This is a genomic window from Kitasatospora sp. NPDC032150, assembly GCF_055579945.1.
This window is the reverse complement of sequence record NZ_JBVIMH010000045.1, coordinates 1-46,175: the sequence shown is the minus strand read 5'-3', so window position 1 is coordinate 46,175 and position 46,175 is coordinate 1. Positions and strand designations below refer to the sequence as shown.

The following is a 46,175-nucleotide window of genomic DNA, read 5'->3' as shown; positions in this document are numbered from 1 at the left end:
GGTAGGGCTCGCCGTCGGTCTCGGCGAAGCGGGTGCGCAGTGATTCGTGGCGGGTGAGCAGGTCGTTGAGGGCGGTTTGGAGTGCGGAGGGGTTGAGGGTGCCGGTCAGTCGGAGGACGACGGGCATGTTGTAGAGGGCTTCGGTGTTCTGGAGCTGGTTGACGAACCAGAGGCGGCGTTGGGCGAAGGAGAGGGGGATGGTTTCGGGGCGTTGTTCAACGGCTCGGACCGGGGGGCGTACGGGTTCGTCGGTGTCGTGGGTGGCGGCGAGGCCGGCGACGGTGGGGGTCTCGAAGATGGCGCGGAGGGGGAGTTCGAGGCCGAGGGTGGTGCGGATGCGGCTGATGAGGCGGGTGGCGAGCAGGGAGTGTCCGCCGAGGTCGAAGAAGCTGTCGTCGATGCCGATGCGGTCCAGGCCGAGGACTTCGGCGAAGACGGCGCAGAGGGCTTCCTCGTGTGGGGTGCGTGGTGCCCGGCCGTCTGCCGCGGCGTCGAAGTCGGGTGCGGGCAGGGCGCGGCGGTCCAGCTTGCCGTTGGGCGTCAGCGGCAGGGCGTCCAGCAGCACGATCGCCGCGGGCACCATGTACTCGGGCAGCCGGCGGCGCAGCGCCGCCCGCAGGTCCGCCGCGGTCAAGGCGGTCTCCGCCGGCAGGCCGGTACCGGTCGGGACGGCGTAGGCCACCAACTGGCCGGGCCGGTCGGCACGGGGTACCACGGCCGCCTGGGCGACGCCGGGCTGGGCGGCGAGCACGGACTCGATCTCGCCGAGTTCGACCCGGTGGCCGCGCACCTTGACCTGGTCGTCGGTGCGGCCGAGGTACTCCAGGCTGCCGTCGGCCCGGCGCTTGGCCAGGTCGCCGGTGCGGTACATCCGGGACCCCGGCTCGCCGAACGGGTCCGCCACGAAGCGCTCCGCGGTGAGGCCCGGCCGGCCGAGGTAGCCGCGCGCAACTCCGGTGCCCGCGACGTAGAGCTCGCCGGGAACCCCCACCGGCAGCGGCCGCAGCCGCTCGTCGAGGACGTAGGCACTGCCGCCCTCGATCGGCAGGCCGATCGGCGGTCGTGCGTCGCCGTCCAGGGGAGCGCTCATGGTGGCGCACACCGTGGTCTCGGTGGGGCCGTAGGCGTTGACCAGCCGCCGGCCCGGCGACCAGCGTGCCACCAGGCTCCCGGACGACGCCTCGCCGGCCACCACCAGGGAGCGCACCGACGGCAGGTCCTCCGGTGCCAGGACGTCCAGCACGGTCGGCGGGAGCGTCAGATGGGTCACCCCCAGGTCGGCGACCAGTCCGGTCAGCGGGGCGCCGGGCCGCAGCCGGTCGGGTGTGGCCAGGACCAGGGCGGCGCCGGACAGCAGCGCCATGACCGTCTCCCAGAACGCCGCGTCGAAGCTGAAGGAGGCGAACTGGAGCACCCGGTCACCGGGGCCGACGTCGAGCCGCTCGCGCTGGGCCGCGAGCAGGTTCGCGACGCCCGCGTGGGTGGCGACCACGCCCTTGGGCCGGCCGGTGGAGCCGGAGGTGTAGATGACGTACGCCGGGTGCTGGAGGCCCAGCACACCGAGGCGGTCCCGGTCGGTGACGGCGTCCGCCGCGAAGCCGTCCAGCCCGGCCCCGTCCAGGTCGACGTACTCGGTCCCGGCCGGCAGCGAGGCGGCCGTCCGGCCGTCGACGACGGTGAGCCGGGGCGCGCCGTCGGCGAACAGGTAGGCGATCCGCTCGGCCGGGTACCCGGGGTCCACGGGCAGGTAGGCGGCCCCGGCCTTGAGCACGGCCAGCGCAGCCACCACCAGCTCGGCGGAGCGCGGCAGCAGCAGCGCGACCACGGACTCCGGGCCGACACCCCGGTCGATCAGCAACCGGGCCAGCCGGTTGGCCCGGCGGTCGAGTTCCGCGTAGGACAGCACGGTGTCCTGGAACAGCAGCGCGGGCGCGTCCGGGGTGCGGGTGACCTGCGCCTCGAACAGGGCCGGAACGGTCCGCCCCGCTACCGAGCGGCGGGGCCGCCCGGTGAGATGGTCGCGCTCCTCGTCGGTCAGCAGGCCGATCTCGCCGATGGCGATCCCGGGGTCGGCGGCGACCGTGAGCAGCAGCCGCTCCAGGCGCCTGACCAGGGCCAGGACGGTGTCCCGGTCGAACAGGTCGGTGCTGAACTCGACGAAGCCTTCGATGCCGTCCGGGGCGCCGTCGCGGTCGCGGGTCTCGGCCAGGCTGAGCGACAGGTCGAACTTCGCCCCGCCGGGGTGGAGGGGTTCCCTGGTGAGCGTCAGTCCGGGCAGCTCCAGCTCGGACTCGGGGGTGCTCTGGAGGACCAGCATCACCTGGAAGAGCGGGTGCCGGTTCGCCGCCCGGCTCGGGTTGAGCACCTCGACCAGGCGCTCGAACGGTAGGTCCTGGTGGCTGAAGGCGGCGAGGTCGGCGGCCCGTACCCGGTCGACCAGCTCTCCGAAGCCGGGGTCCGACGAGGTGTCGGTGCGCAGCACCAGGGTGTTGACGAAGAACCCGACCAGCTCGTCCAGCGCCTGGTCGGTACGGCCCGCGAGGGCGGTGCCCAGCGGGATGTCGGTGCCCGCGCCGAGCCTGGTGAGCAGCGCGGACAGGCCGGCCTGCAGCACCATGAACAGGGTGGCCCGGCGCTCCTGGGCCAGCCGGGCCAGGGCGCGGTGCAGTGCGGCGTCGAACCGGACCGGCAGCGCCTCGCCGCGTCCGCCGGGGACGGCCGGCCGCGGCCGGTCCGCAGGAAGCGCCAGCTCCTCGGGAAGATCGGCCAAGGTCTCGCGCCAGAAGGCCAGTTGGCGGTGGGCGAGACTTCCGGGGTCCGCCTCGTCGCCGAGCAGCCCGCGCTGCCACAGCGCGTAGTCCGCGTACTGCACGGGCAGCGGCTCCCAGGCGGGTGCCGCCCCGGCCAGCCGCGCCGCGTACGCGGCGCCGAGGTCACGCGCCAGCGGCGCCATCGACCACTCGTCGCCCGCGATGTGGTGCAGCACCAGCACCAGGACGTGCTCCAGCTCACCGAGCGCGAACAGCTCGGCCCGCAGCGGCGGTTCGCGGTGGAGGTCGAAGCCGGTGCCCGCGGCCGCGGCCAGCAGGGCGGGCAGCTCCTCGGCGGTGGTCCCGGTCACCGGCAGCGGGAGCGGGGCGGTGTCGAGCACCCGCTGCCGGGCCTCGCCGTCGACCTCGGTGAACACCGTGCGCAGCGACTCGTGCCGGTCGCAGACGTCCTGCAGGGCCGCCCGCAGGGCCGCCCGGTCCAGCTCGCCGCCGAGCCGCAGGGCCAGCGGCATGTTGTAGGTCGCGCCCGCGCCCTCGACCTGCTGCAGGAACCACAGCCGCTGCTGCGCGAACGACAGCGGTACGGCCTCCGGCCGGGGCAGCGGCCGCAGCGCGGGCCGGGCGGGCTCGCTCCCGGCGATCCGTACGGCGAGTCCCGCCACGGTCGGTGCCTCGAACAGGGTGCCCAGCGGCAGCTCCAGGCCGAGTTCGGCGCGGATCCGGCCGGCCAGCCGGGTGGCGAGCAGCGAGTGCCCGCCGAGGTCGAAGAAGCTGTCGTCGATGCCGACCTTCTCCACCCCGAGCACCTGCGCGAACAGCTCGCAGAGGATCTCCTCGCGGGCGTCGCGCGGCGCCCGGCCGCCCGCCGCGGCGTCGAAGTCCGGCGCGGGCAGCGCCCGACGGTCCAGCTTGCCGTTGACCGTCAGTGGCAGCGCGTCCAGGAGCACCACCGCGGACGGCACCATGTACCCGGGCAGGGCCTGTCCGAGGTGCGTCCGCAGCTCGGCGGCGTCCGCCTCGGGCCCGGCCGGGACCGCGTAGGCGACCAGCCTCCGGTCGCCGGGCCGGTCCTCGCGGGCCAGGACGGCGGCCTCGGCGACGGCCGGGTGGCGGGTCAGCACCGCCTCGATCTCGCCCAGTTCGATCCGGAAGCCGCGAATCTTCACCTGGTGGTCCGCCCGGCCCTCGTAGACCAGCGAGCCGTCCGGGGTCCAGCGGGCCAGGTCGCCGGAGCGGTACATCCGGGAACCCGGCTCGCCGAACGGACAGGCGACGAAACGGTCCGCCGTGAGCCCCGGCCGGTTCAGGTAGCCGCGGGCCAACCCGGCCCCCGCGACGTACAGCTCGCCGACCGCCCCGGGCGGCACCGGGCGCAGGGCGGCATCCAGCACATAGGCCCGCAGGTCGGGGAGGGCGGTCCCGATGGTGCTGCCGGTGTCGCCGGCCGCGTTCGCCCGATCGAGCGCGTGGTGGGTGACGTGCACGGTGGTCTCGGTGATCCCGTACATGTTCACCAGCAGCGGGCGGTCCTGCGGGTGCCGCAGGTACCACTCGCCCAGCCGGTCGGGGGTCAGCGCCTCGCCGCCGAACACGACGTAGCGGAGCGCGAGTCGGGACCCGGGGTGCTGCCGGTCGGCCTGGATCAGCTGGTAGAAGGCCGAGGGTGTCTGGTTGAGGACGGTGACGCCCTGCTCGGCCAGCAGGGCGAGGAACTCCCGGGGCGAGCGGGAGACGGCGTGGTCCACCACGACCAGCCTGCCGCCGGTCAGCAGGGCGCCCCACAGCTCCCACACCGCGAAGTCGAAGGCGTAGGAGTGGAACAGGGTCCACACGTCCTGCTCGCCGAACTCGAACCGCTGGGAGGCGGCGGTGAGCAGCCGGGTGACGTTGCGGTGGGAGACCACCACACCCTTCGGCGTGCCCGTCGAGCCGGAGGTGAAGATCACGTAGGCCGGGTGGTCCGGGTGCAGCGGCGCGAGCCGGTCGGCGTCAACCAGGTCGGTCGCCGCCCGGTCGCCGGTGTCGCGTACCGACTCCACGTCGTCCAGCACGAACACCGGCTCGGCCTCGGCGAGTACGGCACTGATCCGCGCGGCCGGGGCGTCCGGGTCGATCGGCAGGTACCCGGCGCCCGCCTTCAGCACCGCGAGCTGGGCCACGACCTGCTCCACCGACCTGGGCAGCACGAGTCCGACCAGCCGCTCGGGACCGGCGCCGTGCTCGATCAGCCGGCGGGCCAGCCGGTTGGCCCACTCGTTCAACTCCCGGTAGCTCAGCGCGGTGTCGCGCCAGGTGACCGCGACGGCCTCGGGGACCCGGGCGGCCTGTGCCTCGAACCAGGCCGGGAGAGTGCCGGCCGCCAGGTCGGCGGCGGTGCCGTTCCACTCCTCCAGCAGCCGGCGGCGCTCGCCGGCGCCCAGTACCTCGAGCTGGCCGAGGGGACGGTCGGGTTCGGCGGCCAGGGCCCGGAGGAAGTCCAGGAACCGCCGCCCGTGGTCCGCGATCTCGGTCTCGGTGAAGGCGGCGGCGTTGCCCGCGACCCGCACCCGCAGCCCGGTGTCCTCGCCGCCGCCCTCGAAGGCGATCGTCAGGTCGTCGACCGGGCCGCTGGGCACGCTGTGGATCTCCGCCGGGCAGGGGCCGAACCGCAGACCGGCCTGCAGCGGAAGGAAGTTGACCGCCGGTCCGAACATCCGGCGGGAGCTGGCGCCGAGCCCGAGGTCCTTGCGCAGGTCCTCGCCCCGGTAGCGCTGGTGCCGCAGCAGGGCGCGCAGCTCGCGCGCGACGTGCCGCTGGAGGTCGGCGAACGAGGCCCCGCCCCGGACGTCGAGCCGCAGCGGGAGCACGTTGGAGGCCATGCCCGGGGTGTTCTGGGTGGTCGGACCGAGCCGGCCGGTGACCGGGAAGCCGAGCACCATGTCCCGGGTGGTGACGAAGGGGCGCAGGTACGCCGCGGCCGCGGCGGCCAGGGTGACCTGCCAGGTAGTCCTGGCTTCAGTGGCCAGGCGCTTGAGTCCGGCGAGGAGTTCGGGCTCCAGGTGCCCGGTGAACCGCATCGCCTCGGACCACAGGCCGATGTCGCGGTCGGGCAGGCTCAGCAACTCGGGATCGTCCGCGAAGCGGTCGAGCCAGTACGCGCGGTCCTTGCGGCTCTGCTCGGAGGCGGCGTACTTGTGGTCCTCCTGGAGGAAGTCGGCGAGCGGGGCGAACTCGGTGGGCGGGATCCCGGTGCCCTCCGCCAGTGCCGTGTAGCAGGCGGCCGCCCGCCGCACGACCAGGTTGAACCCGAAGGCGTCGGTGGCGATGTGGTGCACCCGGGTGTACCAGAGGTGGTGGTCCGCGGCGAGCCGGAACAGCGACTGCGTGAACAGCGGGCCGGTGGACAGGTCCGTCGGCTCGGACAGGTCCGCCGACATCCGCTCCAGCGCGACGCGGCGGCCGTCCTGCCGCCCGCTCAGGTCGTGCAGGTGCAGCGGCCACTCCCGCGCGGGCCGGACGGTCTGCCACGGAGTGCCGTCGTCCTCGGTGAAGTGGACGTGCAGTGCCTCGGCCTCGTCGACAGCGATCCTGAGCGCCCGCCCGAACAATTCGGGGTCAAGCGGTCCGTGAATTTCCACGAAACCGCTGATGTTGTACAGGGAACTCGCCGGAGTGAGCTTCTGGGCGAACCAGACGCGCTGCTGGGCGGCCGACAGCGGAAGGGCAGAAGAATGCGATCCGGCGAACACCTGGAAATCCCCCATATTCCTGCGGGGGATATCGATCGCCCCCGACGCGCGTATAGCCGCGCGGCACCCGTACATCTATCCAAGGTCGTCTGTCCACGCCGGATGCTAGCCACCGCCCGTAGCGGCGTCAACCATGAGCATGGCGGAGGTGATGCTCGCTCAACATTCCTTAACGGTCCGACTCTTGCGGTGAACACGGTCCGGTTGGTAGGTGCCGGCCACCCCCTTCCCGCACCCGGTGCGGCCCGCGCCGGTGCCGCGGACGCAGGCCGCGGCGCCCGCCCGTGCCGACCGCAGGACCAGGCGGGGCGGATCGCTAACACATCGGCCTGCCAATCGGTCTGACGATGCGTATGTCAGTCCGGGGCGCATCCATTACCCCCGGCCGGTGCGCGCGGGCAACGTGTCATCGATCACAGCCCGGACCCGGAACCGTCGCAAGAATTCCTTGGAAGGGGGCCGCTGCGGTGATATGGTCTCGGCTGAGTTCGAATCAATTACCTTAAACTATGGGTGGGTTAGGTGACTGACGATCTGTCAAGTGCTATCCGGGAAATCCTGGTGGACGATCTGGAGATCGATGCCGACCTGATTACTCCGGACGTCCGGATCGATTCCCTCGAATTGGACTCGCTGGCGGCGGTGGAACTCATCACCGTGATCAAGGAGCAGTTCGGCGTCGATCTCTCCGAGGACGAGAGCCAGCTGGGCAAGCTGACCTTCGGCGAGCTAGTGGAACTCGTGAATTCCAGGCTGAGCGGGTCATGACCCGCACGTTTCCAGCCGCGGTCACCGGAGCCGGGTTGGTCACCCCGGCGGGCATCGGGGTCGAGGACACCTGGCAGGCCGTCCTCGAATCCCGGGTGCTGGCGGTCAGGGACGAGGCGCTGCGGGACACCGGCGCCCACTACTGCCTGCGGGTACCGGAGTTGGGACCGGAGGTGCTGCGAGGCCGGGGCACCGCGCACCTCGACCCGTTCATCCGCTACGCCCTGGTGGCGGTCGACGAGGCCGTCCGGGAGTCCGGGCTCGACCCGCAGAGCTGGGACGGCGGCCGGGTCGGCGTGGTGGTCGGTACCGGGATCGGTGGCGTGGAGACGCTCATCCGGGCCCAGGACCGCTTCACCGAGCGCGGCCCCGAGGGGGTCTCGCCCTATCTGCATCCACGGTCGCTGGCCAACATGGCCGTCGGCACGATCGCTTCGCGCTACGGCATCACCGGCCCCTGCCACACGGTCGTCTCCGCGTGCGCGTCCGGCGCCGTCGCCATCGGCGTCGCCCGCGACCTGCTGCGCAGCGGTGCCTGCGACACGGTGATCGCCTGCGGCACCGAGGCCGCGGTGGTCCCGGTCGTGGTCAGCGGGTTCGCCAGGATGGGCGCGCTCTCGAAGCGGGACGACCCCCGCGCCTCCCGGCCGTTCGACGCGGACCGCGACGGTTTCGTCGTCTCGGAGGGCGCCGCTGCGCTCGTGCTGGAGCGGCCCGAGGCCGCGGCGCGGCGCCGGGCCGCGGAGCTGGGCCGGGTGCTCGGCTACGGCTGCACCACGGACGCCCACCACCCGGTCCAGCCGCGGCCGGACGGGGCGCAGGCCGAGGCCGCCGTCCGGCAGGCGCTCACCGACGCGGGCCTGCGGCCCGAGGCGGTCGACCACGTCAACGCGCACGGCACCTCGACGCCGCTGAACGACCGGGTCGAGAGCGAGCTGCTGGCCCGGCTGTTCCCGCACGGCCCGTCGGTCACCGCCAACAAGGGCGTCCTCGGGCACTCCATGGGTGCCGCCGGCGCCATCGAGGCGGTGCTCTCGCTCTGCGCCCTGCGGGCCGGCCTGGTGCCGCCGGTGGCCAACACCGAAAAGGCCGACCCGCAGCTGCCCGAGCTGGACCTCGTCCTCGGGGGGCCGCGTCGGCAGTCGCCCTCCGTGGTGCTCAGCAACTCCTTCGGCTTCGGCGGAGCCAACTGCGCCCTGCTCCTCGGGAATTGAGCGCACCCGGCGGTAGGAGGCGCGACGCCGCGCACCCCGCCGCCGGGGCTCCGGGGCAACGCTGCCAGTCCGGCGGGTGCCCTGGCCGTGCCCGCCGCTGATCGATGGGACTCGACTTGACAGACAAACGCGTGACGGCGCTGACCTGCCTGCTCGCCGAAGGCGACTTCGCCGAGGTCCGGCCCGCCGGGCAGGACGTGCTCGACTACAGCCTGCAGACGCTCCGGCGGGCCCGGCTGCTGAACGCGGCCGGAGTCACCGCCAACTCGCTGTGGCTGGGGCGGGGAACGGCCGCGGAGTTCCCCGACTTCCTGCGGGCGATGGGCTGGATCGGCGCCTGGGACGCCTCACTGGCCAACGTCCTGGTCTCGCACCAGATCGCCGGGGACGCCCTGCTCAGCCACGCCGATCCGGACCAACTGGCGAGCTTCGGCCCGGAGATCGACCGGATGGAGAAGGTCTACTGCTTCGCGGCCTCCGAGCTGCACGCCGGCTCGGACCTCAAGCGGGTCGGAACCACGGCCACCTACCGGCACGCGGACCGCTCGCTGGTGCTCCACACGCCGGAGCCCGCGCACAGCAAGGTCTGGATCGGCAACAGCCTGCACACCGGCGACGTGGCCATGGTGCTGGCCCGCGTGGTGGTGGACGGCCGGGACGAGGGCCACCACTGGCTCCGGGTGCCGCTGCGCAGCGAGGGGAGGCTGGTCGAGGGGGTGAGCGTGCACGGCGCCGAGCCGAAGGGCGGTGTCGAGGCCAACCAGACCGGCATCATCGCCTTCGACCACTGCGTCCTGCCGCTGTCCGCAATGATGGGCCGCTGGGCCCGGATCGACGAGGAGGGGCGGTACGCCTCCCCGCTGCGCCGCTTCCGCCGGTTCGACGAGTGCCTGGCCACCTTCACCCACGAGCGGCTCTTCCCCACCGCGGGCGCGGCCATGGCGCAGCGGGTCGCCTGTGCCGTCACCACCCGGTTCGCCTCCGTCAAGCGGGCCTTCGGCGGGCCGCTGCTCGACCACGCGCACTACCGGATGCGGCTGCGCACCGCGGCGGGACGGGCGGTCGCGGCCAAGCACGCGGTGGAGGCGCTGGCGGCCGTCGCGGTCGACCGCCACGAGGACGGGTCCCCCGCCGAGGACCGGCTGCTGCACGCGCTGGTGGCCTGCGGCAAGACCGGCAGCACCGGCGATGCCCGGCACACGCTGGCCGAGGCCCGCGAGCTGTGCGGCGGCCTCGGATACCACCGGCTGAACCAGATCTCGCCCCTGCAGCACGACTACGAGATCGCGGTGACCTTCGGCGGCGACAACACGGTGCTCGGCTACCAGGCCGCACGGTTCGCGCTGCGCGAGCGCCCGGCGCTGGCCGGGGTGCTCGACGCCGCGGTGGGCCGTGCCGACCGGGGGAGCGGGCCGGGCGATCCCGGCGACTGGCCGGCCGGCCGGCTCGTCGGAGCGCTGCGCCGGGTGTGCGACGTGCTGCTGGACGACGCGGAACGGGAGGGGCCGGGTGCGGCCAGTACCGCCTGGTCGCGGGCCGTCTACCAGACGCTGGCGCTGGGCGGTTGGGCCGAGGGCGAGCCGACGGAGGCCGGGCGGGCGCTGCTGCGGCACTACGCGGCCGGCTGCCTGCTCGAGCACGCGGTGAGCGCGCTGCGGGCAGGGGTGCTGAGCCCGCAGGAGCTGCTGGAGGTGGCCCGGCTGCACGAGGAGGAGGGCGCGGCGCCCGCGGCAGCGGAGGATCTGCTCGGCCTGCTGGCCGTACCCGAGGCGCTGATCACCGCCCCGATCGCCCACGCCGACTTCGCCGAGCGCCATCTCGTCGCGGCGGCAGGGCAGTCGGCGGAGCAGCCGATCGCCCGCCCGGTCCCGGATCCGGTGTGACCGGGTGTCCGGAGGGACGATGAACACGACCGACGTCCGCGCCGTCGTCACCGGCATCGGAACCTGCCTGCCGCCCGACGTGGTGACCAACGACGATCTGTCCCGGGTGCTGGACACCACGCACGACTGGATCTTCAGTCGCACGGGGATCGCCGAGCGGCGCGTGGTCAGACCCGGTACGAGCACCGGTGACCTGGGGACGGCCGCCGGTGCCGCGGCGCTGGAGTCGGCCGGCCGACGCGCCTGCGACCTGGTGCTGCTGGCCACCACCACCCCCGACCAGCGCTGCCCCGCCACCGCTCCGCAGATCGCCGCGCGGCTCGGGCTGGCAGGTGTGCCGGCCTTCGACCTGTCCGCGGTGTGCTCGGGCTTCGTCTACGGGCTCGGCGTCGCCGGGGCGATGATCGGCGCGGGCAGCTACGAGAGAGTGCTGCTGATCGGCGCCGAGACGTACTCCACCATCGTCGACCCCGCCGACCGGGGGACCGCAGTGCTCTTCGGGGACGGGGCGGCGGCCGTGGTGCTGGAACGCGGCCTGCCCGGCACGCCGGGTGAACTGCTCCACGTCGAGCTGGGCAGCGACGGCGCCGGCGCCGACCTGATCGCCATCCCGGGCGGCGGGTCGCGGGCACCGCACCTGGCCGCGGACGCCGCCGCCCGCTACTTCCGGATGGACGGGCGCGAGGTCTACGCGCAGGCGGTGGCGACGATGACGCGATCCGCGCGGAGCGTGGCCGAGGCGGTCGGCTGGCGGACCGAGCAGATCGACGCTTTCATCGGGCACCAGGCCAACGCCCGGATCCTGCGCGCGGTGGCAAGGCGCCTCGGCCTGGCCGAGGAGCGGGTGGTCTGCCGGCTCGCGGAGGTGGGCAACACCGCCGGGGCGTCCATTCCGCTGGCCCTGGCCCAGGCCGCCGCGGACGACCAGCTCTCGAAGGGCGACCGGGTGCTGATGACGGCCTTCGGCGGTGGTCTGACCTGGGGATCGGCCGCCATGGTCTGGTCCGGCGTCCAGCCCGTGCAGGCCGCCGGTCCCTGTCCGGTGTGAGGAACTAGCCGGTTGTCCGTGCGACTTCTGAGGTAATTGACGGATCAACTTGCGTCTGGCAAAGGGGAAGAGAGAGAGTGTCAGGGCGGGATCGTCTCCGATGGCGGCGATGATCGACGGTCACTCAGCCACACAGGGGTACGACGGCCGGAGGGGGTAGCGGCTGAACAGCCACGATCTGCGAAGACGGCGGCGGGGAGCGTTGCCCGGTGAACCGGAGCGCGGGCTGTGACCTGCGGGCGAGCGAGGCCATGGGAAGTGACCGTGCGGCAGGCCGCCGACGACGCCGGTCCCGGCCGACGGGCCGCTTCGGTGGGCGTCGGCCCCGGGCCGGCCGCCGCCCGGCCGGTACCGTTCGCTACCTGCCCTGCGGCCCGCCGGGCTCCGTGGCGATCGCGCACCGGCCCACCGGCCGGCCGCCGCCCGCTCCCCGCCACCTCCGTGAACGGCACCCGAGACCAGAACACCCCTGACTGACAAGGCGGTTGCACTGTGACACTGGCCAAGCGCGTGGGAATGACGACTCCGTCCGCCGCCGGAGGCGGCCTCGGCGATCAGGTGTACAACCGCCTGCTCCAGGACCGCATCATCTTCCTGGGCGAGGCGGTGGACGACGACATCGCCAACCGGATCACCGCCCAGCTGCTGCTCCTGGCGGCCGAGCCGGAGAAGGACATCTTCCTCTACATCAACTCCCCGGGCGGCTCGATCTCGGCCGGCATGGCGATCTACGACACCATGCAGTACGTCAAGAACGACGTGGTGACGATCGCGATGGGCATGGCGGCCTCGATGGGCCAGTTCCTGCTCACCGCCGGCACCCCGGGCAAGCGCTTCGCGCTGCCGAACGCCGAGATCCTGATGCACCAGCCCTCGGCCGGTCTCGGCGGTTCGGCCACCGACATCCGGATCCAGGCCGAGCAACTGCTGCGCACCAAGAAGCGGATGGCCGAACTGATCGCCTTCCACAGCGGCCGGACCGTCGAGGAGATCACCGCGGACTCCGACCGCGACCGCTGGTTCTCCGCCCGGCAGGCCAAGGAGTACGGCCTGATCGACGACGTGATGCACCACGCCGCGGACGTGCCCGGCGGTGGCGGCACGGGCGCCTAGGACCGACCGGTCACCGCACACCCGGCGACACCGCCCGTCCACCAGCCCATCTCCTGACGGAGGCCGAAGTCCCCATGAACATCCCCGACTTAATGGGCGCCGCCCACGAGCGCCTGCGCGCCGAGGGCCGCTACATCGTCCCGGGCTTCGCCGAGCGCACCTCGCAGGGCTTCCGCGAGTACGACCCGTACGCCAAGCTCCTCGAGGAGCGGATCGTCTTCCTCGGAGCGCAGATCGACGACACCTCCGCGAACGACCGGCGCGGCTGAGGGCGGGCGGGGAGCCCTGGCCGGGCGTCACAGCCGGTCTCCCCGCCCCTGCACCTCCAACCAGTCATCATCAGGGCATGGCCGTTGCGAGGAAGTCCGTCAGCGCGGTGGTGACCAGCTGCGGCCGCTCCACCGGCGGCAGATGGCCGGTGTCGGGGAGGTCGAGCCGACGGGCCCCGGGAATGCCCTCGGCCAGCAGCGCGGATGCGGCCAGGATCTCCGGTGCGTCCGCCAGCCCCGCGACGACCAGCGTCGGTACCACCTCGGCCAGCCGCTCCTTGGCCGGCGGGCACAGCTGCTGCTCGGTGAACCGAGGGCCGCCCCACATCCGTTCCCGGGTGAGCCGGTCCATGGCCACGGCCAGCTCCCAGACCCGAGGCGGCAGTACGGCCCGGGTACGGTCAGGACCGGCCACCAGCAGCTCGGCCTCCCGGGGCTCGCCGGGTCGGGTACGGTTCGAGGGTGCGATTTCTGGGACGGCTGTTCGTGCGGTTGGTGGTGGGGCTGGTGAGCTCGGGAATGCGGGCGCTCTTCGGCAGCTACGCCGGGGTGGTGGGCATCGGCATGGCGGTGCTCGTGCTGACCGCGCTGGTCGTCTCCGCGCTCCGGAAGCGCGGCCGCAGGGCCGTCCCGTCTCGCTGACGGGGGGCTGGTTCGGAGCAGGCCGGAAAGACGGCTAGGATGTGGGACATCACCTGCGCGGGTGGCGGAATAGGCAGACGCGCTGGATTCAGGTTCCAGTGCCCGCAAGGGCGTGGGGGTTCAACTCCCCCCTCGCGCACCACGGTCAACCGACCGAATTGGGCCGGTCAAACCGACAGCATGTCGGCTTGACCGGCCCGATTGCGTTGAAAACGCCTCTGGCTCCTCGCACGCTTCACGAGGGGCCGGAGGCGTTTTGTCTGTTCAGGCGGGGTTTTGCGGGTGGGGTGGACTCTTCCAGATGTCAGGCACGTCAGTGGCTCGGTGGTGGTCGCTGCGGGGTGGGCGGTGAATCAGAGGCCGACGTCATGCCGATCACAGATCCGATCGTGGTCCGGGGCGTGCGCTTGCTGCCTGCTGGAGGGCCCGGGTGGCCTGTGCGATGGCGGGGATCTCGAGGGCTTCGCGGTGACACGGCAGGTACAGGGCCCGGTCGGTGGGCCCGAGCGGACGCACCTGGACGTCGGGGTGGTGGTATGCGTCAAGGGCGAACTGCGGTAGCAGGGCGACGCCCAGGTGTCGGGCCACCAGGTTCTGGATGACGACGTAGTCGTCGGTGCTGTGCCGGATGTCGGGGGTGAAGCCGGCGGCCTCACAGAGGTCCGGTTGCCGCCGAGTGGGGTTCCCACGAGCCAGGCATCGATGTGGACGTCGAGGGCCATCGGGCCCCCGCTGTACGAGGTGGCGGTCCTGGGGCTCAGCGGTGGCGGTTGCCGAGGTAGAAGAGCAGCATCACGAACCCGGCGAACAGGTGGGTGCCGGCGATGTAGATCGACGCTCGGACGAGCATCGCCTTGCGCTTGGCCTTGTCATCGCGGACGGCGTCGCTCACGGGGACTCCTTGGATGAGTGGTCGTTTCGGGTGTAGCCGCCGCCTCGTCCACTCTCGCGCCAGTGGCGGATCATCGCGGGCCTTTCCCGGCGTCGGTCAACTGGATGGTCCTGCGGTGCTCGCGGCGAGGGTGTGGTCGGCGGGGATCGCCTGGCCGTGCAGGTGGGCGCGGGCGTAGGCGATGGCGTCGGGGGTGGCGGCGAAGACGTGGCCGTCGGCCTTGAGCTGGTCGAGTATGCCAAGTGCGTCGAGCGGGCGGTGGTGTTCGTCGCGGATGCCGGAGACCAGGACGAGGGTGCCGCGTCGCTGGAGCCTGTCGATGGCGTCGCCGAGGACGCGGGCGCCGCTGGCGTCGATCACGCTGATGCGGGACATCCGCAGGATGGCGACCTTGACCTCGGTGGTCTCGGTGAGTTCGAGCAGGAAGCGGTGGGCGGCGGCGAACAGCAGTGGGCCGTCGATGCGGTAGGCGACGATGTGCTCGGTGAGCAGGGCCTGTTCCTCGTTGTGGTGGTCGGCTCGGGGCAGGTCGGCGCGCAGGGGGACCTGCTCCACCTTGGCGGCCTTGGCCACGGAGCGCAGGGCGAGCACGGCGGAGACGGCCAGGCCGACGATGACGGCGGTGGTCAGATCGAAGGCGAGGGTGGTGGCGGCGGTCAGTACCAGGACGACGGCCTCGCCACGGCCGGTGCGGGCCAGGGCGCGCAGGGAACCGACCTCGACCATGCGCACGGCGGTGGCGATCAGAACCCCGGCGAGTGCGGCGAGCGGGATGCCGGAGACCAGCGGGGCAGCGGCGAAGACGATGACCGCGAGGACGGCGGCGTGCACGAGGGCGGCCAGGCGGGAGGCGGCGCCGGTGCGGACGTTGACGGCGGTGCGGGCGATGGCGCCAGTGGCGGCGACGCCGCCGAACAGCGGGGCGGCGAGGTTGGCCAGGCCCTGCCCGAACAACTCGCGGTCGCTGTCGTGGCGCTCACTCACGCTCATCGCGTCGGCGGCGGTCGCGGACATCAGCGACTCCAGCGCCGCGAGTGCCGCGACGGCGAGGCCAGAGGGCAGCAGGGCAGGCACCGTGGCGGTGTCGAAGAAACCGAGCGAGGGCGCGGGTAGCCCTGCGGGCAGGTGCCCGATGGTGGCGACCGGTAGCTGGACCAGCTGTGCGACGGCGGTGGCGGCTACGACCGCGACCAGGGAGAACGGGATGGAAGGCCGCCAGCGCACGCCTGCCAGCATAATGGCGACCACGCCCAGCGCGACGGCGAGGGCGGCCCAGTGGGGATGGGCGGCGAAGTCGGCGACGCTCTTCGCCGCGACGACAGCGGGGTTGTCGCCGCCCGGCGTCTTGACGCCGAGCGCGCCGGGCACCTGCTGCAGGCCGATCACCGCGGCGATGCCGAGGGTGAAGCCCTCCACCACCGGCACCGGTACGTACGCCATGAAGCGGCCGGCCCGGGCGAGTGCCAGGGCGGTGAGGAGCACTCCGGCGAGCAGGCCGACGGTGAGTACCCCGTTCAGGCCGTAGCGGTGGACGATCGGGACCAGGACGACGGTCATGGCGCCGGTGGGGCCGGTGACCTGGAGGTTGGAGCCGCCGAATACCGCGGCCAGCGCGCCCGCGACGACGGCGGTCGCGAGCCCTGCCTCGGCGCCGGCACCGGAGGAGATGCCGAAGCCGAGGGCGAGCGGCAGTGCGACGATCGCCACCGTGAGGCCGGCGATGAGGTCCTGGCGCGGGGAGCGGCCCATGGTCGCGAGGATCTGACGGTCCGGCAGGATCGAGCGCAGCCGGTGAAGGCCGCCGTGGACGACGGCGTTCACGCCGTGGCCTCCTGGGTGGGGGTCGCGCGCAGCTCGTCGAGCAGCTGGTTCTGATCGGTGATCATCTCGCTGAGGATCCGGCGGGCGGCCCGCAGCAGCTCGGCGACGTCCGGGGTGCTGAGTGCATAGACGACGGTGTTGCCGCCACGGATGGCGCTCACCAGGTTGGTGCGCCGCAGGACGGCGAGCTGCTGGGAGAGGCTGGAGGCTTCGATGTCGATCGCGGCGAGCAGGTCGCGCACGGGCATCGGCCCGTCCTGGAGGAGTTCGAGCACCCGGATGCGCACCGGGTGGCCGAGGGTGCGGAAGAACTCCGCCTTCGCCTGGTACAGCGGGACGGCCATTGCTCAGCTCTCTCCTTGTTCTTCCGCGGCGGTGTGCGCGACCTCGATGCCGTGGTGGGCCGCGATGCGCAGCAGCTGGGCCGCCCGCCCGGCGTACGCCTGTGCCCCGTCGTCGTCCCCGCGCTCCTTGGCCTGCTGGAGAGCCTGGCGGGCCTGGGCGAGTTGCTCGCGCAGCTCCTCGTCGAACATCGCGGTCACAACCGGTCCTCCCTGGTGCTGGCGCCCTCCGCCGGACGCACCTTGTGCCGATCCAACAGCACACCAGCATGTATGAATATGAAGAATTTTTCAAATAGCTCCTTTTGCAAGTGGTGGATTCAGATAGTCATGACCCTTCGTGATCAGTAGCGGTCATCCGGCCGCCTGTCGCAGGCATCCTCCCTGCGCTCGGGGCGCGGCGCGCCACGGGCGGGCCGCGGAACGGGCGGGGCGGCAGCCAAGGTCAGGAGGACTTCCGTGTGACTGACATCGCGCCGCGATCAAGGACGTGATGGCGATCGACGACGCTCTGGCCGACTCCACCAGCGGCATGGCTCCGGCACGGTCGGTGCGGCCGAGGGCATCGACCCCGCGCCGGCCGCCGCCGGCGCCATCGGTCTCGAGCGCGCGACCACGCCCGGCGCATCGAGGCCGCGCTGGAGCTTTGACGCCGGGCGGCCGACGGCGGATGGGGCCGGTCAGCTCCGGGGCGTGCCGGTGGCCTGGGTGAGCAGGCCGCCGAGGAGTTCGGCCTGGCCGGTGATGACACCGCCGAGGATGGCACGGGCGACCCGCAGGAGCTCGGCGACCCGGGGGTCGGTGAGGCTGTAGTAGACGGTGGAGCCTTCGCGGCGGGCGACCACGAGCTTGGACCGGCGTAGGACGGCGAGCTGCTGGGACAGGTGGGAGGCTTCGACGCCGACCTCGGGCAGCATCTCGGCGACAGCGTGCTCGCGCTCGCTGAGCAGCTCCAGGACCCGGATGCGCACCGGATGGCCGAGGGTCTTGAAGAATTCCGCCTTCAGCTGGTACAGCGGCGCACCGACCACGGGAGGCGGGGTAGGGGCTTCGCCGTTCACGTCGTCACCGTCTCCATCGGGCCCGGGCCAGGCAGAACATCATCAAGTACCGACCTTAGCAACTGTGCAAGTGCGCGATCATCCGTACGGCGAGCGCGGTGGGCGGCCAGCGCATGCCGAGAGCCGCCATGGCCACGTCGATGTCGGGGAACAGTCGCAGGACGGACCGGGCGCAGCCTGTCGTCAACAACGGAGCGGGCCGCTCCCTGGGGCCGCAGACCGCAGACCGCAGACCGCAGACCGCAGGCGGGCTGCGGCCAGCGGGCGCGCGGCCGGCCGTGTCGACGATCGCGCCCTCGCCGGAAGAGTTCCAGCCCGTCAGGGCGGACATGTCGATCACGATCGCTCGGAGGCGGCGGGCGATGGCTCAGTCGAACGCGCCTCGGATACGGTGTGTGGCTCGTTCGCCCAGTAGCGGGTCGGTAGCCGGTCAGCCGCAGGACGCCGACGCCGCCAGTGGTCTCCAGGTCCCATTGCATGCTCACCGCCGCCCCGGAGCACCACACCCAGGGCGACGGCGAGCGCGCGTGCACCCTCCGCGACCAGCGGGGCCGGACAGGAGCGAGAAATGCCCGGAGCGCGGGCACGGGCGTCGCTTGCCCGGCGCGGGACGGCACGAGGCACCCCGCGCCGCCTACAGAGCAAGCGGCGCTGCCGCGCGGCACTCCGGTGAGATACGCATTCCTCCCCTGTCCTTGCACGCGGTTTCCAACTTTATCAACTGCTAAGGTCATCATGCAGCGACCTCCGGAAGCGGTCGCCGCAGGGTGGCCGCCCCGGAAACACCGACGCCGGGGCGGCCATACCGTGCAGAGCGCCGCCCCGCGCGTAGCGCAGGCCCGTCACCTCCGGCTACGCCGAGTGCCAGGCCGAACGGATCGACACCGACGACCGTGCCGGCTGGCGGTGTCGTCACCGACCCGGCCGAGCCGATCTCCGAGCCCGCCCAGCAGGCCCGCTGCCGCTGAGCGTCGCGCGGCACGGCGCTGTTGCTGTGCCGCCGCCACGACGGCCGCCTCGGCCTGATCGCGGGAGACCATGAACGACGAAGCCGTGCCGCACGCGGCAGGACGCGAGCCAGCGGTCGGATACGCTGGACAAATGAGCGAGACCTTGCCTCCGTGCCCCAAGTGCTCCGGCGAGTACACCTACGAGATGAACGCGTTGATGGTCTGCCCGGAGTGCGGCAACGAGTGGGTTCCCGCCGATGGCGGCGCGGCTGAGGCAGCTGCCTCCGGCGAGCGAGTGATCAAGGACGCCGTCGGCAATGTGCTCAGCGACGGCGACACCGTGACCGTCATCAAGGCCCTCAAGGTCAAGGGCAGCCCCTCGGGAATCAAGGCGGGCACCAAGGTCCGCAACATCCGTCTGGTCGACGGAGTCGACGGCCACGACATCGACTGCAAGGTCGACGGGTTCGGCGCCATGCAGCTCAAGTCGAGCGTGGTCAAGAAGGCCTGACCCCGGTTCCCGGCGCACCAGCCGCAGATCACCAACTCCCGCACCCGCACGGCGCGTCGGACGGCGGCAACAACCTGCAGGAGCAGAACTACGGCCCGCACGCCGCCTACATGGCCACCATAGCCCGGTACGCGCACGACCACTGGGGCATCGACTTCAGCTCGGGCGAGCCGATGAACGAGCCCAGCGGCCAGTGGGGCGGGACCTGGGGGCGCCACCAGGAGGCTGCCACTTCGACCGGGACAAGCAAGGCACCTGCCGGCGTCGCCGATGGTCAGTGCGGCGGTGCCCACTCGTTCTTCCCGCCCGCGCGGCCGTCGAGCCAGCACTCCGGCGGGAGCGGGGTGGTGGGGTGCCGGTGCGAGGCGGGTCGGAAGATCGGCTAGGATGTGGGACATCACCTGCGCGGGTGGCGGAATAGGCAGACGCGCTGGATTCAGGTTCCAGTGCCCGCAAGGGCGTGGGGGTTCAACTCCCCCCTCGCGCACCAGGAAGTACCGACGAAACGGTGCCTCCCACAGTGACGGAAGTCGCTGCGGGAGGCACCGTTTCGGCATTTCGTGCCGATGAGACGGGAGTGCCTGGTCGATCTGTGAGTTGTGGAGATCCGCCGTCACGGTGATCAACGGCTGCGGGATGGCGGGGCAGTACCACTGGCCTTCGATCTGAAGCGCGCCCGCCGTGCGGCCTGGATGCCCAGTTGGTCCTGTAGGCGCGGAGTTCCTGCAGGTCTGGGATGTGGTCATAGAGGGTTCAGGGGCTCGGAGTTGTGGAACCGCCCTGGTTTTTGAAGGAGTTTTTGAAGGGTCTGAGAGGTCGTCGGACGGCCTGGCCGCTGGCCTTCAGGAAACGGTGGTTTGTTGAAGACAGCGGCCCGGATCGCGGAGTCGCTCCGCGGTCCGGGCCCGTTCGGGTTGGTGTCGGCTTCCGCACGCACAGCCAGGCTCAGCCGGCCAGGACCGCCGAGGTGGTGATCCGCCAGCCGTCCGGCGTGCGGGCGAGGAAGTAGAACACGCGGGGACGCTGGAACTCGGCGCCCGAGCGGTCGTGGCGGGCCCAGCTCACCTCGATGGTGACCGCCCGCTCGTTCAGCGCGCGGCCGGCCGGGTCCAGTGCCTGGCTGCCGCCGTAGTCGAGGTCGCGCAGGGCGGCCAGCTCGTGGGCGAGCCCGGCGGTCAGCTGCTCGGCCGAGGTGAGGACCGTGTGCGCGATGCCGGTGGTCACGGTCAGGGGTACCGCGAAGTACTCCAGCAGCGGCGCCGGGTCGGTCCCGCCGGCCGCGGCGAGTTCGATGTCTGGGGTGGTTCAGCGGACCCAGGTGCTGGTGAGGGTCTGGACTGCGGAGCCGTCGAGGTCGGCGAGCGTGGTGGCGACGAAGTCGCGGGCCCACTCGGAGGTCTGGATCCGGAAGGCCGGGCGGTCGGCGGTCAGCGCGTCGATGATCGGGGCGGCGGCCTCGGCCGGGGTCTGGGCGTTGCCGTAGGAGTCCCGGGTGCGGGCGATGTACGCCTCAAGGGCCGGGGCATAGGGGCCGGACGCGGCGAGCAGGGCGGGGATGTCCAGGCTGATGTTGGCGACGAACTCGCTCGCGACCGCGCCCGGTTCGACGACGGTGACGTCGACGCCGACGGTGGCGGCGACGGGGGCGAGGGACTCCATGAAGCCCTCGACGGCGAACTTGGCCGCGCAGTACGCCTCGTTGAAGGGCTGGCCGACGACGCCGCCGACGCTGGTGACGGTGATCACCCGCCCCTGGGTGGCGCGCAGGTGGGGCAGGGCGGCGCGGGTGGCGGCCACCACGCCGAAGAAGTTGACCTCCATGGCGGTGCGGACGTCGTCGAGGCTCATCAGTTCGATGGTGCCGACCTGGGCGGCGCCGGCGTTGTTGACCAGGGCGTCGAGGCGGCCGTGCTCGGCGATGACCTCGCCCAGGCAGGCGGCGATGCTCTCGGGGTCGACCACGTCCAGGCGCTTGACCTGGATACGGTCGGCGACCCCGTTCTCGGCGGCGGCCTTGAGCAGGGCGTCGGCCTTGCCGGTGTCGCGCATGGTGGCGATGGTGGTCCAGCCCGCCCGGGCGGCGGCGACGGCGGCGGCCAGGCCGATGCCGGAGGACGTGCCGGTGATCAGAACCGTCTTCGGGGAGGTCATGAGGGTCTTCCTTGCGTGTGGAGCGTAATGGGCGACAGCCGCAACCGGGGAGTTCCCCGCTTCTCTGCAACCGTAACCGGAGAACTCCCCGGTTGTCCAGGTAGACTGGTCCCCTGACGAAGGGAGCAGCTTTGACCGCCCAGCCGAGCGTGTTGCGTGCCGATGCCCGCCGCAACCGGGAGCGCATCCTCGAAGCGGCCGTGCGCGCCTTCTCCGAGAAGGGCGCGGACGTGCCGATCGACACGATCGCCAAGGCCGCGGGTGTCGGCTCGGCCACGCTCTACCGGCACTTCCCCACGCGCGAGGCGCTGGTCGAGGCGGCCTACCGCAACGAGCTGGCCCGGGTCTGTGACAGCGCCGCCGAGCTGCTGGCCGATCTCCCGCCGGACCGGGCGATGCGCCTGTGGATGGACCGGTTCATCGACTACCTGGCCGCCAAGCAGGGCATGGCGGACGCCCTGCGGGCCGCGGTCGCCTCCGGCGCGGACCCTTTCGCCGAGACCCTCGACAAGCTCGGCACCGCGGTCGGCTCCCTGCTGCGCGCCGGCGCCGAAGCCGGTCTCCTGCGCTCGGACGTCGACCCCATCGACATCGGGTTCAGCCTCGCCGGCGTCGCACTGATCACCAGCGCGCCCGCCCAGCGCGACCGGGCCGGCCGCCTCCTCGACCTGATCCTCGACGGGCTCCGCCACGGAGCGGGCCGGTAGCCCGTTCCTTTGGCGGGCCGCCGGGCCAACGGGCGCCTTTCGTCGGTGCCCCACCAGGAAGTACCGACGAAACGGTGCCCCGCGAGCGGTAGTTGCCGCGGGTCGCCTCCCCGGCCGTTGGGGCAACCCACCAACACGAACCGCTCGATCACCTCCCGCGGCAGCCAGCACTGCGCGTTCGGCGCCAAGCCCTGCCTGGCTCTGTCTGCGAGAACGAGCAGCATTTGTTCATGGGTTCGGGCGGCACCTGGCGCCGCGGAGCGAGTCGAACCGTTCACGGGTGTCGACAGCACCAGCGCCAGCGGGACCCCGTCTCGGATGCTGTTACGGAGAGACCTGCAGCTCGTGCGGCGTCTGTTCGCCACCTGCGTGAAGTCCGGAGCAGAGGAGCTCGAATGCCCGGAGGGCTGCCGAGGCGATGGAGTCGCGGGCGCGCGCGGGTGGCTCGCCGGACATGATGCGTCGTCGGAGCTCGCGCAGGGCTGCGCGGTGGGTGCCTGCGATGGCGCCCGCGAGGAGCGCCGAGAGCGGGTGGCCGGCATCGCCGGGTGCGTCCGCCGTGTTCGGCGGATGTTCGGTCAGAGCGGTCGCCAGAGCCGCCTCGATGCGGTCGCCGATCTCGCGTTCGCGAGCGCGCAGGGCCGGGCTGTCCTGGATGACCTGCCAGAACGCGGGCGCGCCGGGCTGGAGCCCGAGCATCGGATGGTCCTGCCGTAGGGCGGACAGCAGGTCGTCGCGGACGGCCGCGACCGGGCAGGTGCCCGGCGTTCGGTCGCGCACCAGGGCGGCGAGGTGGTTCTCGACTTCGGCCTGGCGGTCGAAGAGCAGGTCCTCCTTGGTGGGGAAGTAGTTGAACACGGTGTTGGTGGACACACCCGCGTGCCGTGCCACCTCCGCCACCGTGACCTGGTCGAAGCCGTGCTCCAGGAACAGTCCCAGGGCCGCGTCGGCGATCGCCGTCCGGGTCTGCTGCTTCTTGATCTCTCGAAGGCCCATGCGCCACATGATAGTGTCACCACAAATTTGGTGTGACACCAAGAATTATGGGGGCGAGCATGACCATGACCTTCGGCATCTATCCCGGCGGCATCCTGGGCGACGACCAGGGCATCATCCATCCGGTCCGCCCGGACGTGCCGGATCGCATCATCGAGGCCCTCGACGAACTGCAGGGCGACGTGGACACGCTGGCTGTGCGCGCCTACCGCTCGTTCGCCGCCGTCGAGACACCGCAGACGCAACCCACACCCGCCGCCCCACACACCTACCTCCAACGCGGCCGCACCCTGGACCTCGTACTGCAGTTCCGCGAGCCGTCCGGCGAGCTGGACGGGTGGCCGGAGTTCGTCCGCGAGGCAGTCCGGACCGGCGGACCGCAGCTGGCGTCGGTACAGATCTGCGAGGAACCCAACCTCAACCTCCCCTCCGTCGACGGCAGCACCCCCAACGTCCTGAACGCGCTCGTCCAAGGGGTCATCGCCGCCAAGCAGGAGGCCCGAGCCCTTGGCCACCGCGCGGCGGTCGGCTTCAACGCCGTGCCGTCCTTCGACCCGGCCGACACCTTCTGGGCCGGCCTCGGCGCCCTGGCCGACGCGCGCTTTCGGCAGAGCCTGGACTACGTCGGCCTGGACTTCTTCCCGGACGTGTTCCGGCCCGTCGCCGAAGACCAGCTGGCTGACGCGGTCACCGCGGTCCTCACCACGTTCCGCCGCACCAGCCTGCCGCAGGCCGGCATCCCGGACACCGTCCCGATCCGCGTGTGCGAGAACGGCTGGCCCACCGGCCCCGGCCGCACCGAGCAGCGACAGGCCGCCGCGCTCGACACCGTCATCCGAACCGTCGCCGACCTCGCCACAGACCTGAACATCAACGGCTACTCGCTCTTCGCCCTGCGGGACGCCGACAGCAACGCCGAAGGGCTCTTCCATCACTTCGGCCTCCTGCGCGACGACTACACCCCCAAGCCGGCCTTCGCGACCTATCGGCAACTCATCAAGGAACTGGGCAACCCGCCGGTCACGTCAGCCCGGTGACAGCGTGGCCGGTGGTAGAGGTCGCAGTGCTGTCGCTTCTCGTGAGCATCGAGCACCGCTTGGTGCGGGTGCCTCCCGAACCCGTGAACAGGCGCTGTCGAAACTCGTGAGCAGGACCACTCGGGGACCACTCGTGTCCCGTCTCAGGTGACTTGGCCGTCGCAGGTCACGGCCCTGGCTCCGGACCAGATCATTTGAGACGGGACAGTTGGCGCTCTCGAGTGAGAAACGATCACGTACAGCCTGGGAACACTCTCCGCTCAGCGCTTGCACAGGCCCTGATCGGGGCGTTTCGTCGGTGCCCCAGCAGGGTCGACCGACCGCCCGAGGCCGGTCAGTCTGACGAGATGTCGGGCTGGCCGGCCTCGTTGCCTTCCCGGAGGCCTCGGAGGCCTCGGAGGCCTCGGAGGCCCCGGAGATCCCGGGGGTCTCGAGGGCCGGTATGGCGGGTGCGCCTACTGCGGTCGGAAGATCCTGCGGACCACCCTGGCGGCGGTGTCGGCGGCGTCCTCCAGGGCCAGCAGGCGGCCCTCGGCCCAGTCCCGTACCGAGAGCCGGACGTACTGCCACCGGAGCCGTGATGCCGTGAGGACCGCCGGCACCGTCTTGGCCCGGCGCCGCCCCAGTGCGGGTGCGAACCGCGGAGGGGGCCGACGGCCGTACGGGAGCGGGAGGGCACGAGCTTCACGATCCCGGTGATTGGGTGGGGGATCGATGGACGTCCCCAAGTCTCGTGCTGGATCCGGCCGTTAACTGTATGAAGGGCCGGTCATTCAGTTGCAGCTCCCAGCATCTTCACAGTTGACTGTTTTTTAATAAGGAATTGCTCAGGCTTGAGCCCAATCCTGAGAGTTTCCTGGGAAGTTCGGACAAGCGTTCCCGATCCGGAGCTAACCCCACTTCCCGGAGGATCCCGTGCGACCCCGCTCGCTCGCTCTTGCCTCGGCACTCGCCGTCCTGCCGCTGACCGCGGCTTCCCTGGCTGCCACGACCGCCTACGCCGCGCCGGCGCCCCACGTCTCGGCGCCCCGGGTGGCACTGCCCAACACCGTGACCCCCGCGGTGGCGCACTCGCAGAAGCAGGGCGATGTCCCCGCCGCCCAGCAGATATCGGTGGCGGTCAGCCTCAAGCTGCGCAACACCGCGCAGCTCGACCGCTTCCTCGCGGCCGTCAACGACAAGCACTCTCCGCAGTACGGGCACTACCTGACCCCGGCTCAGTTCACCGAGCGCTTCGGCCCGACCCAGGCCGATGTCGCGCAGGTGCGCTCCTACCTGGAGGGCCAGGGCCTGAAGGTCGCCTCGGTCAGCGCCAACCGCCAGGTGGTGAACGCCAGCGGCACCAACGAGCAGATCGCCAAAGCCTTCGGCACGCACGAGAGCCGTTACGTCGACAAGCTGGAGAACAAGACCTTCTTCGCCAACGACGGTGCGGCGTCGGTGCCGGTCGCGCTGGCCAAGGTGGTCCAGGGCGTCTCCGGTCTGAACGACAAGACCGTGCGCACCACCCGCATGGCGAAGCCGAAGGCGGCGACCCCGCACGACACTCCGAGCGGAGTCGCTCCGGCGCAGTACAACGGCGCCTACAACCTCGACAAGCTGGGTGCCGACGGCAGCGGAACCACCGTCGCCCTCTGGGAGTTCGACGGCTACGACTCCAACAACCTGAAGGCCTACGACAGCCAGTACGGCCTGTCCGGCCCGGACGTCAGCACGGTCTCGGTGGACGGCGCCAACTACGACAGCTCCCCGGGCCAGGGCCAGGGCGAGGTCGAGCTGGACTCGGAGATCGTGCGCGGCGTCGCGCCCAAGGCCCAGCAGCTGGTCTACGAGGCCCCCAACAGCGACCAGGGCGAGATCGACATGGCGGCCCAGATCGTGTCGGAGAACAAGGTCTCGGTCATCTCCATCTCGTGGGGCTCCTGCGAGCCGGACACCACCGCGTCCTCGATGACCGCGGTCGACAACTCCTTCAAGCAGGCCGCCGCCCAGGGCATCAGCGTCTTCTCGGCCTCCGGTGACGACGGCTCGCGCGACTGCACCCGTTCCACCAGCGGCTCCTCCGTCCAGGCGGTCGACTTCCCGGCCTCGGACCCGTACGTCACCGGCGTCGGCGGCACCAACCTCAGCGTGAACGACGACAACAGCTACTCCTCGGAGAGCGCCTGGAGCACCGCAGGCGGTGGCGTCTCCACCCAGTTCGCCCAGCCGAGCTGGCAGAGCGGCACCGGTGTCGGCGGCGGCAAGCGCACCGTCCCGGACGTCTCCTCCAACGCCGACCCGAACAGCGGCTTCGCCGTCTACACCGCGGGCGGCTGGCAGGTCATCGGCGGTACCTCCGCCGCGGCCCCGCTCTGGGCCGGCTACGCCTCGCTGTTCAACCAGAAGGCCACCGCGGCCGGCCAGTCGGCACTCGGTGAGGTGAACCCCAAGCTGTACTCGATCGCGGGCGGCAGCAACTACGGCTCTGCCTTCCACGACGTCACCACCGGCGCCAACCAGGACTTCTCCGCCGGCACCGGCTACGACCAGGTCACCGGCTGGGGCTCCCCGGCCGCCGACGGCCTGACCAACGCCCTGCTCGGCGGCGGTCAGTCCTCGTCGAGCGACGAGTAACCGCACCTGCACCCGGCGACCGCCGGTACGGGGTTCCCACCCCGTACCGGCGGTCGCGCTTTCCGGGCGGGCCAAAGGAACATCGGGTGGAGCGGGCTACCTTCTGTTATGGCGCCAGATGCGGCAAGAGCGAGATCATTGACGATCCGTTCAGTCGTGGGCAGAAGTACGATCGGGACGAAGCGATGCGGTAGACGGACGAGGACAACCAGCGCTGTCCCAACCGGATAGACGACCTCTGGCTGAAGCTGGGGAGTCCGGTGATCTGGCCCTCGCAGCAGCCGCCGGGCAAGCCCCCTGAGTACGGAGATCGAGGACACGCAGTGGAGCGGAACCCACAGAACCCGTCGGCCCCCAGCGGCGCGGACCGCCGGGCCTTGCCGGAAGGCGCACAGGCGCCGATGGCCGAGTGGCTCGAATCGGTGTTCGGTGAGGGCTCGTTGTGGCGTCCGGACGAGTCCGAACTGCCGGCGGAGCTGACCCATCGGGAGTCCAGGGAGTTCCTCACCACGGTCGGATTCCCCCTCGTCGACATCACCAGGATCGGGCTCGAATCGCTCTTCCTGCCGGAGGAGGGCATCTGGGCGGCCGACGCGGACGAGCTCTTCGGCAGGAGGTATCCGGACGACGACACCCCGCCGGTCAACTTCTGTTTCAAACTGGTCGAAGGCCACGAGTACCACTTCATGCTGGACGCCACGACGGGGGTGATCGAGCTCTACCACCCGGACGGCTGGGACCACGCAATGGGCTACGCGGGGCGGGTCGCGCCGTCCGTTCAGACCCTGGCCACGACCCTGGCGCTTGCCTCGCTCACCGTGGACGAAGTGGACGAGAGCGGCTGGGAACCGGCCGTCGACCGGCTGGAGGGCTGGCTCGATCAGCTGGGCGTCCTGGCGGAGAAGCCCGGGTTCTGGCACGACGTGTTCGAGTACATCGAGGACCCGGACTGATAGCTCGATACATCGAGGAGACCGACCGCGTGCCGGGAACTTTGACCGAGTGTCGGTGCCCCTGACCAGGCGGCTCGGCCGGCCTGTCGGCCCGGGCCCGGTGGCCCCGGCTGGTGATCACGGTGCCGGGGGCTTCGATGCAGCGGGCGGCCTGGTGGTTCCGGAGGTTGGGGACCACCTCTACACCCTCGGTGAGTGGCGGGCGTCGGACAACGGCCGAGGAGGCACGGGGCGTGGCCGTGTCCAAGGCATGGTGGGGGCCGATGGGCTTTACCTGAGCGGCTGCTGGGCGTCGAGCGGTCGGGGCGATAGGGTGGCGAACACCATTTCAGGTGATGAATGCTTAGATTTTGATCATTTGAGAGTGTTCAGTGAGCAGCCTTGGGGGAGGCGGCAGGTTTGGCCGGCGGCGAGTTCAATCTGAATCCATGGGAACTGCAGGGTGAGGGGCGGGAGTTCGAGAGCCTCGCCGAGGAGTTCGGCAAGGCGACGGACAGTCTGAGCAAGGGTCTTGAGGCTCTCAAGGAGCCCTGGGGTGACGATGACATCGGCCAGTACTTCGGGACCGTCTACACGGGAGCGCGTGACGGGATCATCGACTCCATGAACCACCTCGCGGAGCAGCTCGGGAAGATCGGCGGGGGACTGCAGAGCATGGCCGCCTCGGCTGATCGGACCGACGACGAAGTGGGCACGGGGATGGACCGGTTGGACAGCCGGCAGCAGGAGATCGGCGATCGGATCGGCCGCTTGGACCGGCCGCGTCTCTGACGTTGCGTGGGCACCCGACTGTCGCGGGTGCCTGCGCAGGGGTGAGCGCCATGCGCGCTAGCCGAATCGATTCTTCGCGAACGGGGGAGGTTTTCGCGTGTCCATCATGCTGCCGAGCGAGCTCGAATGGGTCCTGCAGATCCTGGGCTACAACTGGCCTCACGCCGACGAGGACAAACTGCGGGAAGCGGCGCAGGTCTGGCGTGAGTTCGGCCAGGAGATCGACCGGATCCGCGAGCGCGGCAGCAGCTCGGCGCAGCGTGTCACCAGCGACAACTCGGGCGAGGCGATCGACGGCTTCGCCGAGATGTGGCGCAGGTTCGACGGCGGTGGCGGCTACCTCCACGAAGCCAAGGAGGCCGCCGAGCTGATGGCCTTCGCCCTTGAGGCCGCGGCGATCGCGGCCGAGGTCGCCAAGCTCGCGGTGATCGCGCAGCTCGTCATGCTGGCGGTCGAGATCATCTCGGCCCAGGCCGCGGCACCGTTCAGCTTCGGTCTGTCGGAGGTCGGCGCGCTGGGGGCCACGCAGGCGACCAGGCTCATCGTCAGAAGAATCCTGACGGAGCTGCGCCACAAGCTGGTCGAGACGCTGAAGCAGACCCTGAAGCAGTCGGCGATCCAGGCCCTGGAAGCCATGGTCAGTGACTTCATCAAGCAGGGCGTCAAGATGGAGTTCGGGGCCCAGCAGGGCTTCAACGTCGGTGAGTTGGCCAAGACCGGCGTCGACTCGGTGAAGCAGAGCGTCAAGGACCTGCCCAACAGCCTCGCGACGGGCCTGCGGGACAACGTCGCCTCCGGCATGGCGGGCGCGGCCAAGCACCGGGCGACGGGTGGCGGCTCCCACGAGTCCTCCTCGGCCCAGGTACCTCACGAGTCCCACAAGTCGGGCTTGCCGCAGGGGTCCCACGAGCCATCGGGCTCTCACGAGGCGGGATCGTCCGGCTCACATGAGTCAGGTGGGCCGGACGCGCCTGGCGGTGGCGGCAGCAGTGGCCGTGGCGGATCCTCCGCCGGGGCCAGTACCCGGTCCGACGGCGTGAGCGGTGGCGGAGGCGGCTCCCACGAGAGCGGACAGCACGCCGGTGGGGGCTCCTCGGGTGCACACGACAGCGCCTTCGGTACGGGTTCCGGCAGCGGAACCGACCACGCTGGCGGCGCCTCGCGCCCTCGTACGGACCGGGGCCCGGCACTGGACCCGTTCGGTACCCGGCTCACCGGTGACGGTGACAGCGGCCCGGCCGCTTCGCACCACGACGAGGCCGGTACCCGGCCGACCCGGACGAGCGAGGCGCCCTCACCGGCCCCGGCGCGCCCGAGCGAGCCGGTGGGGCACGGTGCCGGGCCGGCGGAGCAGGCCGGCAACGCCGGAGGACCCGCCACCAACGTCAACCACTCGGACACCCCGGCACACGGCACGTCGGAGCAGCCGTCGACCTCCGGTCGGCCTACCGAGGGACCCAGCCACGGGGACACGCCTGCGGAGCACGGCGGCTCCGGACCTTCGTCGGCGCATCCGTCCGCGTCCTCGTCCACGCCGAGTCAGGGTCAGGTGCCCTCAGGACACGCCGGTTCGGAGCCTGCTCCGGCGCCCGGGCACCACGGCGAGGCGCCAGCGCAGCACGGCGAGGCGCCCGGGCACGCGGGGTCGGAGCAGTCGTCCTCGCCAGCGCATCACGGAGGCGAACCCCAGCGCTCAGGGCCGGAGCACCCGTCCGCGCCCGCGCACCACGGGGACGAACCCGCCCGCCATGCCGCACCGGCCGAGCGCGGCGGCTCGGCGCCGTCCCCGGCCATGGGCCACCACACGGACGCACCGGCGCACAGCACCGAACCGCCCGCCCAGCACCCGGGCGGTGGTCAGACCTCCACCCCGGGCCATGAACACACCGGTGCGCAGCGGCAGGACGAGTCGGGCCGGCACACGTCCGACCAGGCCGCCGACCCGCGCCGCATATCCGCCTCCGAGCCGGGCCACGCCGGGGCCGGGCCGGAGAACCCCGCAGCTCCCGCACGTGGACACGCCGTACCGGAGCATTCGGCCGACGGCTCTGGCACGCCCACGCAGTCGGGCGCCGCGCCGCGGTCCGCCCACCCCGGAGGCGTGCCCCTCGGGCCCGTACGCCCGCACGGGGGCGCCGAGGAGCCGGCAACCCGTCCGGGCGGTATGCCGGGCTCCGAACGGCCCGACGGCCCGCACGAGGGCGGACCGGCCCATCTGGAGGCGGACTCCGCGGGCAGCACGACCCTGCCCCGCCCGTCCGTCGCCGAACCGCCGGCCGCCCACGGCCCGGACGGCCCGGACGGCCCAGCGTCCCGCTCGGACGTGTCCGCGTCCCCGACCGGGGCCCCCGGCATGCCGTCGATGGCCGCTCCGGTCGGTGGTGGCACCGGTGGAGCCGCGCACGCCGGTACGACGGGTGGTGCGGGCCGGACCTCGGCACCGACCGCCACAGGCCCGGTTCGCTCGTCCCACGCCCCGTCAGCCGAGCCGCCGTCGACCGCTCGCCGTCCGGAAGCGACGGGCGGCAGTCGGCCGCAGGAGCCCGTGCGCCTCGGCCAGAGCCGTCCCAGCCGTCCTGCGGCAGCGGCCGACCAGGCCCCTTCGGCACACCGTCCCGCGGAGCCCCGGCCCACCCGGCCTCCGGTGGAGACGGGCCCGGTGCGCCGACCGAGCGCGCCGTCCGCCGAACCGTCCGCGAACCGGCACCCGGCCGAGCCGAAGCCGAGCGGGCCCGCATCCACCAAGGCCCCTGCCGACAAGGCCGCTGGGCACACCGAGCCAGGCTCGCGCGCTCCGGAGCACTCCGTCCCGGGCCAGCACACGCCGGACCACCAAGCCTCCGAGCACCAAGCCTCCGAGCACCGGCCGGCCGACCACCGAGCCCCCGAGCACCACACCGCCGACGACAACACGGCAACGCAACACCACAACGAGGACGGCTCGACCGCGCACAACCCGCACGACTCGACGGACGGGCACCCGCTCCCGGAGCACCCCCTCTCCGAGAGCCGTCCGCACGACGTCCCCGGCGGGCTGGAGCGGGTCGACCCGCACCACCAGCAGGACTTGGAGAGCCGCGTCCCGCGCAACCCGGACGGCACCCCACAGCGCCACCCGGACCCGAACGGCGACTGGCCCGGCGCCATCAACGGGCCCGGCCACCGCGAGCCCGGCCGCAACAACAACTGCCTGGACGTCGCACTCTCCACCGCCGACACCTACAACGGCCACCCCACCGCGGCAGCCGCCCGCAGTCACGACGGCACCCACGAGGGTGAGCACGGTGGCCGCGACCGCGCCGAGCAGCAGCTGGGCGCCAAGTTCCGCGACCTCGGCAACGGCGAACACGCCTACCGCAACCTGGAGGACCAGCTCCGCCGGGCCGGGCACGGCTCACAGGCCGTCATCATCACCCAGGACGCCCACGGCCGGGCCCACGCCTGGAACGTGGTCAACCACCACGGCAAGATCACCTATCTCGACAACCAGACCGGCGCCCGCAGCCCCCACCCCATCCACGACGGCGAACACGGCGTCTGGGCCATCCCCCTCGACGCCGACCGCCATCCGCTCCCGGCCCATCACGATCCTTCGGCTCAGCCGTCCGCGCACAACGCCGAACGTCATGCGCCTGCCGAGCCGGCTGGCCACCCGGTCCGAGGATCGGCCGAGTTCGACGAAAAACAGACCAAGGACCACCAGCACCTGGGGATGCTTCCCGAGGAGTCGCAAGTGGCTCTTCGCGACTCCGCTGAGCGTCACGTTTCACAGATGGATCTCGAGAAGGCCTATCACGCCCTCGACAACTGGGAACGCGATGGCGATCTGGGCAGGTTGCTCGATGAAGCGGCGCTGCGCGGCCGTGAAGCCGACCCGGAGCAAAACCACGTCCCTAGGGGCTTCTCGCACTCCGAACTCAAGAAGGCGCTGCCCGGATTCGAAAATATGCCCTCGGCTGAGCGATGTGCCGTTGTCGCCGTGCTCGGGCGTATGAGTCTGGGATTTCACCGTGGCAACGCCGTCAACCATGTCCTGGGCGATGCGGGCCACTACGTGGTCGATGCATCAGGGTTCAAGCCCGAGAAGGGTGACTCCTGGGGTGTGCACTACCACGCCCGTGCGGACATGCGTGGCGGCCTTGCCGGAAAGAAGCCCGATCCGGCTCGTGCAACGTTCGGTCACCTTGAGGAGACCTACGGCAAGAATCCTGAAGGGAAGTCCTACGCGCAGCACATGAGGGAGACGGACGGTCGGAATGAGCACCGCCCGGATTTCACGGGCCGCAACTTCGCCGTCCTGGAGGTGCACGACCCGGTGACGAACGAGACGCACTATGTCGTGGATTCATCGATTCCACAGGGGAATGCCAATCAGGATCACTCGGAGCCGCATGTCGGTGACTACTTCGACGCGGTGAACAGGCAGCGGGTCGAGGCTGGACTTCCTGAGCTGGAACCGGTTCACCTCTATACCGAACGCGAGCCGTGTGGCGCGACTTCCGGCTCTTTGACCAAGTCGGACTGCTCTCACTACATCGTCAGTTCGGAGTCTCTGTCGCACGTTCCGGTCAGCTACGGCACGGGATTCCGGAGGGGGCAGCTGGCATCGGATCCGGTGGGTGAGCCGCTTGGCAAGAGGAAGGTGCAGACGGAACTGTCCGCGCAGTTCAAGGATCACTTGTTTCGTATCGGGGACTTGTGGATGAGGGCTTCGGCCGGGCGTCAGGGAATTTCACTGGATACGGAGTCGTAGGCTGTGGCTATGACAGACGGCGAGGCACTGGACGGTTGGGGCAGCATCGATTGCACGGGGCTCAGCCTTGAGCAGGTGTCGGTTGCCGTTGGCGAGGCAGCGGCCGGCTGTTCAGGGGTGATGCTGGAGCACACCGAGTTGGCTGGACCGCTGATCAGCTCGGTCGAGCGGCAGCGCATCGGACGATGGGTGCAGACCGTAGCCAGGTCCCGTACGGCTGCACGCAAGCCGGTTGTGATCAGGGAGCCCGTGACGCAGCAAGCCGGAGTCTCGGAGCCGGTGCAGTCGGGGATGCCGGGGATTCCGGAGCAGCGGATGGAGCTGTTGCTCGCCGCAGCGGCGGCGTTGGAGGTTCCTCGGTCGCCACTCGAGGTGTGGCAGGCAGTGGCTGAGGCGCTGCTCGGATCGGCGGTATCCGAAGAGAGCCTTCGGGCGGATGCGGTGGACCAGCTCGACATGGTCGTTGACGAGGGGGCGGGGCTGTTCGGATTCCGGGATGTGATGCTCCACCGTGAAGCGCGTCGTCGCCACCCGCTGACCGCACTTCAGCAAGGGTATGTGTTCAAGGCCATGAGGAGGCTGCACGAGCGTCGGTCGTCGGAGGGCAGCCCGGTGGCGGCGTACCTGTCGGAGGCGTGGCCGGTCCATGCCGCGCTGGCGGGTGAGCTCGACCGTTGCCTGGAAGATCCCGACTTCCTGGTGACGGTCGGGTGGTACGGGCTCGGTCTGGGGCTGGCCCTTGCCCACCCGGACGGTGTTCCCCTGGGAGGAGTGGCCGGGGTGGTGCACTATCTCCTCGGCCGACATGTGGGTCCGGCGAGTCGGGCGGAATGGCTGAGCTGGTTGCACCACGGGCTGATGAGCCGGGGTATGACCGATCTCGCCGACGCGCTCGCGGCCCGGACCGACCTGCTCTGGCGGACGGTCTGGTCGCACTGGCACTGGCCCGGTGTGGTGAGTCCAGGTGTCGAGGTGTGGCCCGGTGGGCGGCTCGGCGTCGTCCGGTGGGGTGCGGGCACGGCGGTCGCCTGCTGGGCCGATCCGTCTGACTGGCCCGATCGCGAGGACCTCGGCGAAGAGGAAGTGGTGGCCGTCTGGGACATCGGGACCGGGGAGACGCTGCAAGGTCCGGTGCCGTCGGATCAGTCGCAGGCGGGACCGCAGATCCGGAACGAACGCGGGGTGGTCGAGGCCCATGTCCGACGCGGGCGATGGTTCGACACCGCGGAACAGGCACCACTGACGAGTCTGCCCGGGCCGATCAGTCTGGTGACCGACGCGGTCCGCTGCCCGGAACCGGAGGGTGACACGGCCCTCTGGGTCTTCGTCGGCCGACTCGGCGTCTACGCGGCGCTGGTGAACGAGGCAGCGGCTGGCGCACTTCCGGCCATCCGCCGCAGTGCGGAGATCGAGCCGCTCACCAGGTGCGGCTGGTGGGCGCCACCGGAGCGGATCCCGCCGGGCGCCACGGTGACCCGGGAACTGCTGGAGGAGGCCTGGGCTTTCGGTCCGGACGCCTGCCGTACGGTCCCGCCGGAGCGGCTGCCCGAGAACATGGTCCACGCCTCCACCGTGCGGTTTCTCGCCGAGGTCGGTTGGCCCTGCACCGAACTTGCCGGCCTGCAGCCGGCCGACCTCGCACTGGACACGCTGCGGCCATGGGAGCACGGGCCCGGCTTCGTGGCCGGACTGGGAACCCTGTGGGGTAGGGCTCTGCTACTCGAGGGCAGCACCGGCCAGCTGCTCCTGAGCACTGACCAGGGGACGTCCGACGGCCCGCTGACACCGGTGGCCGGCAGCCTGAGCGCGCTGCTGCACATCCTCCTGCTGCATGACGCGGTGTCGGCCACTCCAGCGCTGGAAGGCGACAGCGATGCCTACGATCTGCAGGAGTCCATCAAGGGGTGGCTCCGGACGATTGATCCGGCGACAGCCGATCAAGGCTTCTGGGAGCTGGAGTTCGCGGAGATTTTCGGCAGCGACTACGAGTGAGGCACGACGGTGGCGCAGCCTGGGGGAGTGCGGGGTCGACAGAAAGCCTGATGACCATCGGACCGGGGCCAGCCGGCAGGACCTCCGACGCGGCCGACCTTCCTTCGCCCAATGACCACCGGTCTTCCCAACCGTTGCCGGGCGGGCCAGCCGGAGACGGTCCGAGGCCCTGAGACCTTCGGCGCACGGGATGACGCATGAGGAAGCAAGCGATGGAGACCGAGACGTGACCGACCTGAACACCATCTACCAGCCGCATCCGCACATCGGCGGCCGGGTGAACGTGCTGCGTGAGCTCGCGAGCTGGCGGGCCGGGGGCACGGGGGCACCCAAGGCCGTGCTGCTGACGGGTGGTCCGGGAAGCGGACGGACGCACCTGCTCACCGGGTTCCTGATGTTGTGTGACCCGGGCTACCGGGAGCGGATCGACGTGGATGTGCTGGACCCGAGCACAGTGCCGCCCGCCGGGCTGCCTGCGCCGCTGGTGTTCGGCGCTTCCGGGCTGACGGCTGCCCAGCTGTTGTGGGCGGTCGCGGACGAGCTGGGCATGGACGTCAACCGCACCGAGGACGTCTACCGGCTGCTCGCGGATCCGCTGCCCGAGGGCCTGGACACCATCCCGGTCGTCATACCCGACGTGGACCGGGCCGGGGTGCTGCGCGAGCTGGCGGAACCGGCGAAGGTCGCCGCCGAGGTGCTCCGGCCGCTGGCGCTGTCGCCCGGGCTGCGGCTGCTCGCCGACGTGCCGCGTGCCGAGGCGGAGCGGCTGGCGGCCGAGCTGGCCGAGGAGCTGCCCGCCGGGCAGGTGCGGGTGATCGACCTCGATGCGGCACCCTGGACCGACGAGCAGGGGCTCGCGCTGCAGACGGAGATGATGCTGGACGAGGCGCAGGCCGTTCTGGCGCCCGAGCTGGCCCGCCGGGCAGACGGTCCGCTGGTGGTCAGGCTGACGGCGTGGTCGCTGCGGGTCACCCCGGACGCCGGGGCGCCCGCCGTGCCGCCGGCCGGTGTGGGTGACGTGCTCGATCTGCACGCCGAGCGTTGCGGTGTACCGGAGTTGACGCTCCGCCGTCTGCTGGCGCCGCTCGCGCTCGCGGGGGACGGTGCGGCGCTGCCGTTCGACCTGTGGGCGGAGCTCGCCTCCGCGGTCGCGGGCAAGGATCTCGCCACGGATCTGGCGGACGGCCAGATGCTGCTGATGCCGTTCTTCGACCTGGTCGAGAAGGAGGGCGCGCCGCCTGCCGTCACCCTGGTGCACCCGGCGATCGCCGACGAACTGCGCGAGCGCATGGGCGGGACGGTGCGCGAGGCGCAGCGCCGCATCACCACGGCGCTGCTGGCCACCCTGCCAGCCGGCGGTCCGGAGCGCTGGGCGGCCGCCGGAGGGTACGTACGAGAGCGGTTGGTCGGGCACGCCCTTGAGGGTGGGGTCCTGCCGGAACTGCTGGCCGACCCCGGCTTCCTGCTGCACGCCGAGCAGGTGCCGCTGCGGGCGGCGGTCGAGCACCTCGCCGCTGCCGGGGCCGAGTTGCCGACGGCAGCCCGTGCCTGGCTGCGACTGGCGCCGCTGTTCACCCGGACCGAGGCCGGTCCGGTCCTGCGGGCCGCGCTGCTGGAGCACGCCTTCCGCCAGGACGGCCTGGCCGCACCGGAGTTCGGCCTGGAACTGCCGTGGCGGACGCTGTGGGCCAAGCCGCTGCCCGGCGTCACGGCACTCACCGCCGCGCTCACCCCCGAGGGGGCGTCCATGCTCGTCGCCGGCGTGGGGGAGGGGAGCGCCGGACTGGTGGGGTTCGACGCACACACCGGGGACGAGGTCCAGGTGGACGTCGAGCGGATGGTCCGCCCGTCCGACGAACAGCGTGCGGCGGCCGGGCTGATGCTCAGCACCGGTACCGACTACCTGCGGGTCTGGCCGATCGACGGTGAGAGCCCGCTCGCGGTCTTCCTCTCGCCGGGTCCGCTCGGCGGCGCGGACCTCACCCCGGACGGCGTGCTGCTGCTCGCCGACGCCAGGGGCGTCAGCGCGCTGGCGCTCGCAGGGGCGGGGCGGCCTGAGGCGGCTGCCGAGGGCGGCGGGGCGGCGGCCGTCGAGACCGTGGTGTGAACCCACCGATAACCTGAGCTGCATCCGATGGCTTCGAAGGAGAACGACCGCGTGACGACCCGTGAGCAGGCGATCGAGGCGGCGCACCAGTGGATCAACGGTGGGCGGCCCCAGGAGCAGTGGCGCCGTATCGCCGTGCACGAGTTCGACCTCGGCTGGGTGCTGTGGGCCGAGCAGCAGGCGGCGCCGGTCGACTCCGGCTCGGGGGAGCGCCGGGCACCGGCCGAGGTGGGCTCGGCGTGTGCGGTGGTCGACCGGGCCACCGGTGAGCTGACCACCTGGCCGTCGGTGCCGGTGGAGGAGGTCGTACAGCTCTACCGGGACAAGCTCGGCGCGGGCTCGTACGACCCGGCGCGGCCGCCGGTGACCGGGCCCGGTTCGACCGCGGTGCTGACCTACCGGGATGCCCAGGGCGAGGAGCAGTACTTCTTCCAGTCCTCCGCACCCGGTCACCCCCACCCCGACGTGCGCGGCTGGCGCGCGCTGCAGGCGCAGGGGGTGCGGGCGGAGGACGTGCTGGCCGTGCACACCGATCTGCGGCCGTGCGAACTGCCGGGCGGCTACTGCGCGGCGACGCTGCTCGCCGAGCTGCCGGTGGCGTCGTTCTCCTACGCGCAGGACTACGGTCCGCGCTACGACCGGCGGGCGGCCGGGGTGCGGGCGCTGGTGGAGCAGACCGAGAAGGTCTTCCAGGGTGCCGGGCGGCCGGTGCCGCCGCGCCCCAACCGGGTGCCGTTCCCGCGCGGCGTGCAGGCCGCGGAACCCGAGCCGGACGAGGCGCTCGGCGCCCGGCTCGCCGCGCAGTTCGGCCCGGACGGGGTACGGCGGTTCGAGGCGGACGGGGTGGCGCAGAGCCTGCTGCCCGAGGCCGCCGGCCGCACGGTTGCGGTGGCGGGGCTTCCGGTCCGGGTCGAGCACTTCTTCACCGCCCACACCGGCCTGCCGACGGCGGCCGCGCAGCTGGCCGAGTCCGGCCGGGGTGCGCGGGTGTCCGACCGGGCGCGGGCGGTCCTCGCAGAGTACGTGGTGCTGGGCGACGACGGCCACGCGCTGATCGCCGTCCAGTGCGGCGACGGCGGCACCGGTACGGGGGCGGGCGTCGGCCGGGTATGGGCCGTCGACCCGGACAACGGCAGCGGCCGGTACGCCAACGCGGACGTGTCGGCCTACCTCCGCTGCCTGGCCCTGTTCGCCGTCCGCTGGCCCGCGCTGCGCGGGCTCGACCCGTTCGCCGCGGGGGAGGCCGTGGCCGCCCTGCAGCAGGAGCTGGCCGCGATCGACAGGACGGCCTTCAGCGACCCGGAGAACTGGTGGGCGGTCATCGTGGAGCAGCTCTGGGACGGGCTGCTGTAGCGCCGTCCTCCACGGTCACGGTGGTGCCGGCCGCGATCCCGGCGAGGTTCTGGAAGGAGCCCTCAGGCCCGGTTGCCCGGGGCCGTCCCGCTCTCGCGCGTGGCGGCCCCGCTCTCCGACAGCTTCCGGGCACGCTCCTCGGACGCGCGGCGTTCCTCCGGCGTCATCCGCTCGGCGGCGTCACGGATCTGGGAGAGTCGGTCGCCGATGGCGTCGAGGTAGTGGGTGGACCGGACGGCGTCCCGCATGCTCATCCGGCCGCTCAGCACCTCCTTGGCCATCTCCTGCAGCTGAGGGCCGACGGCCGGTGAACCGGCCATGGTCCGCAGGGCCCGGTGGAGCGAGGCCGCCTGCTCGGGGTCGTCGGCGACCTCCAGCAGTTCGTCGTCCGTGATCTCGTACTCCGCACCCATCCCTGGCGGTCCTTCCCCCGGTTCCGCGCCTCGGCCGGCCTCTCGACCCGGCTCCGGCGTTGACCTTCCGATCATAGGCGCGGGAGGCCGGACGGGGCGCGGCCCTGCCGGAGACCGCCTCGGATGACGTGCCCGGAAGCCGTCCCGAGGAGACCGACCCGAGGAAGCTCCCGGGCCCCGGGTTCAGCCGGCCGAGCGGAAGCCGTCCAGGATGCGCTGGGCGGCCAGCGTCGCGGTCAGCGTGCCCTCGCGGACCTGCTGCTCCAACTGCGGTGCGAGGCGGCGCACTTCGGGGTGTTCGCGGAGCTGGGAGAGCAGTTGGTCGTGGACCATCGCCCAGGTCCAGTCGACCTGCTGGTCGCGCCGCTTGGCGGCCAGCGCTCCGGTGGTGTCCATCAGCCGGCGGTGCTGCTGGAGGCGGTCCCAGAGGGTGTCCAGGCCGCTGCCGTCCAGGCCGCTGCAGGTGAGCACCGGTGGGGTCCAGGCCGCGTCCGGCGCCTGGAGCAGGCGCAGGGCGCCCGCCAACTCCCGTGCGGCGGCCCGGGCGTCGCGTTCGTGCGGACCGTCCGCCTTGTTGACGGCGACCAGGTCGGCGAGCTCCAGGACGCCCTTCTTGATGCCCTGCAACTGGTCGCCGGTGCGGGCGAGGGTGAGCAGCAGGAAGGAGTCGACCATGTTCGCCACCGTGGTCTCCGACTGGCCCACGCCGACCGTCTCGACCAGCACCACGTCGTAGCCGGCGGCCTCCATCACCACCATGGACTCGCGGGTGGCCCTGGCCACGCCGCCGAGCGTGCCGGAGGTGGGGGAGGGCCGGACGAAGGCATCGGGATCGGTGGAGAGCTTCTCCATCCGGGTCTTGTCGCCGAGGATGGAGCCGCCGGTGCGGCTGGAGGTCGGGTCGACGGCGAGCACCGCGACCCGGCGGCCCCGGCCGGTGAGCATGGTGCCGAGCGCTTCGATGAAGGTCGACTTGCCGACCCCCGGCACACCGGTGATGCCGACCCGCACCGCGCCGCCGGAGTGCGGCAGCAGATCGACCAGCAGCCGCTGGGCGAGCTCGCGGTGGTCGGGCCGGGTGGACTCGACGAGGGTGATGGCCCGCGCGATCCAGGCGCGCGAGCCGTCGAGCACACCCTGCCGGTACTGGTCGAGGTCGATCGTCCGGGGCGACATCTCTTCAGCGGCTCACAGTTCCTCAGCGGCTCACAGTTCGTGGCCGAGATCGGCGGCGAGCGACTTCAGCAGGTCGTACGCCGCGTCCGGGATCACCGTGCCGGGCGGGAAGACCGCCGCGGCACCGGCCTGGTGGAGGGCGTCGAAGTCCTGCGGCGGAATGACGCCGCCGACCACGATGGTGATGTCCTCCCGGCCGGCCTCGGCGAGTTCGGCGCGCAGCGCCGGCACCAGGGTGAGGTGTCCGGCGGCCAGCGAGGAGACGCCGACGATGTGCACGTCTGCCTCGACCGCCTGACGGGCGACCTCGCCGGGGGTCTGGAACAGCGGGCCGACGTCCACGGTGAAGCCGAGGTCGGCGAAGGCGGTGGCGATCACCTTCTGGCCGCGGTCGTGCCCGTCCTGGCCCATCTTGGCGACCAGGATGCGCGGACGGCGGCCCTCGGCCTCCTCGAACTTCTCGACCAGTTCCCGGGTGCGCTGCACACCCTCCGAAGGTCCTGCCTCGTCTCGGTACACACCGGAGATGGTACGGATCTGGCCGGAGTGCCGTCCGTACACCTTCTCCAGGGCGTCGGAGATCTCGCCGACGGTGGCCTTGGCGCGGGCGGCGTTCACCGCCAGCGCGAGCAGGTTGCCGTCCAGCGAGGAGCCCTGCGGGCCGGCCTCGGCGGCGGCGGTGAGCGCGCGCAGCGCGTCCTGGCAGACGGCCTCGTCGCGCTCGGCCCGCAGCCGGCGGAGCTTGTCGATCTGCTGGGCGCGCACCGAGGAGTTGTCGACCTTGAGCACGTCGATCTGCTCGTCGTTGGCGACCCGGTACTTGTTGACGCCGATCACGGGCTGGCGGCCGGAGTCGATCCGCGCCTGGGTACGGGCGGCGGCCTCCTCCACGCGCAGCTTGGGGATGCCCGCGTCGATCGCCTTGGCCATGCCGCCGGCCGCCTCGACCTCCTGGATGTGCTGCCAGGCACGGCGGGCCAGGTCGTGGGTGAGCTTCTCGACGTAGGCGCTGCCGCCCCAGGGGTCGATCACCCGGCAGGTGCCGGACTCCTGCTGGAGCAGCAGCTGGGTGTTGCGGGCGATCCGGGCGGAGAAGTCGGTCGGCAGGGCGAGGGCCTCGTCCAGGGCGTTGGTGTGCAGCGACTGGGTGTGGCCCTGGGTCGCGGCCATCGCCTCCACGCAGGTGCGGGTGACGTTGTTGAACACGTCCTGCGCGGTGAGCGACCAGCCCGAGGTCTGCGAATGGGTGCGCAGCGACAGCGACTTGGTGTTCTTGGGGTCGAACTGCTTGACCAGCTTCGCCCACAGCAGCCGGGCGGCGCGCAGCTTGGCGATCTCCATGAAGAAGTTCATGCCGATCGCCCAGAAGAACGACAGCCGGGGCGCGAAGGCGTCCACGTCCAGGCCCGCACCGAGTCCGGCCCGCAGGTACTCCACGCCGTCGGCCAGGGTGTAGGCCAGCTCCAGGTCGGCGGTGGCCCCGGCCTCCTGGATGTGGTAGCCGGAGATGGAGATCGAGTTGTAGCGGGGCATCTTCTGCGAGGTGTACGCGAAGATGTCCGAGATGATCCGCATCGACGGCTGCGGCGGGTAGATGTAGGTGTTGCGGACCATGAACTCCTTGAGGATGTCGTTCTGGATGGTCCCCGCCAGCTTCTCGGGCGGCACCCCCTGCTCCTCGGCCGCCACGATGTACAGCGCCAGTACGGGCAGCACTGCGCCGTTCATGGTCATCGACACCGACATCCGGTCCAACGGGATGCCGTCGAAGAGCTGGCGCATGTCGTAGATGGAGTCGATCGCCACACCCGCCATGCCGACGTCGCCGGTCACCCGGGGGTGGTCGCTGTCGTAGCCGCGGTGGGTCGGCAGGTCGAAGGCGACCGAGAGGCCCTTCTGGCCCGCCGCCAGGTTGCGCCGGTAGAAGGCGTTGGACTCCTCGGCGGTGGAGAAGCCCGCGTACTGGCGGATCGTCCAGGGCTGGTTGACGTACATCGTCGGGTACGGGCCGCGCAGGTAGGGCGCGATGCCCGGGTAGGTGCCGAGGAAGTCCAGGCCCGCCAGGTCCTCGGCGGTGTACAGCGGCTTGACGCCGATGCCCTCCGGGGTCTCCCAGACCAGCTCCTCGACGTCCTTGCCGGTGGCCCGCTGCCAGGCGGACCGCCACTGCTCGCCGGTGACCCGGGCGCCGAGCTCCCCGTCCAGCCCGATGGTGGTGAAGTCGGGGATCATCACGCCACTCCGATCTCGTTCAGCAGGGAGGAGAGCAGGGCCACCGCGTCGCAGCCCGCGAAGACGAACTCGTCCACTCCCGCCCGCCGGTACGCCTCGCCCAGCTCGCCCGGACGGCCCGCCAGCAGCACCTTGGCGGCACCGGCCGCCTTCAGCGCCGCGGTGACGGCCTCGGCGTGCTCCTCGTACACCTTGTCGCCGGAGCAGAGGCAGACGACGGTGGCGCCGCTCGCGGCGAAGGCCCCGCCCAGTGCGGCCGGCTCCAGGCCCTCGGCGGTCACGGTCTCGATGCCACCCGCCTGGAACAGGTTGGCCGCGAAGGTCGAGCGGGCCGTGTGTACGGCGGCGGTGCCGAGTGCGGCCAGGAACAGCCGGGGGCGGGCGCCGGTGGCGGCCAGGTGCGCGTCGGAGCGGGCGCGCAGCGCCTCGTACGCCTCCGCGCGGCGGACCCGGGGCAGGCCGCCGCCGAGCGGGGCGGGCGCGGCCTCGCGGACCAGCGGCTGCTCGCCGAGGTTGGGGAACTCGCTGACGCCGGTGACGGGTTCGCGGCGCTTGGCGAGGGCCACCGAGCGCTCGGCCCAGGTCCCGGCGATCCGCTCGCCGACCAGCCCGGCGGTGAGCGCGGCCCGCTGGCCGCCGGCCCGCTCGAGCTCCTGGAAGTGGTCCCAGGCGGCGTGCGCCAGCTCGTCGGCGAGCCGCTCGACGTACCAGGAGCCGCCGGCCGGGTCGACCACCCTGGCCAGGTGGGACTCCTCCAGCAGGATCGACTGGGTGTTGCGGGCGATCCGACGGGCGAAGGCGTCCGGCAGGCCGACGGCCTCGTCGAACGGCAGCACGGTGACGGCGTCCGCGCCGCCGACGCCTGCCGCCAGGCAGGCGACCGTGGTGCGCAGCATGTTCACCCACGGGTCGCGCTCGGTCATCATCACGCTGGAGGTCACCGCGTGCTGGCGCTGGGCGGCGGCCTCGGGGGTGATCCCGGAGACCTGGGCCACCCGGGCCCAGAGCCGGCGGGCGGCGCGGAACTTGGCGATGGTCAGGAACTGGTCCTCGGTGGCCGCGTAGCGGAACTCCAACTGCCCGGCGGCCGCGTCCGCGGTGAGTCCGGCGGTGGTCAGTTCGCGCAGGTAGGCGACGCCGGTGGCCAGTGCGCAGCCGAGCTCCTGGGCGGCCGAGGCGCCGGCGTCGTGGTAGGCGAGTGCGTCGACGGTGAGCGCGCGGACGCCGGGGTACGTGGCCTCGCACTCTGTGGCGAGAGCGGCGGCGTCGGCGAGCAGTGCGTCGGTGCGGGAGTCGTCACCGGTGCGGGCGAGCAGGCCCAGCGGGTCGGCGCCCAGGCTGCCCGAGGCGGCCTCGGCGGGTACCCCGTTCTCCGCGAGCAGGGCGAAGAACTGCTCGGCGGCGGCCCGGAATTCGGCGCCTGCGTCGAGGGCCACCGAGGCGAGGTCCAGATAGACGCCCCGCAGCGCGGCTGGCAGCGCGGAGATGGGCAGCCCGGCCTCGCCGAGCACCAGCCAGAGCGAGGTGACGCCGTTCTCCAGGTCCGCGAGCACCGCCTCGTTCGACCGTGCGGCGTCCGGGTCGGCGTGGCGCTGCCGGACGTCCCACCCGGAGAGGGCCGAGCCCTGCGGGCGGCCCCCGCGGACGAAGGGCGGGAAGCCCGGGAACCCGGGGTCGGCCGGGGCGTCCTCGGCGGTGTACAGCGGACGGGCGCGCAGGCCGTCCTGGAGCCGGGTGGTGAGGGCGTCCTCGGCCTGTGCGCCGGCCGCGTCCTGCGCACCCGACTTGCGGAGAACGCCTTCGACCAGGCGCTGCCACTGCTCTCGGGTCGCGTCCGGGAACTCGGCGGCCAGAGGGAGCCCTTCGGGCGGGACCGTCGTCATGAGGGCAGGTTAGTGCCCGTCAACGGGACGGCATCAGCCCCCTGGAGTGTGACCTTTCCCTCTCTGCACCCCAGGCCCCGTGGAGTGCCGCGGAGCCCGATCGCGGCTGGTCGCGGAACTGCCGGAACCCGCCCGGCCGGTGGCCTCGCAAGCGTGCAGCACGGCGGCCGGTGCCCCCGGTCGGGCAGCGCGCGAAGCGTGGGGGCCGGGCGGCAGTCGGGGGCGGCTAGGGGTGGCGGAACGCCGGGGCAGGTGGTCTTGTGGCCGGTGACCGGCATCAGCCCGACCGTGCTCGCGATGTCGGCTTGCCCGACGGCCGGCTCCGCGAGGTCGGCCGCGATCAGCCGGCTGATCAGGTCGTCGCCGGGCGTGCGCTCCTCGGCGGTGGCCAACTGGGCGATGTACCGGTCGAGTTCGCGGTGTGCCAGGCCACGGTACATCCGAGATCGAGGCCGAAGTGGGTCCGCCTCGAAGCCCTACTGGAAGCCGCCGTCCCGGTCGCCTCGATCGACGACCAGCACTTCCGGGTGGGCCTCCGCCTCTGCACCTGATCGCCGGACGGGCCCCGACCACGGAACCGGCCCCGAACCGGGCAAGGCCACCGCCGACGAACTCCTCGACGTCCGGACGGCGAACTCGGCGCCTTCGACTGAACCGTACGACCGGGCCCGTTCCGGGCGGGACTTGCTACTCAGCGCGTGCGGGCACGGAGAAATGCGCTTTGCACGCGGGCAGGAACATCAGCACGGCCGCGCCGACGGCCAGCGCGGTGGGGACGCCCTGCCTCATGATCGACCAGTCGAGGCCGTTCATGCCCGTGTCGGCGAGGAGGGAGAGCGAACCGACCGCCCCGAGGACGGCGAGCATGATGCGGGCCCAGTTCCGGCCCTGACGCATTCTGAGCGCGAAGAACAGCCACAGTGCGTCGGTCAGCAGCAGGAACCCGGCAGAAAGGGCGAGTTGCAGGGTCGCCCCCTGAGTTCCCAGCGTGCTGCGCAATTCGTCAAATCCGCTGGTAGGGATGACGAACGCGTCGAGTAGCCAGGTGGCGGCCTCGACGGCCATCGCGGCGAGCGAGATCCTGAAGGCTGTTCGCACTTCCCTCGGGCACCATCCGGCCCGGCCCGCGTCTTTGCTGATCACCCGTTCTCCTCGTTCAGTGGAATGGCAGCGGACTCCCGGTCGGGAAACCGCCCGGCCACAGCGGCGGTGTCCCGACCGGGAAACGGGAGCGGGACCGAGATCTCCGTGGCCCTGCCACCCGCAACCCGTCACGCCATGCAGGTTGGTGCTTCTCTCCAGACACAGACGATCAACTCGGTCACCGGGTTGCACGTTTGCGGTGACAAGGCCGACTCCGCCGGCTCAAGGAGAGATCGGCCGAACACCCGATCGTTGACACCGTTCCGGACCTCCGTTCGGGCTGTCCGCGTGCGCCGGGCCGTGACAGTACGATGCCGCCGCCGGTCTTCGCCGGGCCTCGGACAGCCCCAACGGCTCAGCGCGCAGGACGGGCCCGCGGTTCCTGGTACGCCCCGGGAACTCGACGTTTGCCTGGGAGCTTTGATGCGGGTAGTGTTCTCTAGTCGCTCGGCAGGGAGCACCGGACACGCATCGGCGCGGACGGTCCCGGGGCGGCCAATCCTCTGAAACACCACTTCTTCTGTTCGGGCTGGGTCGTGTCTTGTCGCGGCTCGGTGTGAATTGTTGTGTGTTTTTCTGGATTGCGGCCGGGATTCGCTTTGTGGAGCGGGGATCGGCTAGGGTTTGAAACGTCGGACGGGCCGTCAGGTCGGGTCCGGCGAAAAGCCTCCTGAAAGCCGGGAAGCGCGAAAGACGGGTCAGAGGGATCTGATAGAGTCGGAAGCGCCGAAAGGCCGAAGGAAAGCGAATCGGATGAGCGAGGCTCCGGAAAACGGAGCGGAAAACATCTGATAAGCTGGAAACACGAAAGAACGAAGCGCCCGGAGGGTCCGCTGGAAGGCGGCCTGAAGGAAGCGTCCGTTCCTTGAGAACTCAACAG

The 46,175-nt window shown here is 71.7% G+C and carries 36 protein-coding genes, 2 tRNA genes and 1 pseudogene; 21 read left to right on the top strand and 18 right to left on the bottom strand.

Annotation, left to right across the window (positions count from 1 at the left end; translation table 11 throughout):
* The coding region (locus ACZ5ON_RS32710) for an amino acid adenylation domain-containing protein (protein ID WP_465600278.1) at positions 1 to 6,499 on the bottom strand (6,499 nt) is incomplete at its 3' end.
* A gap of 522 nt (positions 6,500 to 7,021) precedes the next feature.
* Here ACZ5ON_RS32710 and ACZ5ON_RS32705 point away from each other — a divergent pair.
* From ACZ5ON_RS32705 to clpP, 6 genes and pseudogenes are all read left to right on the top strand, one after another.
* Positions 7,022 to 7,267: an acyl carrier protein gene (locus tag ACZ5ON_RS32705; protein WP_465600275.1), complete on the top strand. Its 246-nt coding sequence runs from the start codon at positions 7,022 to 7,024 to the stop codon at positions 7,265 to 7,267.
* Positions 7,264 to 8,481 carry a beta-ketoacyl-[acyl-carrier-protein] synthase family protein gene (locus ACZ5ON_RS32700; protein WP_465600271.1) on the top strand — a complete coding sequence of 406 codons (1,218 nt, stop codon included), beginning with the start codon at positions 7,264 to 7,266 and terminating at the stop codon, positions 8,479 to 8,481. The genes ACZ5ON_RS32705 and ACZ5ON_RS32700 overlap by 4 nt, the downstream gene beginning before the upstream one ends.
* A gap of 116 nt (positions 8,482 to 8,597) precedes the next feature.
* A complete protein-coding gene (locus tag ACZ5ON_RS32695) occupies positions 8,598 to 10,364 on the top strand; it encodes an acyl-CoA dehydrogenase family protein (protein ID WP_465600268.1) in 1,767 nt (588 codons plus the stop codon).
* Between the two features lie 19 nt (positions 10,365 to 10,383).
* On the top strand, positions 10,384 to 11,412 hold the full coding sequence (locus ACZ5ON_RS32690; RefSeq protein WP_465600265.1) for a beta-ketoacyl-ACP synthase III: 1,029 nt from the start codon (positions 10,384 to 10,386) through the stop codon (positions 11,410 to 11,412).
* A gap of 516 nt (positions 11,413 to 11,928) precedes the next feature.
* Positions 11,929 to 12,525, top strand: a complete 597-nt coding sequence (locus ACZ5ON_RS32685; protein WP_465600263.1) for an ATP-dependent Clp protease proteolytic subunit — start codon at positions 11,929 to 11,931, stop codon at positions 12,523 to 12,525.
* 74 nt (positions 12,526 to 12,599) lie between these two features.
* Positions 12,600 to 12,782: pseudogene (clpP, locus tag ACZ5ON_RS32680) on the top strand (ATP-dependent Clp protease proteolytic subunit); the annotation flags it as partial.
* 82 nt (positions 12,783 to 12,864) lie between these two features.
* Here clpP and ACZ5ON_RS32675 read toward each other — a convergent pair.
* Positions 12,865 to 13,209, bottom strand: a complete 345-nt coding sequence (locus tag ACZ5ON_RS32675; protein ID WP_465600260.1) for an alpha/beta fold hydrolase — start codon at positions 13,207 to 13,209, stop codon at positions 12,865 to 12,867.
* A 47-nt stretch (positions 13,210 to 13,256) separates the two neighbouring features.
* On the opposite strand from ACZ5ON_RS32675, the gene ACZ5ON_RS32670 reads away from it, so the two are divergent.
* Complete coding sequence (locus ACZ5ON_RS32670; RefSeq protein WP_465600258.1) at positions 13,257 to 13,436, top strand: hypothetical protein; 180 nt, start codon at positions 13,257 to 13,259, stop codon at positions 13,434 to 13,436.
* Positions 13,437 to 13,491: 55 nt separating this feature from the next.
* Positions 13,492 to 13,578 (top strand) — tRNA-Leu (locus ACZ5ON_RS32665).
* A 233-nt stretch (positions 13,579 to 13,811) separates the two neighbouring features.
* Here the strand turns inward: ACZ5ON_RS32665 and ACZ5ON_RS32660 are convergent.
* The 7 genes from ACZ5ON_RS32660 to ACZ5ON_RS32630 form a co-directional block, all read right to left on the bottom strand.
* Positions 13,812 to 14,132, bottom strand: coding sequence for a LysR substrate-binding domain-containing protein (locus ACZ5ON_RS32660; RefSeq protein WP_465600291.1), 321 nt, complete (start codon positions 14,130 to 14,132; stop codon positions 13,812 to 13,814).
* Between the two features lie 61 nt (positions 14,133 to 14,193).
* Complete coding sequence (locus ACZ5ON_RS32655) at positions 14,194 to 14,328, bottom strand: DUF6126 family protein (RefSeq protein ID WP_465600255.1); 135 nt, start codon at positions 14,326 to 14,328, stop codon at positions 14,194 to 14,196.
* A gap of 96 nt (positions 14,329 to 14,424) precedes the next feature.
* Entirely contained in the window at positions 14,425 to 16,077 is a 1,653-nt protein-coding gene (locus tag ACZ5ON_RS32650; RefSeq protein ID WP_465600289.1) for a SulP family inorganic anion transporter, read from the bottom strand.
* A gap of 68 nt (positions 16,078 to 16,145) precedes the next feature.
* The gene (locus tag ACZ5ON_RS32645) at positions 16,146 to 16,493 is read right to left on the bottom strand and encodes an ArsR/SmtB family transcription factor (protein WP_465600252.1); all 348 of its coding nucleotides are present in this window, start codon (positions 16,491 to 16,493) and stop codon (positions 16,146 to 16,148) included.
* Positions 16,494 to 16,496: 3 nt separating this feature from the next.
* Positions 16,497 to 16,691 (bottom strand): hypothetical protein, encoded by a 195-nt coding sequence (locus tag ACZ5ON_RS32640; protein WP_465600249.1) that lies wholly within the window; start codon positions 16,689 to 16,691, stop codon positions 16,497 to 16,499.
* 479 nt (positions 16,692 to 17,170) lie between these two features.
* Positions 17,171 to 17,551: an ArsR/SmtB family transcription factor gene (locus ACZ5ON_RS32635; RefSeq protein ID WP_465600247.1), complete on the bottom strand. Its 381-nt coding sequence runs from the start codon at positions 17,549 to 17,551 to the stop codon at positions 17,171 to 17,173.
* Between the two features lie 55 nt (positions 17,552 to 17,606).
* Positions 17,607 to 17,882, bottom strand: coding sequence for a hypothetical protein (locus ACZ5ON_RS32630; protein ID WP_465600244.1), 276 nt, complete (start codon positions 17,880 to 17,882; stop codon positions 17,607 to 17,609).
* Between the two features lie 770 nt (positions 17,883 to 18,652).
* Between ACZ5ON_RS32630 and ACZ5ON_RS32625 the strand changes: the two genes are divergently transcribed.
* From ACZ5ON_RS32625 to ACZ5ON_RS32615, 3 genes are all read left to right on the top strand, one after another.
* Entirely contained in the window at positions 18,653 to 19,012 is a 360-nt protein-coding gene (locus tag ACZ5ON_RS32625; RefSeq protein ID WP_465600241.1) for a zinc ribbon domain-containing protein YjdM, read from the top strand.
* Positions 19,013 to 19,122: 110 nt separating this feature from the next.
* Positions 19,123 to 19,398 carry a hypothetical protein gene (locus tag ACZ5ON_RS32620; protein WP_465600238.1) on the top strand — a complete coding sequence of 92 codons (276 nt, stop codon included), beginning with the start codon at positions 19,123 to 19,125 and terminating at the stop codon, positions 19,396 to 19,398.
* 17 nt (positions 19,399 to 19,415) lie between these two features.
* A tRNA-Leu gene (locus ACZ5ON_RS32615) sits at positions 19,416 to 19,502 on the top strand.
* Positions 19,503 to 19,957: 455 nt separating this feature from the next.
* Here ACZ5ON_RS32615 and ACZ5ON_RS32610 read toward each other — a convergent pair.
* Together ACZ5ON_RS32610 and ACZ5ON_RS32605 are read right to left on the bottom strand one after the other, a co-directional pair.
* Complete coding sequence (locus ACZ5ON_RS32610; RefSeq protein ID WP_465600286.1) at positions 19,958 to 20,305, bottom strand: DUF6841 family protein; 348 nt, start codon at positions 20,303 to 20,305, stop codon at positions 19,958 to 19,960.
* A 12-nt stretch (positions 20,306 to 20,317) separates the two neighbouring features.
* A complete protein-coding gene (locus ACZ5ON_RS32605) occupies positions 20,318 to 21,292 on the bottom strand; it encodes an SDR family oxidoreductase (RefSeq protein ID WP_465600283.1) in 975 nt (324 codons plus the stop codon).
* 2 nt (positions 21,293 to 21,294) lie between these two features.
* On the opposite strand from ACZ5ON_RS32605, the gene ACZ5ON_RS32600 reads away from it, so the two are divergent.
* The gene (locus tag ACZ5ON_RS32600; protein WP_465600235.1) at positions 21,295 to 21,870 is read left to right on the top strand and encodes a TetR/AcrR family transcriptional regulator; all 576 of its coding nucleotides are present in this window, start codon (positions 21,295 to 21,297) and stop codon (positions 21,868 to 21,870) included.
* Positions 21,871 to 22,194: 324 nt separating this feature from the next.
* Here ACZ5ON_RS32600 and ACZ5ON_RS32595 read toward each other — a convergent pair whose 3' ends face one another.
* Entirely contained in the window at positions 22,195 to 22,866 is a 672-nt protein-coding gene (locus tag ACZ5ON_RS32595) for a TetR/AcrR family transcriptional regulator (protein WP_465600232.1), read from the bottom strand.
* Between the two features lie 59 nt (positions 22,867 to 22,925).
* Here ACZ5ON_RS32595 and ACZ5ON_RS32590 point away from each other — a divergent pair, with 59 nt between their 5' ends.
* Entirely contained in the window at positions 22,926 to 23,903 is a 978-nt protein-coding gene (locus tag ACZ5ON_RS32590) for a hypothetical protein (protein ID WP_465600229.1), read from the top strand.
* Positions 23,904 to 24,358: 455 nt separating this feature from the next.
* On the opposite strand, the gene ACZ5ON_RS32585 is transcribed toward ACZ5ON_RS32590, so the two are convergent.
* Positions 24,359 to 24,505 carry a hypothetical protein gene (locus ACZ5ON_RS32585; protein WP_465600226.1) on the bottom strand — a complete coding sequence of 49 codons (147 nt, stop codon included), beginning with the start codon at positions 24,503 to 24,505 and terminating at the stop codon, positions 24,359 to 24,361.
* A 313-nt stretch (positions 24,506 to 24,818) separates the two neighbouring features.
* Between ACZ5ON_RS32585 and ACZ5ON_RS32580 the strand changes: the two genes are divergently transcribed.
* The 7 genes from ACZ5ON_RS32580 (at position 24,819) to ACZ5ON_RS32550 (ending at position 38,448) form a co-directional block, all read left to right on the top strand.
* Positions 24,819 to 26,519 carry a S53 family peptidase gene (locus tag ACZ5ON_RS32580; RefSeq protein ID WP_465600224.1) on the top strand — a complete coding sequence of 567 codons (1,701 nt, stop codon included), beginning with the start codon at positions 24,819 to 24,821 and terminating at the stop codon, positions 26,517 to 26,519.
* 323 nt (positions 26,520 to 26,842) lie between these two features.
* Positions 26,843 to 27,472, top strand: a complete 630-nt coding sequence (locus ACZ5ON_RS32575) for an SUKH-4 family immunity protein (RefSeq protein WP_465600221.1) — start codon at positions 26,843 to 26,845, stop codon at positions 27,470 to 27,472.
* Positions 27,473 to 27,871: 399 nt separating this feature from the next.
* Complete coding sequence (locus ACZ5ON_RS32570; protein WP_465600218.1) at positions 27,872 to 28,243, top strand: hypothetical protein; 372 nt, start codon at positions 27,872 to 27,874, stop codon at positions 28,241 to 28,243.
* 106 nt (positions 28,244 to 28,349) lie between these two features.
* On the top strand, positions 28,350 to 32,996 hold the full coding sequence (locus ACZ5ON_RS32565) for a toxin glutamine deamidase domain-containing protein (RefSeq protein WP_465600281.1): 4,647 nt from the start codon (positions 28,350 to 28,352) through the stop codon (positions 32,994 to 32,996).
* Positions 32,997 to 33,245: 249 nt separating this feature from the next.
* The gene (locus ACZ5ON_RS32560) at positions 33,246 to 34,988 is read left to right on the top strand and encodes an SUKH-4 family immunity protein (RefSeq protein ID WP_465600216.1); all 1,743 of its coding nucleotides are present in this window, start codon (positions 33,246 to 33,248) and stop codon (positions 34,986 to 34,988) included.
* Between the two features lie 226 nt (positions 34,989 to 35,214).
* Complete coding sequence (locus ACZ5ON_RS32555; RefSeq protein ID WP_465600214.1) at positions 35,215 to 37,095, top strand: ATP-binding protein; 1,881 nt, start codon at positions 35,215 to 35,217, stop codon at positions 37,093 to 37,095.
* Between the two features lie 51 nt (positions 37,096 to 37,146).
* Positions 37,147 to 38,448, top strand: coding sequence for an SUKH-4 family immunity protein (locus ACZ5ON_RS32550; RefSeq protein ID WP_465600211.1), 1,302 nt, complete (start codon positions 37,147 to 37,149; stop codon positions 38,446 to 38,448).
* Positions 38,449 to 38,510: 62 nt separating this feature from the next.
* Here the strand turns inward: ACZ5ON_RS32550 and ACZ5ON_RS32545 are convergent, their stop codons facing one another.
* From ACZ5ON_RS32545 to mutA, 4 genes are all read right to left on the bottom strand, one after another.
* Entirely contained in the window at positions 38,511 to 38,861 is a 351-nt protein-coding gene (locus ACZ5ON_RS32545; protein WP_465600208.1) for a hypothetical protein, read from the bottom strand.
* Between the two features lie 183 nt (positions 38,862 to 39,044).
* Positions 39,045 to 40,037, bottom strand: coding sequence for a methylmalonyl Co-A mutase-associated GTPase MeaB (gene meaB / locus ACZ5ON_RS32540; protein ID WP_465600206.1), 993 nt, complete (start codon positions 40,035 to 40,037; stop codon positions 39,045 to 39,047).
* Positions 40,038 to 40,067: 30 nt separating this feature from the next.
* A complete protein-coding gene (scpA, locus tag ACZ5ON_RS32535) occupies positions 40,068 to 42,269 on the bottom strand; it encodes a methylmalonyl-CoA mutase (RefSeq protein ID WP_465600203.1) in 2,202 nt (733 codons plus the stop codon).
* Positions 42,269 to 44,152, bottom strand: coding sequence for a methylmalonyl-CoA mutase small subunit (gene mutA, locus ACZ5ON_RS32530; protein ID WP_465600200.1), 1,884 nt, complete (start codon positions 44,150 to 44,152; stop codon positions 42,269 to 42,271). Before mutA ends, scpA begins: the two co-directional genes overlap by 1 nt.
* Positions 44,153 to 44,457: 305 nt before the next feature.
* Here mutA and ACZ5ON_RS32525 point away from each other — a divergent pair, with 305 nt between their 5' ends.
* Positions 44,458 to 44,703 carry a hypothetical protein gene (locus tag ACZ5ON_RS32525; RefSeq protein ID WP_465600198.1) on the top strand — a complete coding sequence of 82 codons (246 nt, stop codon included), beginning with the start codon at positions 44,458 to 44,460 and terminating at the stop codon, positions 44,701 to 44,703.
* Between the two features lie 136 nt (positions 44,704 to 44,839).
* Here the strand turns inward: ACZ5ON_RS32525 and ACZ5ON_RS32520 are convergent, their stop codons facing one another.
* Complete coding sequence (locus ACZ5ON_RS32520; RefSeq protein ID WP_465600195.1) at positions 44,840 to 45,295, bottom strand: hypothetical protein; 456 nt, start codon at positions 45,293 to 45,295, stop codon at positions 44,840 to 44,842.
* Positions 45,296 to 46,175: the final 880 nt, after the last annotated feature.

Bases quoted from the DNA above. Each gene is read 5' to 3' on its own strand.
- ACZ5ON_RS32700 (WP_465600271.1), top strand. From the start codon at position 7,264: ATGACCCGCACGTTTCCAGCCGCGGTCACCGGAGCCGGGTTGGTCACC.
- ACZ5ON_RS32690 (WP_465600265.1), top strand. From the start codon at position 10,384: ATGAACACGACCGACGTCCGCGCCGTCGTCACCGGCATCGGAACCTGC.
- ACZ5ON_RS32685 (WP_465600263.1), top strand. From the start codon at position 11,929: ATGACGACTCCGTCCGCCGCCGGAGGCGGCCTCGGCGATCAGGTGTAC.
- ACZ5ON_RS32650 (WP_465600289.1), bottom strand. From the start codon at position 16,077: ATGGGCCGCTCCCCGCGCCAGGACCTCATCGCCGGCCTCACGGTGGCG.
- ACZ5ON_RS32645 (WP_465600252.1), bottom strand. From the start codon at position 16,493: ATGGCCGTCCCGCTGTACCAGGCGAAGGCGGAGTTCTTCCGCACCCTC.
- ACZ5ON_RS32630 (WP_465600244.1), bottom strand. From the start codon at position 17,882: ATGTCCGCCCTGACGGGCTGGAACTCTTCCGGCGAGGGCGCGATCGTC.
- ACZ5ON_RS32625 (WP_465600241.1), top strand. From the start codon at position 18,653: ATGAGCGAGACCTTGCCTCCGTGCCCCAAGTGCTCCGGCGAGTACACC.
- ACZ5ON_RS32620 (WP_465600238.1), top strand. From the start codon at position 19,123: ATGGCCACCATAGCCCGGTACGCGCACGACCACTGGGGCATCGACTTC.
- ACZ5ON_RS32595 (WP_465600232.1), bottom strand. From the start codon at position 22,866: ATGGGCCTTCGAGAGATCAAGAAGCAGCAGACCCGGACGGCGATCGCC.
- ACZ5ON_RS32590 (WP_465600229.1), top strand. From the start codon at position 22,926: ATGACCATGACCTTCGGCATCTATCCCGGCGGCATCCTGGGCGACGAC.
- ACZ5ON_RS32565 (WP_465600281.1), top strand. From the start codon at position 28,350: ATGCTGCCGAGCGAGCTCGAATGGGTCCTGCAGATCCTGGGCTACAAC.
- ACZ5ON_RS32545 (WP_465600208.1), bottom strand. From the start codon at position 38,861: ATGGGTGCGGAGTACGAGATCACGGACGACGAACTGCTGGAGGTCGCC.
- meaB (WP_465600206.1), bottom strand. From the start codon at position 40,037: ATGTCGCCCCGGACGATCGACCTCGACCAGTACCGGCAGGGTGTGCTC.
- scpA (WP_465600203.1), bottom strand. From the start codon at position 42,269: ATGATCCCCGACTTCACCACCATCGGGCTGGACGGGGAGCTCGGCGCC.
- mutA (WP_465600200.1), bottom strand. From the start codon at position 44,152: ATGACGACGGTCCCGCCCGAAGGGCTCCCTCTGGCCGCCGAGTTCCCG.